A 57,671-nucleotide genomic window follows, 5' to 3' on the forward strand; every position below is an offset into this window, starting at 1 on the left:
GCTCACTTTTTTTGTTAAGGAGCAATTAAGAATTTCCCACTCAATATAATAAGCTTTTAAAAATCTCTTGCTATAGCGCTGGTTCAACGATCATATCTGCCTGTTCACCGAATGTCGGTATTAATGGAGTCCTTTCTTCGGTAAATTTACTTTAGTAACAAACAGGAATATCAATCGTTAAAAACAATATTATGAAAACGACATCATTAAGCTTCAAGTACGAATTAGAAAAAAAAGAACCACGCACAAATGATGGTGGTACCACCAGAGGTGCTTCTGTAACTGACTTCCCGGCTTCGATCGGAATTGCGGGTGTATCGATGCGATTACAGCCGGGCAGTATGCGAGAGCTCCACTGGCATGCAAATGCTGCTGAATGGGCCTACGTCATTTCAGGAACCGTTCGTACGACCATTATTCATCCGGACGGTCATAGCTATACCGACAATTTTGAACCGGGTGATGTATGGTATTTTCCTAAAGGCTATGGACATTCGATCCAGGCAACAGGAACTGAAGAGTGTCACTTCATCCTGATATTTGACAACGGTAATTTTTCTGAAGACCACACGTTTAGCGTAACTGACTTCGTTGCCAGTATGCCTCCAGAAATTGTCGCACAGAATTTAGGGTTGACATTGGAAGAAGTTGCTGCGCTGCCGAAAAAAGAAGCCTATTTCGCCGCAGGTATTGTCCCGGATGAATTGTCGTCTAATGCTGCTGCAAGACCAGAAGAATCTGACATAGAACTTACCAATTTACATCGTTATCCGCTTCACGCCCAGCAGCCTAGAATCATTCCCGGGGGTGGTCTTCAGCGATTGGTTACAAGTAAGGAATTTCCGATCAGTACGACCATGGCCGGTTCTATTCTTGAATTGCAGCCTGGGGCACTTCGGGAAATGCACTGGCATCCGAATGCCGACGAGTGGCAGTATTATATTTCGGGCCATGCGGAGATGTCTGTTTTTCTTGCCGAGGGTACTGTAGTCACCGAACAGTTCAATGCAGGTGACGTAGGCTATGTACCCATGGGAGCTGGACACTACATTAAAAATACAGGTGATACGGTATGCCGTGTTCTTATCGGATTTAACAACGGGAAATATGAGTCTATTGATCTGAGCGAATGGCTTTCAGGCAACCCTAAAGATGTCGTGGTGACAAACTTTGGCTTAGCAGATGGTGAAATTGAAAAATTTCCATCTAAGAAGATTTTTATTCAACCTGAAAAATAAAACTTATGCTGCCTGAAAAGAAAGTTTTTCTACGAGCGTTCTTTCTACTTGCATCTGCATCCATATTGCCTATATCAATTATTAAACAATAAAATTATGTTAGAACAAAATACTGTTGCACCAAATTTTACATTATTTGCAACACCAGACCAGAAAGTTACATTATCCGAATTTAAGGGCCGTAACGTGATTTTAGCATTCTATCCTGCCGATTGGAGTCCAGTCTGCAGTGATCAGATGGCACTGTACAATGAAATGCTCAAGTACTTTAAAAAGTATGACGCAGAACTGTTCGGAATTTCTGTGGACAGCAAATGGTGCCATCTGGCTTTTTCGCAGACGCGTAACCTACACTTTCCGCTACTTGCAGACTTTGAGCCAAAGGGTGAGGTAGCAAAGAAATACGATGTCTATAATGGGCATGAAGGTCAGTGCAACCGCGCACTTTTTGTAATCGATAAAGAAGGTATCATCCAATGGAGCTACAAATCACCGACGGCGGTAAATCCCGGTGCAGATGGAATATTGGAAGCTCTTGAAAATCTTAAAATAAAATAGTTATGTCATTAAAAATACCTGTCAGTATAACTGACCACGCCCAAGGCAATCTAGATGCCGATTTAGTTATCGTAGAGTATGGTGACTATCAATGTCCTTACTGTGGAGCCGCTTATCCGGTGGTAAAGAAGCTCTTGAAAAAATTTAGCGGAGAGGTGAAATTTGTATTTAGAAACTTCCCGCTTTCAAAAATGCATGAATATGCGCTTCCGGCCGCGATCGCTGCAGAAGCTGCTTCTTTGCAGAATAAGTTTTGGGAGATGCACGATGCCATTTACGAAAATCAGCGGAAGCTTGACGACCAGTATCTTTTTAAAATAGCAGAAAAAATAGGATTAGATATGGAAAAGTTTAAGTCCGATATACAAAAAGAGGAGCTGGTGAATAAAATTGATGCCGATTTTCAGGGCGGAGTTATCAGCGGAGTCAATGGGACACCATCGTTTTATGTGAATGGCAAGAAGTTCAACGCTGGAGCTGCAGACCTTTTCAACCTTTTCATTAGATAACTTCCTAAGCATTTCATATGTACTACCATCAGCAGCTTTTTAGCTGATGGTAGTACATAGAATACAATGCTAAACCTTATCCTCCACAATCATTTTTCGATGTTCTCTACCCCAGTTAATCATTTCCAAAATAATATTCCCGAAAGTTCTGCAATATGCAGTGGGTTCATATTCAATTAAAACAGGCGTATCGGGATAAACAGTTCGTTTAACCAACTTATTTAATTCCATATCTTTCAGTTCTTTTGAAAGCATTCGTGTGGTAATCCCGGGGATACTTCTTTCAATTTCGCGAAAACGTCGGTTGCCGTTGCAAAGCGAATTAATGACAGGGATTCTCCACTTGCCACCAATGAAATAAAGGGTGTCCTGCAACGCTCTAAGTTCTTCTGTCTGATCTCTTTCCATGGTCACAAAGTTAAGTGATATAATTCATGATACTGATATCCTAAGTTATACTGATAACAAAAGTATACCATTTCTCTGATAACCAGCTCAGCAAAGGTCGGTGATTTCTCTTTTTTGACGGCTTAACTTACTGCAGTATTTAGTGCCCAGTCCTCAAAATGAGCCTTGCCGGCACAATATATTCGAGCAGGTACGAGCAATGATTTAGGAACAACTAGATGCATATATTTGCTATCGTCGTCAGAAACTACCCTTATGTGCTTCCCAGTGATCGCGATATATTTCGCAACAAAATCGTCCATATTGGCCTTTATAGGCCCTGCAATCTCGACCGTCCCATTTTTAGGCTCCTCGAGTGCAAACCGCACAATATAGTCCGTGACATCTTCCAGGGCAATGGGTTGGTAATCGATCTTGGAAACAAATACCTCGTTACCCTGACCCTGAACCGCAATGATGGCATCAGTATGCTCCTAAAACCGTGGTGATCTGATGGACCTGATGCGGAGAGCAGACAAAAAGCGTTCGCGCAGGCATGATCAGCTGTTCAAAATCAACCACGTACCGTATTCAGCAGATCGTGCGGATACCCGAGGCTAATGGAGCTTAAAGCATCCAGTTTTGTCAGCTCATCAGCTGTCAAATTAATTTCAGTAGCTGTAATACTTTGCTCAAATTGATTGATATTGCGTGCTCCCAGTAACGGGAATGCCTCTTTTGATAAATTCCATGCAAACGCGATCTGACCGGGGGTTGCTTCATATTTTTCCGCGATTGATACCAGTTCATCAATGATCAGTTTGGTTTTCTCGTCCTCCGAATATTCAGCACCAGAAGAATGACTGATGCGTCCCGTTTCTCCCTTTCTATACTTAGCGGTCAGCAGTCCGCCAGCGAGTGGTGAGTACATCATGACTCCTAAACCAAATTCCTTAGCCATCGGGATCAGTTCACGGTCTGCGGTACGTTGCAATAAATTATATTCAATCTGTAAAGCACTGAGTTTTGTTGCTGATGCAATGGCCGATGCTTTCCATGCTGGGAAATTAGTGAGTCCCGCATACACTATTTTCCCTTCGCTGACCAAATCTTGAAGTCCCAAAGCTATTTCTTCCCATGAAGTTACACCATCATCATAATGCGGCATATAAATATCGATGTAGTCCGTTTTCAATCTTTTCAGACTTTGTTCAACAGCCTGTCGCATAGATTTACGGTTATTCCCAAAATTACTGATTGCAGGGTTGGGATCACTACTTCTAGTATATTTTGAGCAGACGATAAAATTATTTCGCTGTCCCTTTAAATAGTTGCCTACGATTTCTTCTGCCTCTCCAAATTGATAGACATCCGATATATCGATAAAATTACCGCCTGCATCTGTATAAGCTGTTAAAATTTTTTTTGACTCTTCGGGATCGGCTCCGTAGCCTTTTCTTGTACCAAAGTTGGCGGCTCCTAAAATTATTTCACTGGCATGCAGTCCTGTTTTTGATCCAAATATCTTGTATTTCATATTTTTATATTTACTTTGCCGCTAAGTTAAGGGCATCAAGTAACCGTGTCAATTACGGATAAATTTATCTATACCCACTTTATGCCTTCGTAAAATATATCAGCTATGTACGAAAAAAAGCTTCCGGTTAATTTAGATTGCGGTTTACATCTGTTTTTGCAGGTGGTTCAGGGCAAATGGAAAATAAACCTGCTCTGGGCCATTCATTCAGGTATCAAGCGTCCGGGTGATTTGCAGCGGAAAATCCCCAATGCAACCCGTCGTGTACTTGATGTGCAGCTTGGTCAATTGATTGAACATGGATTAATCAATAAAGTCGTCTTTGATCAGCTTCCGCTGAAAGTAGAATATAAACTTACTGAGCTGGGGGAAAGCCTTATACCAGTAATTGCGGTAACGGCGCAGTGGGGTGAGGATCATAGAAATGAATTGGAAAAGATTTTGTGAGAAATCCCGCTCGATAGGGATGCGCGTGCGTCTATATCCGAACCCATAAGTTATATTTCCATTCCTTACTATAAGGTTAGGCGTTTCTGTATGAAATCCGTATATATAGGGGAGTCGCTTCCGCTTTAGTTTCTCCATCTAGCCATTCGTCGAGTCCGTAAACACTAAGCGCTGTGAAATCTGGATCCTCATCTTTCTTTTCGTCTTCTTGAACTTGAAGTACATTGTCCTGCATGAGGTAATTGCTGATCGCAGTTCCAAGTTTTTGACCAAGCTCAGCGGGAAGTTTGTCAAGTTGCTCCGTCTGATTTGAACTTAGGTTAAAGTTGTGCTCCATCCAGTTCACAAAATTATCTCTCAGAAGCTGTAGCGCTAGTGCGCGATCTACCCTAGGTAGTGCGAGAAGTGTGGCAACTTTAGCTGCCAAACCGACATCGTCTAAGTTTTCTTTCATAAAAATTCTCTTTTGGCAAATATTTATTTTAGAGATTACTTAAGCGAATGCCGAAGAATAACCTCCGGTATTTTGGAGGATAATCCTCTTTTTCAAGATTGAATTTTGCTTAATACTTGATTAATTTTAATAAATTAGATGTTCAAACAATATAAACCTGAGCCTAATAACAGTACTTCGTGGAATGATATGAAAATGTTAAAATTATTCGTAGAGAGTTTTTTCGTTTCCTTGATTTTTAATCTTATTGGAAATAATGGATTTAAGTTAAATCGATTTTGGACGCCAGCCTATTGGACCTGGACGTTGGCATTTACTTTGGCAATAGTCGTTGCTGCGCTGCTCATTCGTGTTCGGTTGAAAGTTTTGTGGATCCATTGGCAGAAAAAATATCCGCAATTGCAATTATTTAGAAGCGGACGCGTGCAGACCAATAGTTTACCAAAATCAGAACTGGTATGGGCCATTCTGTCCACCTCCTTTTCACTTTTAATGCTATACCTCTGCTTTATCTTTCTAATCGCTTTTGTACGTAGCGGTAGTACGTATATGCTTTTTATAAATTATTTGTTCCATTATACACCTTTTGTTGCTACAGGATGCTTGGTCTATGTAAGCTATGTTTTTATTGGAGGCCAATTATGGTGGCTTACGCCAACAAATGCATTGGCGCTTTTCAGCGATCTGTTACCAGAAAAAATAGTTCCTGTAGAAAAAGTGGTCAACAGACTGCCTCCAAGCGCATTGGATAAAAGTATCCCAATCGGATCACTCTATGATGTGCTTTACCTCCAAGCTCGATTCGATCTAAGTTCATTGCGAAAAGATGCTGTTCGTATGTTTGATGTTCCTTTCTATTTTTCTAAAAAAGGGAAAAAACAAGTTGTACTGATTGATGGTACGCGGCTAGAAGCCGATCATTTCTTGAAGGAGCTAGAAACTAGAGGACTTGACAAATGGTTTTTCCGTATAAGTAGCACCTGTAGAGTGAATATGATGCATATCCGTTTCCCAATTTCGCCTAATGCGACTCAACTTGAGTTTCGTAAGGAGGTGTTTCAAAGTCTGAGGTTGAAGATGACGGCGATGGAAATTGGAAACCTGCTGCAGGTAACCGAATGGATGCGAAAAGAAAAAAAGCTAAAAGATTTTTTGGATAACGTACATAATCTGCGGCATAAGGGCTGGGACCAACTTATACCACTGAACTGATAAATTCCGCTATTATAAAGATGACGTTCCTTGAATTATTCTTGCAGATAGACGTAAGTAAATTTAAATAAATCTAACCATTTTTTTGAGCGTATGACGCGTTATCTACCGGGCTTGAAAAGAAGTTGTTATGTCGAAATACATTCACTTTAGTAACGTTGAATTACTACCAATTATATAAAAAATAGTTGATATTATATAATATATAATGGATTATAAATCAGAACTTTGTTTATACTATTCGATCACTTCGAAGGTTTAGCCATCCTAACACAAATTCGGAGATAGGGGTGGGTGGATGTCGAAATTTTAAACAAAAAATTAGATATCATGAAAGCGGTTAAGTATTTTGTAGTTATTTTTTTCTCTATTTTCTGCACTGCGATCTGCGCACAGGATGTCATCATAGGTGCAGAAATTACAGCAGCGCTAGAGAACAATACATATCTTTCCAAGCTGAATTATCCAAAATCGGTTTTCAGGTTCTATACGGATAATTATTCAGGATATCATTGGACAGATAGTCGGCAAAGGCAAGAACAATCGAAAATAGCGCTCTTACTGCTGACGAAGGCTGATCATTATGGACTGTCACTGTCCGATTACCATCTAGAAGTACTTTCTTTGGAAAAAGAAGAACAATGGGCAGATTTTCCCTCCGAAAAAAATCAGAAGGAAAGAACACGCTTTGATATACTGCTCACCGATGGCCTAATTACCTTTATTAATGACCTTCACTTTGGAAAATATAATCCATTATACCAAAAAACTCAGATTGATACCAGCAGGATCAATGGATTTTGTGCAGATGAAATATTATCGATAGCGCGAATGCAGACAGATTTCCAGGGAGCAATACTTAAGGCCCAGCCTAGTTTAAAAGCCTATAGGGATCTTCAGACTTATCTAGATCGTGTACACACGGCAAACGATCGTATTGTTTCTCAAAACGAACTGGGGAAGATCATCATAAATATGGAACGCCTGAGATGGATCAATACGCAAAGCGCCTACTATATTATGGTCAATATCCCTTCATATACATTGGAGCTACATCAGGGCGACGAGATGTTCGGCTTTAAGGTTGTGGTAGGAAAGTCAACAACAAAAACACCTGTTTTGGAAAGTGAAATCAGTTATTTTTCAACGGCACCAGACTGGCGAGTTCCGCAAAGTATTTTCCGTAAGGAAATGCTACCCGAAATGATGAAAGATAGGAGCTACCTAGCTGATCATAATTATTCGATCTATGACGGATCGGGCAATAAAGTCACCGTGAATGCATCAAAATTAAGGCAGATCAATGATCATCCTTATAACTATAGTATAACGCAATCCTCGGGTCAGGAAAATGCGTTGGGTGCTGTTGTCTTTAGATTTGAAAATCCCTATGCCGTATACCTTCATGATACCGCTCAGAAACAATTTTTTGATCGCGAGAAAAGGGCGCTCAGCCATGGCTGTGTACGTGTGGAAAATGCGGATCGTCTTGCCGCCATGCTATTGGCTTACGATGGTTCAGAATATAAAGTTTCAGAGCTGGAAAACGCGATACTATCTTACGAAAAGAGAGATTTTGTGCTGAGTGAGCCCGTGCCTATTATAATTACATACCTGACCTGCCTTATAGAAAACGGAAAGCTTATTTTGTACACAGATATTTACCAATTTGACAAATCGCTGGAAGGCAAATTTAATCAAAATAGATAACGGAATGAGGACAGCATAACATCGCAGCTTATATGAGCAATGTCTAAAATAAAAAAATTACTGCTTAGTCAAAAATAATAATGATCGTCGTAAAAGATTGCAGTGATCATGATCTGAAAATTTTTATAGATCTAACTTTAATGTATAAAACCATAAAACAAACTCATTATGAAAACCACAGAAACCCCCGATCAACCAGTTCAATCTTCACTTGTATCGCAGATAGAAGATTTTTGGAGTGAAAACGAACTCACAGATGCACTGGGAAAAATGGAACCAACGATAAATATCATTGAAAAAAGTGGTGTTTATAAACTAAGAGTTTCAGCCCCCGGATTTAAAAAAAGAGATTTTAGGGTGGCAGTCGAGGATCGGTCACTGATTATTAGTGCGGAGCACAATGTTGAGAAAAAAGAAGAAAACGAAAATTATGTAAGGAAAGAATTCTTCGCGAATTCATTCTCCCGTAGCTTCCGCTTACCAGATAATGCTACCCTGGATCGCATAAAAGCCACTTATAAAGACGGATTGCTAAACATTACAATTAATAAAGCTAATGCGGAGGAACCAGAGATAAAAGACATCAAAATCCGATGAATTAAACTGATTGATATAGAAACACATGAGTATTTATTCTTTTAAGGTACCTATTTTCTAATTTTTTGAATATCTTAAAATATTGGAGAAGGGTACCAAAAGTTAGTCGATGTTTGTCTCATAAATATTTTGAAACAAATTGCCAGGCAAACATGTTTGTTTTATAGCTACTTTGTTTTTGTGATAAATAATTTAGCCTATTTATTATTTGTCCTATTGGACCAACAGACATGAAGATTATAATTCAAAATATGGTGAGCCGTCGTTGTAAAATGATGGTAAAATCCGAACTTGACAAATTGGGGATAGGCTATACATCAATTGAATTGGGCGAAGTCAGATTAGCACAGCCTATTTCTGAGAATATCAAACTAAAGCTCCAGGAAGCATTGCATCAATCGGGGCTGGAATTGCTCTACGACAAGAGAGCCGAATTGATCGAACGGATAATCAGTATTATTGTCGAAATGATCCATTATTCCAAAGAAGTCCCGGAAGTTAATTTTTCGACTTTATTGAGTGACAGGCTAAAAAAAAACTATCATTATCTGGCCGAGATATTCTCCAAAACAAAGGGGATCACGATCGAACATTTTATCATACTGCATAAAGTAGAAAAAATTAAGGAATTGATCCTTTATGGCGAATTGAACCTCACAGAAATATCATACCAGCTTCATTATTCGAGTGTGTCACATCTCTCCAGGCAGTTTAAGCAGGTCACGGGGCTGACACCTACATTTTTCAAAAAGCTTCCACTAAGAAAGCGAACAAATCTAGAAGATCTTTAATACTCCTCAGCCTACCTACCAATTATACAACAATCCATGCGAATTGTATAACCTATATTGTTTTATTAATCAGAACTTTATTAGGAAGCAATAATCTAGTTGTTTCGTAAATTTTAAGCTGATGAAAACAGATGCAGAATTGCAGAGAGATGTCGAGCGGGCAATCCAATGGGAACCCCAATTGCATTTGGCGGAAATCGCTGTTACGGTTGATGAGGGAATTGTTTCTCTCGCTGGTTATGTGGACAGTTATGCAAAAAAACTGGAAGCTGAAAATGCCGCAAAAAGAGTTCATGGCGTGCGGGCATTGATTGAAAATATTGAAGTTCAATTTCCAACTAACTGGGCAAAAACGGATGCTGAAATCGCAAATGAGGTGTTGGCTGCTTTGCGGACTGCCTGGCTAGTTCCGAAAGACAAAATCGGGATTAAAATTGAAAATGGATGGGTCACATTGGATGGTGAACTGCAATGGAATTATCAACGGGAAGCGGCTAAACATGCTGTAATTTACCTTATGGGTATCAAAGGAGTAACCAATAATATAAAGGTTAAATCCGATACGAACAGCGCGATTGAGAAAAAAGATATTGAAGATGCTTTAAAAAGAAGCGCTATTGACGGTAGTAATCTCCTTGTGATGGTTTCAGGCAGCACGGTAACCTTAAGTGGAAAAGTAAATTCCTGGTATCAAAAAGAAGAGGCAGAACGGATCGCATGGAACACCCCCGGTATATGGGAAGTGAATAATGAGCTTTCTATTGATTATGAATATGCCTTTAGTTAATAAGAGATTGTTTACAAGAACAATCCAATAGAAAAGAGCCACCATATATACATAATACTAAATGCAACTATATTTAAGAGCATCCGTAAGCGAGATGCTTTTAAGTATATTGTTCAACAACTGTTAACTTGATCTTTCATGCTATCCATTAGTGTTTTTGAACTACTTTACTAAAAGTGCGGCACTTATCCTATCTCTTGTCTACGATATTCTTTTATGATCGGTAAAGGAAACACCTCTAATGGTATCATGCCGTTTTTTATTTGAGCTGTGTACGCTATTAAATCCTTTGCAAAAATTATTCTATTTAAGAAAATGAAAACTTTAACACTATTTCTGATTGCCATAATGACCTTATTGGGGTGCAATCAGTCCGCCGACAGGCGAGCCACGACGGTAAAACAAGAAACCAAAGATATCGAGACTGGCTCCGATACGGTTAAAACAAAAAGAATAGCAGTCTGGCACCGATTTAAACTGGAGTCTGACAGTGCTATTGCGAAAATGGACAATGACCTTTTGAATCTACAGGCTAAGTTGGCCAAGGCAAATTCGAAAGATAGGGCTAAGCTCGATGACGATTATAACAAATTAAAAATTGAAATCGCAAGATTGAAGGAGAAAATTCGCCAAAAGAATGTAGCATTCGACAACGATATGCAACATGCTAAAGATATGACATTACAAGAAAATGAACAGTTTAAAAAAGATGTGAAAAATGATATTGATAAACTCGGAAAATCTGTCGATCAGCTTTTTAAAGATGACAAAAAATAACTCCGGGCAGAAAGAGCTAAAGAAAAAATAGCTGTAATCGTCGCGCACCCGACGATGAGAACTTATACCACTGAACTGATAAATCCCGTTATGATAAAGACCAAACCGGTACAATACAAAAGTTGCATCATTTCTCTGACCGACTATGTACTTTTTGTGGGACCTGAGCTTTTTTGCAAAGTATAATTGAGCTTTTTTACCAAGTTGAATAAAAAGGGTACCGCTAAATTTGTGCTATAAATAATAACAAAATGAAAACAGTCAATACGATTTATAGCAACGGGGAATTTGTAAGCCCGCACGGAACGGAAATTTATGAGCTCATCAATCCGTCTACGAATCAAAAGATCGGTGAAGTCACTTTAGCCGATGTAATCGATACAAGGAATGCCATTGCAGCGGCTAAAGCTGCCTTCCAGACATTTTCAAAATCTACCGTTTCGGAACGCATCGGTTATTTAACAAAACTGAAAACGGCGATTGAGAAGAGAAAGCAGGATTTTATAGATGCGATGATTGAAGAGTACGGCGGAACGCATCAATTTGTCACCATGAGCAACGCACATACCGGAGCCTGGTTTGACAGTATGATCGAAGTGCTTAACAATTTTGAATTTGAACGGACAATTAACGCCGCATCGGTGCGATTGCAGCCTGTCGGTGTTGTCGCTATCATTACGCCCTGGAATGCCAGCAACAGTTCGGTGGCCAGTAAAGTCGCTACCGCAATCGCAGCAGGATGTACCGTAGTCGTCAAACCCAGTGAAATGAGTGCTTTGCAGACGAATGTGCTGATGGAAGCCTTTCACGAAGCCGGTTTACCAAAAGGTGTTATCAATGTGGTAACAGGTCTCGGAAATGTAGTGGGCACGGAACTGACCGAGAATCCCGGAATTGCCAAAATTTCATTTACGGGTTCTACAGCCGTAGGGAAATTCATCGCTAAACAAGCGGTAGATACCATGAAACGCATTACGCTCGAATTGGGTGGAAAATCGCCGAATATTATACTGGATGATGCAGACCTCGATAAAGCAATTCCGATGGCCGTATACGGCGCTTATATGAACAGCGGCCAGGCCTGTATAGCGCCGACAAGACTCCTGGTGCCGCAGCATAAGCTCGATCGGGTAAATGCCCTAGCTAAGGCCACTGCAGAAAGTATGGTTGTCGGCCCGCCACAAAATGCCGATACCAACATCGGACCGATGGTGAGCGTGAAGCAGTTTGATAAAGTACAGCAGTATATAAAAACGGGAATTGAGGGAGGGGCAACCTTGTTGACCGGCGGATTGGGAAAACCGGAAGGTCTGGAAGAGGGCAATTTTGTGAAAGCCACCATTTTTACAAATGTCAGCAATGCGATGACCATTGCCCGGGAAGAGATTTTTGGTCCCGTTTTGTGTATTATTCCTTATCAAACCGAAGCGGAAGCCATAGAAATTGCCAATGATACGCCTTACGGGCTAGCTGCCTACATCTCATCGGCGGATAGCGAAAGGGCAAAACGTGTGGCCGAAGAGATCGATGCTGGGCGGATCTGTATCAATGGATTCAGTCACGACCCGATGGTTCCGTTTGGCGGATTCAAGCAGTCGGGCATTGGACGGGAATATGGTGTATATGGTTTGCAACCTTACCTTGAAATCAAAGCCGTACTAAGCTAATTTTTTATACATTTGACAAAGCGTTGTCGTACGAACGGCGCTTTGTATTGATCGATAATCTTATGATAGAAAATTCGGATATTGTCTATTCCTGTTACCACCAGGTGAGCAGAAAAGGGGAAAATTTTGTGGCTCAGCATACGATTTCATATCAACTGTCGGGAAGTTTTATGTTGTCCGACAATAAAGATAAGCATACTGCGCATCCGGGCGATTTTCATCTCATCCGAAAAAACCAGCTGGTGAAATTTGCAAAAATTCCACCACCAAACGGCGCCTGTGAAAGTCTGAATATCTACCTGAGTGACGAAACGCTAAAGAATTTTGCGCATGAGTATCAGCTGAGATACGAACATTCAACCGTGACGGAGGCACTGGTTAAAATTGATGTCAATGCGGTTCTCGAAAATTTTATCGTGTCGCTGAAGGCTCTTCTCCAAAGTAATTTGAATAATAAATCACTCACCGAGCTCAAAATCAAGGAACTTTTGCTAATCCTCCTTCAGACGAAACCAGCGCTCAAAAATATCCTGTTTGATTTTTCTGAACCGCATAAAATAGACCTTGAGGCCTTTATGAATCAGAACTACAGGTATAACGTCAATTTAGAGCGTTTTGCCCGTCTCACAGGTCGGAGCCTTGCTACTTTCAAACGCGATTTTGAGAAAGTTTTTCAAACCTCGCCGCACCAGTGGATCCTGAAAAAAAGACTGGATGAGGCACATTATCTGCTAAAAGAAGAAAAGCGGTCTGCTTCTGATATCTTTGTTGATCTGGGCTTTGAAGATCTGTCGCATTTTTCCCATGCTTTTAAGAAACAGTTTGGCTACAGTCCGAAAAGCCTACCTAATACCGAAAAGCCTACCTAATACTTAAAGAACTAAGCGGCGTTCTGAACTTCTTTCTTTGATGATATACCCCTTAAATTGGCTCCGTCACTTGGTTTAATTTTGAAATACTCGATTAAGGATAGGAGTGATAAGCCAGCAATTAGCTGCAAGGCCAAGCTGAAATCCCGCATCTGATAAACCGTATCCTGATAATAACTGCTTGCCAGGTGTAGTGTCACTGCGCCTAGGGCGATACCCATACCAAGTGCCATTTGTTGTGCCGTATTGTACAGCGTATTTGCATTGCTCATCTGTTCATTGGGCACGTCTGCATAAGCCAGGGTATTTAGGCTGGTAAATTGGAGCGAGCGTGTAAGGCCCGAGAAAAAGAATACAATTGCCACCAGCCAGATCGGCGTTTGTATGGAAAGCAGGGAGAGTCCGGCGGTTACTAGTGTTAAAATAATACCGTTGCCGATCAGGACCTTGCGGAAGTCAAATCTGCGTGTTATCCACATGGCTACAGGTTTCATGCTCATACTACCAAACATGTTGGCCATATAGAGGAGTCCGGCGTGAAAGGGGCTCAGTCCAAAACCCAGCTGTAACATAAGGGGCAATATAAAAGGAGCAACATTGATCACCATACGGGTAATGGAGCCTGAAAATACCGTAACTCGGAAGGTTTTTACGTTCAGAATACTATAATCAATCAACGGATACTTGATCCGTTTGGAGTGCCAGATCGAAACGGCCATCAGCGCAAAGCTCGCCGCAATAGTTGCCAGTGGTTTTGTATAATCGCCTTTGGCTGCGCCGATCATTTCAGTTCCCAGCATAATTCCGGCAAGACCGATACCGCTGATAAAAAAACCGATAATATCAAGGGGACGGTTATTTTCGGAATCCATCGCTGGAATAAATTGATGCACTGCCCACAGCGCAAATATGCCGACGGGTATATTGATAAAGAAAATCCAGTGCCAGCTAAAATAGGTTGTAAAAAATCCACCCAGCACTGGCCCGATAATAGGGCCTAATAACCCAGCCCAGGCAATATAACCGATCGCTTCAACCAGATCTTTCTTTTCGGTGTGCTTGAGTACAATAAGACGTCCCACCGGTACCATGAGGGCTCCGGCAGTACCCTGGCAGATACGTGCAATGACGAAAGATGTTAGGTTGGTACTCAGTCCACATGCGATTGAAGAAAGTATAAATCCGATAATCGCCAAATTGAAAACTTTTTTTGCGCCGTAGCGGTCGGCAATCCAGCCGCTGATTGGAATAAATACAGCTAACATGACGGTGTAAGAGGTAATACCTGCACTGAGGTGTACAACATCACTCTCAAAATCATGTGCCATTTTGGGTAAGGCTGTCGATATCGCTGTGGTGTCGAGCATCTCCATAAGTAAAGTGCCACCTACAATGAGCGATATGATGCGCGATTCTTTCTTCATCTTGCTCTTCTTAAATCCCGAACGGGAAACATTTGCGACAAAAGTAAGCCTATCTAAAAAAAGAAAAGTCATAAAAAGGCAATTAAATGACCGATATGTCCGCGTATGTGTTTGCTAAGAACCGAAGAAAAGAACTTATAATATTAACAATTTTTACATTACTGAGCTGGAAGCCGTACCTTAAATGTGGTTCCGCCCGCTGAATTGCTCTCCACAGTGATATGTCCATTATGCAGTTCTACAATTTCACGGCAGAGATAAAGGCCTATGCCAAATCCCGAAATTGTTCCGACCTTATCTTTTCCTGCCCTGTAAAATCGCTCGAAAATCTGATCCCGGTCTTCTTCGGCAATACCCATTCCTTGGTCGCTGACAAAAATCTCTACGTCCTGATTTGCCGTGGGCAAATAGCCAAATGTAATCTGGGTTCCTATCGGTGAATATTTGGCTGCATTTTCTACCAGGTTTTGGACAACCTGCGAAATCTTATTCGGGTCAGCAGCAATGGATAGACTTTGCGTCAGGTCAGCGACGATCTGATGGGAGTTTATCCTCAATTTAAATTCATCTTCAAGTTCAGTAAATAATTCCTTCAGATCAAACACTTCTCTTTCTATCATCATTCTGCCGGAGTCGAATCGCGAGATGTTCAAGAATCCATTGATTAAGTTCTTCATATTTTGCACTTGCCGAAGGGATTTCATCGTAATGTCTTGATAACTCGTGTTTGCTGTAAGGAATGCCTGACGCTGTATCAATTGAAGATAGGCGTTTATAGAGGTCAGGGGTGTCTTCAGTTCGTGGCTAACGATGCTTATGAAATCATTTTTCCGCTGTTCCTCAGCTTTTTGTTCGGTAATATCCCGTAAAGTACCATTCAGACTTACTGCTTTTCCCTTGGCATCGTAAAATACTTTGCCACGTGCCTGCACGAGTCTAACGTTCGGGGCCTGTGCATGGAAAATACGGTATTCAATAAAGTAATTGCCGTCCGAATCTTCGCTAAGTGCTTCAGTTATGGCAGCCATTACACGTTCCCGATCCTCTTCTATGATGGAAGAGATAGCGGCGGATAAATCCAATTGATCCTTATCGGCTAAACCAAACCACGATTTTAACAGCGCATTTCCAGAGAACAGATTATTTTTGGGCTCATAATAGAACGTCGCAAGCTCTCCGGCATCAATAGCCATGGACAGCATGTGTTGATCTTTTTCACTTTTTCGCCGTTCAAGGACTTGGTCGGTAATATCTTCCAGGATAATCAGAATTCCCGTGACTTTGTTGTCAGTTGAAAAAATAGGTTGATAGATCGAGTTTACAATAGCCTCCCGCAGCCCGTCATTGTGACGCAGCAATATGGAGAGTTCATTGTTTGTTTTCCGTACGCCTTTTTCGAACGCTTCCCGGAGCCACTCGTTCATGGGCTGGCCTTGCAGTTCGGGCCTTGCGATTTCGTGGGGCCGGCCCTGCACATCCGCTAACCGATGGTCCCAGATTTTTAATATTGTCGGATTGGCTATGTCAATAATAAGTTCCGGACCCTTTAGCATCGCTATGCCAACAGGTGCCTGCTCAATAATTGTCCGCACTTGTTCACGGCTTTCTGCCAGAAGTTGTAAGGAACTGTTGAGCTCATCATTTGTAGCGGTCAATTCTTCGAGCGTTGCCGCCATTTCCTCCATCAGCCCTTGTTCCTTTTTTTCTTTTTCCCGAATCTGTTGCTGATGCTGCCTTCTTAAAGTGACGTTACGGGCAGTGTTTAAAATACACCAGGTTTTATTGTTTTGGTCTAATAGGGCTCTATATTCATAATCAAAATAATCAGTCACCGGAACACCGTTTTTAATGAGTCTGGCTGGTGCCTCGGTCACGGAATAGGATTTGCCCGTACGCCAAACCTCTTGCAGAATAGCTAAGAACGGCTGATCTTCCAGTTCCGGAATAGCACTGATCAGCGCTTTGCCAATAACGGATGCGTCTTTGCCCCAAAGGGAAAGCATGCCCTCATTGGCAAACTGGATGGTCATCTCTGTTCCAGTATAGATTGATGTAGGCTCGGGAGAACAACTCAGTGCCTGTAAGATAAGGTCTTCGCCAAAAGAGGCACTACCAAATTTTTTCTTGATGTCCATTAGACCAAAGATAAAGAATACATTCTATAGCGTAACACATTATCTTCCGCTCTGGGAAGTGAAGTCTTGAAGAAAGCCGAACTGTGTGCTTTCTTTATGAAAATCCTAGCGAAAAGTTGCTTAAGGCTTCGCATAAGGTAATCGTTCAATCCGGCTTGTGGTATGATAGCTGTCAAGACCACTTGAGGTAACTGTCCCGGCTTCTTCGATATCGATATAACCATCCTCTTTTAAGCAGTTATCGGGTACGAAAGCTGTTTTTATTTGGCCGATGATCAATGTTGTACCGTTCAGCTCAATAGCTGTTTTCTGAACAAAGCTGCAGGCGAATTTTATTTTACTTTCTTGGACAAAAGGGGCCGGAATATTTTCCAGGTATTCAGGGGTAAGTCCAACCTGTTCAAATTCGCTAACACCTTTTGGATATTTTGCACTACATTGGTGTGCCTCATGTACAAATTCGGGTGAGACATGATTAATCGTATACCATTTCTGCTCCAGGATATTATCCAGGGTGCTGCTAAAATCTGTCGCCGGCCGAAGTATAATGCCACAGAGTGCCGGATCTGCGCCCAGGTGGAACAAACTGCTGAACGTGGCAAGGTTTTCATTTCCGTCCCTGTTTTTTGTACTGATCAATACCAGGCTTTTAAAGCCGCCCAGCGAGTTTATAAAATTTGCTCTGTATCTTCTTTCAAATGCAGCAATTGCGTTCTCATTATAAATCATCGTTTATGAATTCTTATTTTAAGGTTTAGCTATTCTATTAATCATGCCCCTAAATATGAAGCCGTGAAAAGGCCATACGGCATACCAATAGAGCCTTCCGGCAAGGCCCAGGGGTCTAAAGGTCGCGGTCTGCAGCAGGATATTATTTTCGATTTTAAATTCTAGCCATGCTTCTCCAGGAAGTTTCATTTCGGCATAGAGCAGCAATCGTTTTGTCTTTTTATCTGCGATCAGCACGCGCCAAAAATCAAGTGCATCACCTGCAGCCAGATCGCTTTTATTTTTTCGTCCCCTTCGCATACCCACTCCGCCGACCAATTGATCCATGAATCCACGGATTTTCCAGAGCCAGTTGCCATAATACCAGCCAGAATTTCCTCCAATGGACCAGATTTTGGTCAATGATGCTTCACTATTGTGGAGGGGAATCGAGCGGACATCTTTAAAGCAACCATAACTGGGCACTTCCAGTAGCCTGCTGAGGCCGCCCGATAAAATGTGACTGGTCTGTGCATCTTTCCAGCTGGAAACCACATTGTCGCTTTCAATTTTTTGAAATGCTAATTGGATGGATTGCCTGTAATTGATCAACGTAATACCGAGTTCGTCCGCTAGATTATTGGGTTTACAGATCACTTCTACTTTCATGCTATCGACCAGGTTTTTGGCCAGGTTATAAGACGTCGAGGTAACAAAATAGAGCCAGTAGGAGGAAAGACGCGGCGTCATGAGCGGGATAACAAAGATCTGTCGCCTAAGTTTTCGTTCGGCAGCATATTGCAGCAGCATATCTTTGTAGCTAAGGATGTCTGGCCCCCCGATATCATAGCTTTTGTTAAAGGTATGCGGGTTGGCGATAACACCGATCATAAATTCGATCACGTTGCGTATGGCGATGGGCTGACATTTCGTTTGCAACCATTTGGGCGTAATCATCACCGGGAGTTTTTCCACAAGATCCCGAATAATCTCGAAAGATGCGCTTCCCGAGCCAACGATGATACCGGCCCGCAAGGTGGTGATCGGAATCCGTCCGCTGGCCAGGATGTTTTCAACGTTTCTTCTCGAGTCGAGATGCTTCGATAAGTGATCCGAATTAATAATTCCACTCAGATAAATGATCTGTTGCGCGCTGGTTTTTTCCATAAAGTTGCGGAAGTTGGTCGCACATTGCGCTTCCATTTGCTGGAAATCACCTGACTGCGTCGCCATGGAATGGATCAGGAAATAAGCAATATCAATTTCAAGTGGAATTTCTTTCAGACTTTCGTTATCCAGGAAATCGACTTCAACAACTTGAACATGCCCCGGAATTGCCGAGGTATCAAAACGATTCTTATCTCTTACACAACAAATAATTTCATGCCCCTGTTCTAACAACACAGGCAAAAGACGTTTTCCAATATACCCCGTGACTCCGGTCAATAGAATTTTCATAGCCTGATTTGTTAAGTTCAGCTGTTATTTACTGTATACAAATATACCAAAATGCAACCTAATTTGTTTTTATTTAGTGTGTTTTTATTCTAAAGTAGAAATGGGCACGCTATTGATCTTTTATTTCTTCAGTAAGCAAAACTTGAATTGCAACATCATGTGTACAGCGTTTTTGGCTCTGCCCTGGCTTCGGCCAGCTCCAGTGTATTGGAGCCTTTGAAGAGTGCTTGCGGCATCGCCAGCCATACGCTACATGAATAGGGTGCTTGCTAAATGACCTAAAAGAGAGCGTGGAAAGGGGGATAATAAAGGCGCACGAGAGCGTGCGCCTTACAGTTTATGAATGCAGTTTTTGACAAGCTGCTTTGGTGGAAACACTTAACTTCTGATTTCCCTTCGCATAAAAATGTAATAGGACCAGGCAAAACAGACCATCATGGCTGCGCAGAGTCCACTGACCTGTGGCCAGACCATCAGAAAACTTTCCCGAAAGGAAAGCGGTGCGGGGATGGCACCGACCATCTGTTCCATGGAAATGGGACCCAAGCTGCGTACAGAGGGCATCAATAGGGTAGTGGTGGCATCGGTATAGAGCTGGCTCGGTGATAAGCGGAGCAGATTTAAGATGAGCTCATTATAGCCGATGTACTCCTGCTCCGAAATATAATTGGGGTTGGGCAAAAAGGGACGTATTGCCAGATTGACCAGGATAGGAAAGAATACCGTAAAAAACAACCAGATGCCGATAGCGGTAAGTGCTGAGGTGGCCGGCTGGCGAAAGCGGATCGACAACAGGATGGAAAGGCTCAGCCAGAAGGCAACATAGAGCACACTGATCAAGGTAAAACCGAAGATACGCAGCAACTCTTGGGGTTCTATCCGGACACCTGTACCCAGGAGACCGCCGCCGATCATCAGCATGACCAGCGCAACAAATAATGTGCCCACCACGGCCAGTGGCGCCAGAAATTTGGCGAACAGCAGGTTGTCTCGGTAAATTGGCTGCGCCAGCAAACGGGTGAGTGTTCCGTTGTTGTATTCTGCATTGACGGCGTCAAAACCCAGGGCTATGCCCAGTAGTGGCGCTAGAAAGTTTAAAAAAACATGAAATGGCGGAATGGAATTATCCGTTGTGGTCAGTAGCTTGAGATAAAGAAATGACTGATCAGGATCGCGCATATTGCTGACAGCGTCCTTGAGCCCCATGGATGAAACGTAGAGGGATGCGCCGAAAGTCAGTACGATGAGCAGGATCAGTATAATAAAACGCCAGCTGCGGATATGTGCCGCAATTTCTTTGCGGACCAGCACCTGCATCGGAAAGGATGGCCGTTTATTGGTATCTTTTGAAGAAACCCTTGGATTTTTCATAGGCATTATCTGTAGTTATGCTGTTCTCAAAATATGTATTATAAATATCGTCGAGCTGATAGTCGTTGCGGTTCACGGAAACGATATCAGCGCCATTGTTTACCAGCATGCGTACCGCTATTGCAGTCATATCGCTATCTGCCTTTAATTCGATCGTAAATCCGTTCACTTTAAGACTACGGAGTCCGGGCAGCGCCCTTAATGCTTCGTCAAACCGTTTGGTATCGCCCTGGGCATGGTCAAGGGTAATGACGGTACTGATACCTTTCTGCTGCTGCAGGTTATGGGCAAGGCTTTCGAGCGATCCTTCAACCAGTAATTTTCCGCCAACAAAAATACCCACCCGATCGCATACACGCTGCACCTGGTGGAGGTGGTGTGAAGAAAGCAGTACCGTTAGGTTATGCTCCCTGCTGAGCTGCTTGATGAGCTCAAGGAATTCGTCAACACCCTTGGGATCAATGCCCAGCGTAGGCTCATCAAGGATGGCAACCTCGGGAGCCTTGATCAGCACTTCGGCCAAGCCTAGACGTTGTTTCATACCGCGGGAAAAAGCGCCGGTTTTTTTATGCATTTCCCGTTCGAGCCCCACGATATGTAACATGTCTTTTGCAGAAGCTTGTGCATAGGATTCTGTGAGACCATTTAATCTGGCAATAAAGCTTAGGTTTTCCAGCGCTGTCATATCCGGGTAGAAACCTACATTGTCGGGCAGGTAGCCAACTTTTCGTTTCACGGCGATCGGATTGCGCGTGGCATTATGGCCACAGACATAGGCTGTGCCGGAAGTGGGTTCGGTCAGGCCCAGCATCATGAGGATGCTGGTTGTCTTGCCGGCACCATTGGGGCCGAGCAGGCCAAAGATCTCTCCGGGATAAATGTGCAGGTCCAACTGATCTACAGCGGTTACTTTGCCGTAGCTTTTTGTCAGTCCTGTCAATTGAATGATAGGATCCTTCATCATGATAATCTTTTTGTAGCGCCCTTATCTGCGGCCGTATTTGCGGATGAGAAAATACACCAAACCAATGGCCAATACAATGACAAGCATACCGATCCAGCCAGAAAGCAAAGAAGTTTTCACAATCATACGGAATGAAATGTCGGCGCTGCTGTTGGGTGATTTGATCTCAAATTTGGAAGCATAGTCACCGGCAATAGTTTTGTCGGGAACTTTTAGGTTGACTTTGACGTCAATAGATTTACCTGCTTCGAGCTGTTTGATGTTCGACGGATCGAAGCTTGCCTCCCATCGGCTGGGTAATTGGGACGTCAGTTCCAAGGCATTGAGCGGCAGGGTGCCCGTGTTTTTGACTTTAAGTAGAATTTCTTTGCTGCTACCAGATACGACTTCGTCACTTAGCCGCCCACTGGGGTTGGTCAACTCAAGGGCATAGGAGCCTTTGACGACTGCTTCGAGCTCAAGCTTTAAGGTATCGGTTGAGGATATAGCCCGTATCGGAATTTTATATTTATCGGGCTTGGCCGTGATCGGACAGCTGATTTCAATGCTGATTTCCTGTGCCTTATTGGGCTGCATCTGAAGGGAAGTCACTTGCGAGCCTTCTACGCGGTAGCTAATCTGCCATCCATCGGGTAGCTGGGCATTCAGGTTGTAGTTAACCAATTGAGCAGATCCGTTGGTCAAGGTCGTCGTATAACGAAAAGGTTCGTTGCTGGGGGCCTCAATATTGATGAGCCTCGCTTCGAAACCGGATTTGAGGGGCTTCAAGGCTTGCCCCGATAGATAGAAACTGTTAGCCAGCACAATAAGTGCGATAAGAAATGGCCTGAAAGAAAAACGTCGGTCTGTGTTTGTAATTAGTAATTCTGTTAACATGATCCAATAACTAAAATTTATATTTAAATAGAATATTAGCTTTTAAAAAATGTCGGTTTGGGTATCAGCTACCTTTTTGAAAAACCGCACCCAAATTAAAAATCAATTTGATAAAAATCAAGATTGAAATAAAAAAAATGTGTTTAAATGGTCTATAGGCTGATAGCTTGTGTTGTATGCTGAAATGCACTTCCGTCAGTCAAAGTTTACTGATCGGAAGGTTTTCTTGATGATAATCTTGGTGTTCTCGGCCAACTCATCCAGTGTACAGTGGATGGATCGTAATTGTGTCCTCTGAATCGTAGCGTCGTTCAGAAGAAGATTGATGCGAAGACGTCTGCTGTCTGAGGCTTCAGGCTCACCGCGCAGTTCATCAAACAGTTCATGAATAATCTTTTCGCAGCTTTTTTGGTCAAAACTGGCGATAGTGATATAATGTCCGTGGCTGTACATCTGTAATTCAATATAGTAATTCGACGTTTTCATAATCTTCGTTTTAAAGATTGAAAAAAATAGGTTAGCCTCCGTGGGAGGCTAACCATTAAATTTGCTATCTGGATCTTTAGGATATTTCGATCATCCGCGGTTCTTTCTGTTTGGCTTCTTCTTTTTTGGGTATTGTCAATCGGAGCATACCATTCTCATAGTGTGCCTGAATATTGTCCTGATCGACAACCTCCTTCTGAAGTTCGAAGCTGCGTTGGAAAGATTGGTAGCTGAACTCCCGGCGTGTGTAGTTGTCGTGATGTTCCTCGTTTTGTTCTTCTTTAGCCGAGGATATGGTCAATAGATTGCCGTCGAGTGTCACCTTAAAATCTCCTTTGGCCATGCCAGGTGCGGCGACCTCCACTTCGAAGCTGTCTGCGTTTTCCTTGATGTTGACCGCAGGAACGGTGGTACTTGTTGATGAGTAATTTTTGTTGTCCCAGTTTAAAAGCTCACGGTTAAAATTATCAAACATGGGCGAAAAAAGTGAAAAATTGTTCCAGTTTCTTTTTGCAAGTTTCATAGTAACCTCCTTTTAATGAAGTATAACAATAATTTAAATCTATCAGTCGGCCGACTGTATTAAAAATCTCACAAAAAAGGTACCGAGCTTAAAAAACTGAAATTTTTGCAGCAAAACTGTCAAATTTTACCTGATAAATTGACAGAAAAGATAGAGGCTCTGTACAACATATCGAAAATTGATTTTTTTTCAAACGATGTTCAGCTCAATCTTGTCCTTATAATAATCCATTTGATGGATAACTTAGTTAGAAAAGACCGGGCTTCTTAGAGGTTTCTGGTCTTTTCTTTTTTGCTGGAAGCTACCGACTTCGATGGCACATAAAGGCCATAGGGAAGGGACAAAGGAAATGAAGCGACTTGCTAATAACTAGGTTATTTTGACAAGGCCTCCAGCACTTTTAAATGCGATCTAAATGCTGTCCAGAAGCTCCGAAACTCGTTGTATTGTATTTTATATTCCTTGCAGGTCTGCTTCACAATCCTATTGAGCGCAGGATAATGAACATGGCTGATCTTTGGAAAAAGGTGATGTTCAACCTGAAAATTGAGACCGCCAAGCAACCAGGTAAGTACCTTGCTGCCCGTAGCGAAATTTGCGGTGGACTGAATCTGATGAATCATCCATTCTTCTTCGACCTTTGACTGGTCAATGGTTTTGAATTCGGTTTCTTCCACCACATGGGCCAGCTGGAATACTGTGGCCAGACTCATACCACACACAGTACCAGAAATCAGCAAACCGATAAGTGTGGGCAGCCACCCGACGAAAATGATCGGAACAATGACAAATAAGCTGAAGTGAATTAGCTTACTGACCCAAAAAATAATACGCTCTTTGACCGGAAAATGAAATTGCTCCGTTTTATGTCCCATGCGCCCACGGAAATATTTCTCATAATCCTGATAAAAGATCCACGCTAAATAGGAGATTCCATAGAGCAACGGAAAATAAAAACGCTGATAGCGATGGTGTTTCCGAAGTTTCTGGTCGTGGTGTATACGCATAAACTTTACTTCGATATCGTGATCTTCGCCATCGATATTTGTATAGGTGTGGTGTGCAATATTATGTTTGAGCTTCCAAAAGTAGATATTGCCGCCCAGTAGATTGAGCGAGTAGGAGAGCACAGTGTTCAGGTTTTTATTGTCCGAAAAAGAATTGTGCCCAGCATCGTGCATAATGTTAAAACCAATCGCAGCGAGGTTAGCTCCGAAAATGACACATAATGCTATTGCAATACTCCAATGCAAAGGTGCGAATACCAGAAGGAGATACAATACCGCAAAGCTGATCAGGAGGATAGCGGCTTTCAGATAGATTTTACGATTCCCGGTTTTTGGCTGAAGTGAATTTTGAAAATAGTTATTAATTTTTTGTTTTAACGTTTTAGAGAACAATGTATTTACATTGCTGAATTTTACAGACTGGGACATTTGGATTTTTACTCGAGAGATATGCTTAATATTTATTACGTTCGATCTTGAGCGATAGAACAATGTAAATATACGCTATAAAATTTGAAAGATCGCGGTAATAAAGTTAAAGATTGTTAAAGGTCATTCTGCCATCCTTGATTTCCCATGGCCCGGAATATACACCTTTTGAATTTTTGAAGCCTCCGGTATTTATTCCGCGCCGAGGTATCCTGCACGTTAATCAACTATTCCATATCAATTTGCCGGAGCGCAGGTTTCTTTAAATGTAACACACAACTCGCACTAAAATTTATTTTACACTGTTCTGTCAGTTAAACGATTGCCTGAATGCTAAAGGTGAAACATTGGTTTTTTTCTTAAACAGTTTGTTGAACGATTGCGGATGTTCAAAACCGAGCTTATAGGCAATTTCGGCCACGGAAAGGCTTGTCGCCGTGAGTTGTTCCTTGGCTTCTTCAATTAACTTGTCGTGAATGTGCTGCTGTGTGTTTTTACCAGTAACGGAACGTAATAAATCGCTTAAATAACGTGCTGATACATGGAGGCTTTCGGCTAAATACTCTACGGTTGGAAGCCCCTGTTTTAGGGTTTCTTCGCTGTCGAAATAATCGTCCAGCAATTTTTCCAATTGGGTCAGCAGCGCATGGTTAACCGCTTTCCGAGTAATGAATTGACGCTCATAGAAGCGGTTGCTGTATTGCAAGAGCATATCAATTTGCGACAAAATAATATCTTGGGTATGCTTGTCGATATGCTGATATTCTTGTTCGATTTTAAGAAAAATTTCTATAATGTCTTTTTCTTCCCGTTCGGAGAGATGTAATGCTTCGTTAAGCGCATACGAAAAGAAATTGTAGTTTTTTATTTTGGTGGCTAGGGGATGGGTATACAAAAAATCAGGGTGGAATAGGAGCATGTAACCTTTTCCGCATTCGACCTTCATCTTTCTGATTTCGGCCATCGTCAACGATTGAATCTGCTTGGGCGCAATAAAATTCATTGTTCCTTTGTCGAAATCGTAATATTGTTGGCCGTACTTTATTTTTGCAGTAACATCTTTTTTCAGCGAAATACTGTAGAAATTCACGTAGAACTGCTCCCAGATGTCGCTTTCATCGGGTTTTATTCCAGCTACATCAATTACACTGACGAGCGGGTGTAATGGGGCCGGCAAGGACAATTGCCGATGAAATTCGGATATGGAATTGATACTATGCATCCTTTTTTTGTTATACAAATTTACAAAAAACAACTGCCTCGCAAGGCAGTTGCTGATTTAAAAAATTAGGCCTCAAATTGTTTCGCGATTTCTTGCCTGAAGGCTTCTTTTCCGATTTGTAATCGTCTTTCATAGAGCGCATGTGCATCTTCACCTGCCAGATAACGTACCTGATCTTTATTGTCCGTGGCGGCTTCATACACCACTTGGGCAATCTGCTCGGCAGTGGATGCATTTTGCATCATCAGGCCCATTTGTTCGAACAGTTTGTCTTCGATGTCCTGATAGTCGGACGTTCGGTTTAGATCCAAAGAACGACCTGCAAAATCTGTCGCTATTCCTCCCGGAGCAACTGTTTTGATGGCTATTCCAAATTTTTTCAGTTCAAAGGACATGCTTTCGCTCCAGCCCTCCAGGGCGAATTTTGTCGCATGATACATGGAATTTAGCGGGAATCCCATAAATCCACCAATCGATGTGGTCGAGATAAATAAACCACTTTTCTGTGCCTTAAAATGGGGAATAAAGGCTTGTGTAACCCGCAATACACCCAATAGATTCGTGTCGATTTGACGAAGTATTTTTTCGTCGCTCAACGTTTCAAAGGCACCCATTAACCCATAACCTGCATTATTGAAAACGACATCAATGTTACTTATAGCGATTGCTTTTGCTACAGTTTCTTTGATCTGGGCAGCATCGGTAACATCTAATTTTAATAGCCTGATGTTTTCGATCCCGGTAAGTTCGGTTTCATTTTCGGGATTACGCATGGTTGCGATCACATTCCAACCCGCCTGTTGAAATAATTTGGCAGTTGCTTTTCCCAAACCGGAAGAAGCCCCTGTAATGAAAATTGTCTTTTGCATGCTGTTATTGTTTGATTCCATACCACAAATGTCTAAAGAAGGCATCGGATACCTGTTGCCAAATTGAGCTTGATTGTAGCCAAAATGACGAAATCAAAATATGTGAAAAAAATCATCGCCAATGGAGCGGAAAATTCATCGACTTTGGCACGATTATTTGTTGATATTCGTTATAAAAATAATGCAATGTTAAGCTGATTTTTGCTCGATTTTATACTTTTTATCGTATTCGTATTGGCGTAATTGCTGTATTTTAAAAATTTTAGAAGATCTATATTTATGCAAGGCACAATTGACGGGATAAGCGGGGAACCACATCGTTCACAGGTGTTCCGTTTAACTTACAAAGGACAGGATTATCAGCTAGTGTTGTTGAAAAAATCTTTATCAAAGCTCGATACGGAATTGCCAATTTCGCTTGATGGAATTGACCAAAAACTCGTAAAAAAAGGCGACCACTGGTTTTTTGAAAACAGGCATTCAGATCAGCATTTTGCGACAGAAATCTGGCGCAATTTATCGCTTCGCTATCGCCTCTAAGATCAAAAGTCTGCTGTATGGTGGCCCGCCGCTCAATATGCAGCAGATTTTAAGGATGCTATCTTAGCTTGTAGCCATCTTCCGTCTAAACTCCAGTGGTGAGAGCTCCGTTTTCTTTTTGAATAAACGATTGAGTGACTGCGGTTGTTCAAAACCCAGCTGATAGGCAATTTCGGCAACGGAAAGCTCCGACCTGGACAGCAGATCTTTCGCTTTTTCGATGAGCTTATGTTGGATATGGTTCTGCGCACTTTCACCGGTCTGTAACCGTAATAAATCGCTTAAATAGTTTTTCGACATATTCAGCCGCTCAGCAAAGTAGCCCACCTGCGGCAAGCCCTTGTGTTGGGTTTTGGCTTCAAAATACTGATCCAACAATTGTTCAAACCGGCTCACCAAGGGCACATTGTGTACCTTACGCGTAATAAATTGCCGGTTATAAAACCGCCGCGAATACACCAGCAACAGTTCGATGAAACTGACAATGGCATCCTGGCTATAGCTGTCGATTGGACTGTCATATTCGCTTAAGATCCCTTTTCCGATATTTCGGATCTGCTCTTTCTCCCGGTCGGACAGAAAAAGTGCTTCGTTGACTTCGTAATCGAAAAAACTATAGCTGCGGATTTTGTGTGCCAGGTCATAGGTGCGGATAAAATCGGGATGGAAAACAAGGGAATAACCTACTTCGGCATGGGCAGTATCGGGATCAACACTGATCGTCTGCCCGGGTTTAAAGAAGGTCATCAGGCCTTCCCGGAAGTCGTACTGATGTGGGCCATAACCCAATACGCATTGTGCATCTTCTTTGATGGAAATGCAGTACAGGTTGAGCTGAAAGGTGGTCTCGACCGTTGGATGTATATGCTTGTTTTTGGAGAAATCGGTGATGCTAAAAAGCGGATGCTGCGGTTTGGGCAGCTGTAGCGCTTCATGATAGTCGGCGATACTATTGATCCTGATCAGTACGGGTTCTTTCTTTGACATGCTCTTTTTGCCTGTTAAATAATAGCCTAATTTAAGTAAAATGCCATGCGGTTTTTGCTCGCATGGCATTTATATTTTTTAAGATTGCAGCGGAATACTTACATCGCGGGATCCGGTATCCAGTCCGATCGGCAGAATAGCCTCAATGCGTTGCAGCTCTTCGGCGGTCAATAGGATGTCTGTTGCGGCGATATTCTGCTCCACATAGCGCACTCTTTTTGTCCCCGGTATCGGCACGATTCCTTTTTGGATCAGCCAGGCAAGGGCCAGCTGCGACGAGGTAACGTCTTTTTCTTTTCCAATCTGTTCGAGTTCACGCACCAGATCGAGGTTTTTATAAAACTGCTCGCCCTGAAACCTCGGGATAAGCCTGCGGAAATCATCTTCGGGGATATCGTCCGGCGACTTGATCTCACCCGTGATAAATCCACGGCCCAAAGGGGAGTAGGCGACCAGGCCTATACCCAGCTCCCGTGTCAGATCGTATACGCCATTGGTCTCTACTTCGCGTCCGAACAGGGAAATTTCATTCTGCACAGCCGTGATCGGGAAGGTCGCATGTGCCCTGCTGATCTGCTCGGCACTGACTTCCGAAATGCCCAGGTACCTGACCTTGCCCGCTGTGACCAGCTCGCCCATGGCACCTACGGTTTCCTCAATGGGTACATTGGGGTCGGGGCGGTGCATATAATAGAGGTCAATCACATCGGTATCGAGGTTTTTCAGCGAGCGCTCGATAGACTTTCGGATATAATCTGGCCGACCGTTTATGCGCCAGGTCACCTGATCCTTATCATCAATCTCAAAGCCGAACTTGCTGGCTAGGATATAGTCGTTGCGCTTGCCGCGTATGGCCCTGGAGATCAACCTTTCGTTTTCAAAGGGCCCATACAGATCGGCCGTATCCAAAAAATTGCCCCCCAGTTCCAACGAACGGTGGATGGTAGCTATGGATTCTTTTTCGTCGGCCTTGCCGTAGATATCGCCAGTGGACGCAAAACTGCTCATCCCCATACAGCCTAAGCCGATCATTGGAATTTCAAGTCCCTGCGTGCCTAATTTTCTTGTTTTCATCTGCTTCTTATTTTTGTTACCCAAAATTACAAAGCAGCGCCTGCAGCATGTTTACCCCAATTACGGAAACTTGTAACTGAATTACGGATCTAATCGCTAATTAAGCTACCCTGAATTTATCGTTATAAGCATCTTCCAAGTACTGTCCCAACGTTCTTGTCCGTTCGGTATCAATGGTACTGATGTAGCGATGGAACATCTGCTCGGTACTGTGACCTGTTGCTTCCATCAATAGCGGGGTGGGGATTTTACCGTAAAAATTTGAGGCAAAGCTTCTTCTTCCGATGTGGCTTGTGATCGCTTCCCATTTTTGCACAAACATTTCTACCGCCCGGAAGCCCTTTCTTTTGCGGACTTTGACGAGGCTATTGATACCGGCAAGTTCCGCGACTTCCTTGATCTGCAGATTATACTTTTGCGCAGTAAGCTTCTCGGGAAATACGTTTAAATTGCCCGACAATATGGTCAATGGTACCGGATGTAAAGGCAGCAGAATTTCTTTTTGCGTTTTCTGCTGGACAAATGAGATACAGGGTTTTCCCTTGATTATCTCGAGGTTCTGGATATCAAAATTCATGAAATCTGAAATGCGCTGGCCGGTGTAGCAGCTGATGATCAGCCAGTCCCGGGCTGCCTGTAGGCTTAGCGGGACATCCGTTTCCTTGAGTTTTACCAGTTCATCCTCACTGAGGGTGACAAATAGATTGACTTTTTTTTCCTTGGGAAGTTCAAGTTCATATACGTAGGTTCTGACCCCTCTTTTTTCCAGAAAATTGAGTACCGTCCGGACAAAATGTATGGTGCGGCCGATCGTACTTTTATTGTATTCTTCCAGCTCGCCAAATTCAAGGAACTCTTTGACAAAGGATGCATTGACTTCGTGCAGCAAAAGGTGTCTTTTGCGATGGCCTTCAAATCGCTCAAGCAAATGGAGGAATACCCGGTAACGCTTGGAAGTCGGTTCGGAAATAAGGTGGGCACGGCTCCGGATATAGGCTTCCACATAATCTAGCAGGCTGTTGGCGGGGCGACAAGTCTTTGTGCCATCACAATTTTCTTTTATGATCTTGCGGAGTTTGATAGGCGAAATTTTGCTGTTTTTTGCCGTGACATTGGCCAGGTATTCGGCGATTCCGATTTTTAGCCTATCGAGCTTGGCATTTAAATTTTTATTTTTTTTGAGGTAAATATTGTGGGGTCGCTGTTTTTTTAAATCCCATAAATCCGGGCAAATTTTAAGGGGAGTATTGATCACATGTTCCGTCTGAGAATCATCAAGGATCGTGAGGGATATTGTTGAAAAAGGGGAGGAATATAGCAGCGTAAATTTGAAATTTATCATTGGACTTGAATCTAATTTTCTGAAAATAAATATATAAGTTTTCCAGAGAAGTCCAATTCAGACTACAGTTCCAATAATCAAATGTAACTATTTTACCTTACAAAAAATAATCTAATAAATATTATTAAAAACTACACCTTAATCGCTATTCATTTCATGACAAATTCTATTTAGCTAGATAATTTCATTTTTTTTATCCTTTATAAATCAGTTAATTAAAAAAAAGTTGTAGTCTGAATTGGACTACAGTACTATGTAACTAACGCATATATTTCAAACTTAAACAGAATCGCAAATGAAGGATCAATTAAAGTCCAAACGAGAATATATACCACCTGCAATTCATGCAACCAGCGTGGAGATGGAGGATGCTTTCGGGGCTATACAGGTTACTTTTGTAGCAGGAACTGAACAGGACTATTTGCCATTGGATATTTTGCAGAAGGGAGAAGATGGCAACTGAGATCGGAAGAAAAATAAAAATAGCATTTGTCGACGATAGTCTCTTTCAGCGGACGCTCATGAAAATAGTGCTTGTCAACAATGAAACATTTGACCTGCGTTTTAATTGCAGTAATGGACTGGAGCTCCTGAAAAAACTCGAAAGTACCGCCGAGCTGCCCGACGTATGCCTTGCGGATCTTAATATGCCTGTAATGGATGGACATGAGGCCGCTCTTCATATCCGCGATCGGTTTCCGTCGATTAAAGTATTCGGGTATACGACCACAGATAATATCACCGAACTTGAACGGTTTAAGGCCAACGGTGCACTTTTCATTTTCAGTAAAACCAACCTGAGAATGACATTGGACGAAATTAAATATTGGCTTGATGATGACATCCGATCGCCATTAAGCAAAAAATAGATACATAGCATAGCTCATTTATGGACAGTAAAGCGGCTGAATTTGAAATTATACCTTTAAAGGAATGGCAGCAGCAGCGGTTTCCCCATTGGTATCATGGTCAGGATCTTTTCAATATCCTGGTACTATTTGATGACATTGAGATCCGCCTGGCGAATGATTCTTTTTGCATGGAAGGCAATACGCTGGTTTTTATTGGTCCTGCGAAAGATTTTACCCTCAGTGGATCGGGCACTCCGAGCGGGTATCTGATCCGCTTTACTTCACGGTTTTACGAAAGGTCGGCCCTGGACAGGACATTGATCAATTCGGGACTATTTTTTGACAGTGAAAGATTGCTCAAGGCTGTTAAAAGCCGGATAAAACAGGAAGAGATGAAGATGCAGATCATGGGAAATATCCAAGGTTATCAATCAAAAAACGCCGCTGTAACATCGCTGATCGTGCACAACTTCATCGAGTCTATCCTTTTACAAGGGATATGGGAAACAGATTTCGATAAGGAACTCAGCAGGGGTACGGACAGTACGGTGCAGGGAATGGCCAATCGTTTTTCCATACTCGTACACAAACATTATAAAGAAAATTGCAACGTCAAATTCTATGCAGACAAACTACATATTACGCCAAGAAAGTTAACCAATCTATGTACGGAAGTCTGGAATAAAACGGCTAAGAATGCCATTATCGACATCGTTCTGAAAGAAGCGCTGCGCTATATTGAACATACGGATCTTTCTATTTCCCAGATCTCCTATGAAATGGGATTTTCAGAAGAATCCAATTTTCGGCATTTTATCAAAAAACATTCCGGTTCCAATCCATTGCAGTACCGTGAAAGAATGCGAGCGGCCAGCGGTTCATATGCGCATGAGTAGCTTTTTTTTGTGTGGATTTTTGTAAAAAAACTGGAACGAATCCCTTCGCCCCAGTGTCCATTAATATTATATTAAATAACAACCCGCAAAAAAGTTGTTATCCAAAAGTAGGACGATAAGGGCTGTGAAAGTATGTGAATAGCGGCATTAAACGTGTAAAAATTGGAAATCGAAAGGACTGTGGGGGCATGTATAGCGGATCGAAGAAATCGAAATGGAGACGAGAAAGTAGGGGGCTGATTTGGTATTTAATAGAATACTTTAAAATAAATTTAATTATGGAAAAATTTGAAGATCAATTGCAGGACGATGATGCGGATGTCGGAGCTAAGATTAGAGAAGCCACAGGAAACGATGAAGAGATCGGCCGGTTAAGGGAGAAACTCAAATCACTTCTGATAAAATTTGCTGAGCATAAGTTGGTCGAAGGAGAGCTGCATCCATTCTTTAGGGATCAGAAGGTTCAGGAGGAATACGATCATACGGTTCTTCTGATCGAAAAGAGACATGCCGAGATAAAAGGGCTGTTTTCTGTTAAAGATAACTGAAGCTTTTTTAAACGATTTCAATCTGACTCTTGTCTTTCTATCAATCCATTTGATGGATAAATAGTTAGAAAAGACCGGCACTTCTTTGAGGTTTCTGGTCTATTCGTTCTAAAATAACCTGTCGATCTATGGGCTCGGCAAGATTGAGAACTTAACAAGCAAGATTGAAAAAGTAAAAAGACAACCTATGAACGGATTGAATAAAAATATGCTGGGCGGACTGATCGGTGCACTCGTCCTCAATATAGTGCACAGCGCTGCCAAAAGATTTGATTCCCAGGCTCCCGAAGTGGATAAGGTGGGTGAGGAGGCAATGAAAAAAACAGTACGCTTCGCCGGATTTAAACCACCCCAAGGTAATGCGCTGGTAGCAGCTACATTTGGCGCCGATGTGGCCTCAAATGCCATGTTATATACGCTTATCGGCTATGGCGGTCAAAAAAATAGACTGCTGAAAGGAGCTTTGCTCGGTACTGTGGTAGGGCTCGCAACATTGACTATTCCGGAACAGGCAGGACTCGATGCCAAACCCATAAAAAAAACCAGTCGTACAAAGTTAATGACTGTTGCCTGGTATGTCATCGGTGGTATTGCAGCCGGACTGGCCATGAAAGCGATGGAAAAACGCTAAGTTTTTTATAGCTCGGGCTTTGATACACCTTTTTAAGTACTATACGCTACACGGCTATGGTTCAACCGTACGCTACGCGGCTACGATTCAACTGGGCGCTATGTGGCTACGATTCAACTATACGCTAAACGGCTACGATTCAACTGGGCTCTATACGGCTATGGTTTAACGGTACGCTACGTGGCAATGGTTCAACGGTAGTTAGCTGCTGTGTCGTAGCGCTATTGCATTGAACTGATTAGCCAACTATTGCGAATATGAATTAATATCCAGCGGATTGTAAATGTGATTAGCCAGATTTCGAACAACAGGAGAAAACAACGGACAAAAAGTGTAATTTACATTAATATCAGGTCTCAAGATCAGATTTTAATCGTTTTGAAATCGCTAAATTAAAACAATTATGATGAGAAAATATGTTGGTATAATGCTCTTTTTTATTGCTGCGGCGGGTAGCCTACATGGGCAAACGCTGACGACTAAATTGGTCCCGATGCGTTTAGCGGCAAGTTTTGACCGCGTAAAAGAGGGCATCCCCGATATATCCGGCCAGTTTGTCGACAGCAAAATGAAAATCACAGCCCTGGGAAGTACAGATTCAACTGCCCGCTTTGAAATTGAGGAGCAGGGGATAAGCATTGAAACGGTTGTGGATAACGAGAAAGAGTACCATAAATTGGTCACGGCTGCGGCAAAAGATGTTTCCAAACCAAGTGTTCATATACTGTATACGTACACGTTAAAGAATAAAAAATTGAAAGTACCGCCGCCGAGAAAAGTCTTTTTCTCTCCGGAGTATGGGGTAATCTGGACTTTGACGTTAAAAAAAATAGCAGAAAAGGAAACCGAAGTTGTACTTAACTACAAATCGCTATCGCCTGCATTTGCCGAGAAAATCCAAAGCGAATTTGAAAGCGACAGCTATTACAGCCACAAAATCGTAAAAATAGAAGTCAATGATAAGCGAATGAATCACCTGATCAAGGAGATTTTAATCAATCAGATGCATGTCGACAGGGATTATCCAGCACCAACGTATCCCGCGCGCAATTAATCATTCCACATCAGTTAATATAGTACAGTCGCCCAACCGTTGAATCTGAATATACCCTTAATTTGGTTAGAAATATCCTCGATTCAACTACAATTGACCGCCCATAGTTGCGGAACTTTGTCCTGTTACATTTAAATAAGTTTAACATGCAGACAAATGAAATAAAAGTAGCCCTTGTTACAGGTGCCAATACAGGTGTTGGTTTTCAGATTGCCAAAGCTCTTGCTGAAAATGGATATCATGTGTTTGTTGGATCACGAGATTTAGAAAAAGGAAAGGATGCCGCCAATCAGATAGGAGGTGAAGCGCATGCCATTCAACTGGATATTACCGACAATAATTCAATCAGGAATGCTGTCGGTAAAATAGAAAATGAGTTTGGGTACCTTACTTTGCTGGTCAATAATGCGGCGATTTCAAACGTAGGGATCCCCGGTCGTACAATGTGGGAAATTCTTAGTGCGCAGAAGGCAAGCGTCACATCCATAGCTGAAATGCGCCAGGTTTGGGAAACCAATGTCTTTGGCACGCTTGCCATAACACAGGCCTTGTTGCCCTTACTTCGGAATGCAAAACAATCTAGGATCGTAACCGTTTCAAGTTCTCTAGGCTCACTGACCCTGAATGCAGATCCGGACAATGCATTCCGTAGTGGATTTGATGCCGTATATGGCGCTTCGAAAACCGCTTTAAATGGTGTTTTCCTTTCTCTTGCAAATGAATTGGAAAATACAAATGTTAAGGTACATCTGGTAAGTCCGGGTTTTACAGCGACAGCCCTGAATAACTTTGAAGGTACAGATACGGTGGAAGAAGGCTCACTTGAGCCGATACGCGTGGCGCTGGCGGAAGATATACCCAATGGAAGCTTTACGGGACCGGCTACCTATCGCACAGAACAAGGCGGTCAAGTGCCCTGGTAGAATTACACAAAGGAAGACCTGTAGCTATAAGCTACAGGTTTTTTATAAATTTATTGTATGAAAAAGAAAGAGGATAAGTTAAAACGCTTTATATCCATATCAGAGAGTCACGAAGCTTTTGGCCTACCAAAACCGCAGCATCCCTTGATTAGCTTGGTCCATTTCAATCAGGATAATCCATTCAATACCGCTATGGCTCCAATATACGATGTCCTGAGTTTCTACAAGATCACTTTTATAACAAAAAACAGCGGAAAACTCAAGTACGGCAGGGGGTACTATGATTTTAATGAAGGAAGTATGCTTTTCTTTGCGCCCAATCAATTGGTGGGCAGCACAGAATATAATAGGGATACCTATGCTTATCTGCTGCTGATCCATCCTGACTTTTTCCTGGGTTCCCCTTTAGCCCATAAAATTAGGAAGTACGGCTATTTCTCCTATTCTGTGAATGAAGCGTTACATTTATCTGATCAGGAAAGAGAAACGATGATAGCGATCTTGAATTTCATGAAAAATGAACTTGACAACCGGATAGACGAATTTAGCCAAGAAGTCATTATCTCGCAGGTGGAGTTGATGCTGAGCTACGTCAATCGGTTTTACAAGCGGCAGTTCATTACGCGAAGAAATATAAACAATGATATTCTACTGAAGGCAGAAGCGCTGCTGGATGATTATCTGGATCATGATCATTCGGTAATTCAGGGAGTTCCAACGGTCCATTTTCTTTCGGAGCAGTTGAATGTGTCTGCGGGTTATCTAAGCGATATGCTACGTTCGCTCATTGGCCAGAGCACGCAGCAGTATATCCACCATAAACTTATTGAGCGGGCAAAAGAGAAATTATCAACGACACAACTTACCGTAAATGAAATTGCTTACAAACTGGGTTTTGAGCATGCACAGAGTTTCAGCAAACTGTTCAAAAAGAAAACCGCCCAGACGCCACTGGAATTTAGAGGGATGTTTAAATCAAAGTAAAAATATATGTTCGGAGTATAACCGAGCAGATCAAGTTCTGCCTGATTGGCCCAGATTATAACCCCTTCGCTGTTGACCCAATGCAGGGATAGGGAGGTTTTATTGTTGCAACCCTTCAATGGTATTGATGTCCGCCATAGATCTTTCAGATAGAAAATTTTATTTAATGAGCCTAAAATAGGTATTACAGTCCAGTTTTGAATGGGTAAAATTACGTACTCTGCAAGGGTAATAATAACGTTAAATTATGCTATAAATACAGGTTTTAGTTAATATATATATTACAATATTATATTTTGCGCAATATAAAATTATTTTACCTTTGTTTTGTATCAAGGCACCATAATCTTGTTCTACAAGATATAAAACACACTAGACACTTTTACTTTATTAAAACAAACACTTTATGCGCTATGTGTGTTTTAAAATGCATAAAATCACGAACAAATGACGACAGAAATTAAAAACAGAATAAAAGAAGTATTCGAAAAACAGAAAGACTTTTTCGGCACGCAAGCAACGAAGGAAATCACATTCCGTAAAAGACAGTTGCAAAATTTCCGTAAAGTTTTTGCGAGTTACACGGATGCGGTCTGTGAAGCAGTGAATATCGATCTTGGAAAAAGCAGGGCAGAAGCAGAATACGTCGAAGTTCAGATTGTTCTCGATGAACTCGACGATATGATCGAAAATATGGAAGAATGGGCAAAACCAACCTATGTCAAATCAAAACCGCATGCTTCGGGAGCGGAAGTCATCAGTAAGTACATTTATGAGCCCTACGGTGTAAACTATATTATAGGTCCCTTCAATTACCCGGTGCAGTTGACTTTCAGTCCGCTGATCGGGGCCCTGATGGCCGGAAATACGGCTATCATCAAACCTTCTGAAAACACGCCCCATGTTGCCCAGGTGATTGAAGATATTGTTAGCGAAGCTTTTGATGAACAATATGTTGCCGTTTTTCAGGGCGCTATTGAAGAAAACACCTATCTATTGAGCCTTGCTTTTGATTACATCTTTTTTACGGGAAGCCCTAATGTTGGCAAAATTGTCATGAAGGCAGCTGCCGAACAACTGATTCCGCTTACTTTGGAACTGGGCGGAAAATCCCCAACGATCGTACACCATGATGCGGATATCGAAAAAGCCGTTCAGCGCATTTCTGCCGGCAAATGGATCAATTGCGGACAGACCTGTGTTGCTCCGGATTACGTGTATGTGCATGAATCTGTGAAGGGCGCCTTTATCGATCAGTTGAAATCTTATCTTAAAGCTACGTACAACGATGAATCTTTAGGGAAAATCGGTAAGATTGTAAGTCAGCATCAGATCGGGAATTTAGCGGGATACCTGGATGCCGCTCCCGAAAAAGTTATTTATGGGGGAAAATATGATCTGGAAACACGCCATTTTGAAGCAACCTTGATGGACGATGTCAACTGGAATGACGCGGTGATGCAGCAGGAAATTTTTGGTCCGATCCTTCCTATTTTAACTTACAGCAATATCGATGAAGTGCTGAAAGAGATCAATAGCAGACCCAAGCCATTGGCGCTTTATGTGTTTTCTGAAAGTCAGCAATTTGCCGATGACGTGATCGCAAGAACCACCAGCGGCGATGCGGAGATCAATAGTACATTGATCCACGTCGGATCGCATTACCTTCCTTTCGGTGGCGTAGGTGCTTCGGGAATGGGAAAATATCACGGCAGATTCAGTCTGGAAAACTTTAGTCACCAGCGTTCGATCCTGCAGGTAAAATAGCGATAATTCACGCAATGGCTATAATTCACGCATACAATTAATCAATTAATCAGGACCACCTCAACGGGTGGTCCTTTTTTTGGGGGGATATTTCCGGACGTTATATTTCCGTTCCAACCTCAGATCGGGTTAGTTAACTGTTTAATCCTCAGATCAGATTAGTTAACTGTTTAATGAAAATCACTTCGACCGAGCTACTCTTTCTAGCTATCGAAGCATATGGATTGATAACCACGGGACTACCTGCTATTTTGATAAGTGTGATAGCATTGTGAAACCCTGTTTTTTTTGATTGGCAGCTCAATTATTGATATTTGGTTTGAGAGATTCTAGCGGGGTAAAATGGCTTTGAGAGGCCAGAATAAGCGCTGATAGAATCTAAACCTGTAATCCAGCACGTCCACGGCAAATCAGTGGGTGATGGATTCAAATTTTCAAATTTATGGCAAATCAAGAAGTAAATGGAAAAGTAGTTTTGATCGCAGGTGGTGCGAAAAACTTAGGGGGACTGTTGAGCCGGGATTTTGCGGCACAAGGAGCAAAGCTTGTCATTCACTACAATAGTGAGAGCACAAGAGCCGAGGCAGAAAAAACATTGTCGGATGTACAGGCGATTGGTGCCGAGGGACTGCTTGTCCAGGGCGACCTTACACAGCTATCAAATATAAAAGCGCTATTCGACCAAGCCGAAGAAAAGTTCGGAAAGGTTGATATCGCAATCAATACAGTCGGTAAAGTACTGAAAAAACCATTTGTGGAGACTTCAGAGATTGAGTACGACAGCATGAGTGATATTAATTCGAAGGTCGCTTATTTTTTTATTCTCGAAGCCGGCAAGCGGATCAACGATAATGGCAAAATCTGTACTGTCGTTACGTCTTTATTAGCAGCCTATACAGGCCTTTATTCGACGTATGCGGGAATGAAAGCTCCTGTAGAACATTTTACAAGGGCTGCTTCTAAGGAATTCGGACCGCGTGGAATCTCAGTTACGGCGGTAGCTCCTGGTCCGATGGATACACCTTTCTTCTATGGACAGGAATCTGAAGATGCTGTGGCCTATCACAAGTCGGCGTCTGCGTTGGGTGGACTGACCGATATTAAGGACATTGCACCACTGATTGAGTTTCTGGTAACGGATGGCTGGTGGATAACCGGACAGACTATTTTCGCAAATGGCGGGTATACCACAAGATAACATGTGTAAGCAAAAGGCAGTCAAAGCTGACTGTCTTTTGATACACAGATAACAGAGCATGATAACATAGCACAGCTTCATAATACAGCACAGCTTCATAACATAGCACAGCTTCCAATCCGATGTGGGTTCCAAATAGGATCAGCTTATGATCTCAGACAAGTGAAGATGATCTGCAGGAGGTTTTAGTGCTGATAACTGTATAAACGCTTATCGAGACGATGATGAATAGTAAGGACCTAGAAATAGGGCTACAGGATTTTGGGATTTGTACACTCGCCGAATTCCAACAAACCGAAAGTGATATAGCAAGTGATACTTATTACATCATAAAAATAGATGAACCGATCGTCATTGCTGTAAATAGGGAGTTTTATACGCTGAATAGCGGACAGCTACTATTTGTAGGGCCTAGGAAGCGAATCAAATTCATGAACGATGCGCCAATAGGGGGCTATGTGCTATCATTTACCGCGGCGTTTTATCTGAGATCGAAATCCGACGTGAAGATGCTCAACTCCATATTGTTCTATGGCATTCAGAATGCCATACAGATTGAAGGTAAAATGGGAAATCAGGCCTATTTTGACGGGGCTATTATTGAACGCATAAAAATGGCGCGGGTACAGGGACCGGAAATATTGGATCTGGTCGCTCATCACTGTGTCGAGTCAATTTTGTTGGAAGGACATTACAGGCTCTCTCTTCAGGGGATTCTATCAAAGCTGTGCAGTTCATCGGAGCAGATTGTTTTTAATAGCTTTAACATTTTGGTATACAAGTATTATCGTGAAAGTACGTCCGTCAGTTTTTATGCCAATAAATTAAAACTTACAAGCAGAAGGCTTTCCGAGCTCTGCGCAGCTAACAGCGGAAAATCTGCAAAAGCATTCATTTCGGGAATTGTAGTCCAGGAGGCTATCCGCTTGATCAGACATTCGAATCTATCCATTTTACAGATTTCTTTCGAAATAGGTTTTAGTAATGTCGCAAATTTCAGAAGTTTCATGAAGAAACATACCGGCAAACAACCCCATTTGTACCGTAACGAAAGAGATCAATAATTTTGGATAACGTGTATCATTTGCGGTCTAAGGGCTGGGATGAGTATAAACCAGACAGACCGGTGAGGGCAAGCAACCGCAAACCCTAAATGGCATTTCGCAAAGACTATTTTTTCAATGAAGCAGCCCCCGGGCTGCTTCATTTGTTATGAAGCAATATCCACTGCTTCATAAAAGGCTCTCGCAAAGCGTGACTTTGCTTTTTCAAGTCGTGATTCAAATCAAGTATTTATTTCAATAAATATTTGTTTACTAATTTTATTAGTATGTCAATCGCTTTTAGTATATTTGTTTAGTCAACGAAACGTTTCCCCGGATGCAATATCACGCTCAAAGCATGAGGAATTTACATAGCGCAAGGGTGAGGGGCACGAATAAAATAGATACAATGCACGCAAAGTTTATTCAGCTTATCAAACAACACTGCCAGTTATCGGAGCCAGAAATTGATCTGTGTAAGAACTATATGGAGCCAGTGCGCTATGCCAAACATCAGATCATCGAAGAGGAGGGAAAGGTACCGGCTTACCTCTATTTCGTTGTATCGGGCTTTGTACGTCTGTTCCATTATAACGATAAAGGCGACGAACTGACGACACATATCAACTGTCCCCCGGGATTTATATGCTCTTACCAGAATTTTAGCAATCAGACGCGTTCCGAAGAAAACCTGGAAAGCATCACCGACTGCGAACTGCTGCGTATCACTAAAGCAAACCTCGATATGCTAACTGCACAATCGCCTGCATTTAAAGACTTTAGTGTGTATGTGTTTCAGCAAGCCTTGAGTTATAATGAGAAGAGATCGAAAGAGCTAGCCACGCTTACGGCCGAAAAACGCTACCTCAAGCTCATGGCCGAACAGCCAGATCTGCTGCACAACGTACCCATGCAATATATCGCATCGTTCCTCGGCATGAACCCCAAAAGTTTGAGCCGTATCCGCAAACAGATCATTAGATGATACTCTTCTTGGCCTACCTGATGGAACACCAGGAATTACTTTAGTGCAAATCTTGAAAATTGAATCCCACACGGATCGCTTTCAGGCCAACCAGTCCCTGCAGATCTTCCACCTCAAACTGCTCGATATTTTCGTCGAGTAATCCTTTGTGCTGTAGTAGGTTGATGTATCCCAGGTATTCTGTTTCTTCATGTACATTGGAGTAGACAACAACCAGTTTGCCTTTTTGTGTGATGCGCTCCGTCGAGCCCTTGATCTTGGCTTTATCAATGCGTTTCTTGGCAATCTCGTAGCGTACATTATAGGATCCATCGATATCAAACTGCTTCTCGTCCATGCGAAAGCGGATGGAAATGGGGGTGGCAAAGACCAGTACCAATGAGGTCACTTCCAGCTGATGCGGAAGGGCGGGCTGGAGCTGCCTAAACTCGCGTTCCATCGCGCACATCACCTGCAGCTGCCACAGCCGTAAATTGCGTAGGTAGTAGAGCTCAAAATTCCGACCGGGAGCGATGGAGGCCCCGATATACATGTTGTGCTCGATACCGTCTGTCTTGTAGCGCTCGTAGTAATGTGGAAAGTATTCTTGGGCTTCCACCTGCTTTTCGTCGAGGATGGCCACCAGCTTTTTATTGATCAGCGTGATGGAGTTGTCATAATCCTGTCGGGCCTCATAAAAACCGCCGATAGAGAGGTTGATCCGCTCAAAATAGCGGTCGATGGCTTCGGTGGCGACGCTATTTTTGTTGTTTTTCCTGAAATTTTCTAGAATAGGGTGAATATCCTGGTTAAAATAATCGAGCATAAGCTGTTCCGTATCGGTCAGCAGCGCTTGCTGCAGCGTCGTCAGGTTTCTTTCCAGATCGAAGACCTTCTGCTCAAAGAGTGGCAATCGCTGCGTTTGGTTGACTGCCGTGAACAGTGCGATCAGTTCCTTGCTCTGATTGATGAGGTCCTGACGGATGGCCTGATTGCGGGATTCTGAGGACCCCTGTACGTCGATCTGTCCATAGAGCGGATAAACATGGTCAAAGACGATTTCCTGCAGGACATAGTCTTTTCCAAAGGCACGGTCGTTGAGGAAATGGATGGCTTCCTCCTGAAACCGCCATTTGACACTCGGGTGTATGGCGGTATATTCCTTTTGGATCACCGCTTCGACCTGATTTTCAGTTTCGGCAAATGCTTTCGAGACTTTATCTTTGATAAAGGGTAAAATGAAGTTGAGCTTGTTGGCATTGACCGAATTGAGCTCCCGCACTTTGGATGAGGACATTTCCAGTAAGCCCAGCACTTTGTCGCCTTCGACGAGGGGAACAAAAATAAAGCTCTTCACCTGTTGCTGCTTGAGCTTGTTGATAAAATAGGCCTGCTTTGGATCACCCAGCGGCAGCTTGTCAATATCCGGTACAACAAAATATTCATCCTTGGTGAGCAGGTTCTCCAAGGTCTCGCTGCAGAGCATGTTTTCACATTCCTCGATCGTCGAATCATAAAGCAGATGACTGTACAGCTGTTTTTCGACAATCCGTAAGTTGTACTCGTTCCTGACCTTTTCAAAGGAGGTCAATCCGATGCGCAGATCATTTATTTTATAAATCGACCTGAAAATGCTTTCTATTTCTGCCAGCTGGACAGCACTTTTTTCGCGCAGCAGATTGCTTTTGAAGCTTGACACCGCATTTTCAATGGTCGCATCAAAAAGCGTCATAATGGAAAAGCCTTTTAGGATCCAGCTCTGCTCGGGAAATTTGGACTTCCATAGGGCAATATCCGAAAAGTTGTCGACCAGTTCGGTAATATCTTCAGCCGTAAGATCTAGCGCCTGTTCTGTCGGAAGGACATCGATAAAATCGGCATTGAATAAGACGCGGTAATGATGGATGATATTATTCTTATCTGGAATATCCAAGAAGAGGGGGGCATCCATGGCATCCACCTTAAAGCCGTAATACTGGCTGATGATAACGCAGCAATTGAGAATATAATAGGTATCGGGCGAGATATCACGAAGACTAAATTCATAGTGATCGCCGGCATCCGCTAATATTTTTTCCAGTCTTGCGGTATGGTTGAACGTATAGAGATGGAAGGGAATGGTAACGGCCTTGATCTCATTATGTGTCAGCGAGCTCGGGAACAGGTCGGCCAGCAGCACCTTGATAATAGGCTCATAGCGTAGCAGGTCTGCCGCTTTTTCGACCCCATCAATAAGTTCGGGGTATTTACTGATTTCTTCCAGTAGCGATCGGGCATAGCTGGCCTGAAAGCCAACCGGCGATAGGGCCGCTGCTTCAAAGGATGGTATAATCTTATGAAAAGCGATCAGGGTTTTAAACGGACTGGAATCAAAGGCGAAGTTAAACTGCATAATGGTTGTTCCCGACTAAATTAGATTATTGCTGGAAGATGTACAAAAATATAAAATAATCGGCGAAAAGAAAACCCAAAGCGGACGGATAAAAACACTGCAATGACATTGGCGCCATTGAACTGTGTTTGCAAATAATGTTGCATGCTTCGAAAACTATAGTATAAGAATATGAACGAACTGATGCGGTTTCAGCTGTTTTTGTAGTGCGTATTACTTACATTTTTTGATTTTTTCTTTTAACCTTTTGCTTGCAGTTCTGATGTTCTCTTTTTGTTCTTCCTTGTCGTTGATTAAGAAATGCAGCGATTTAAGGTAGCCCTCTTTTGCTTCCGAATATCGTTTTAAATGATAGAGCGCATCGGCTTTAATTTCAAGGTGCCCCCAAAAGTCGGGTGAGCTTTTTAAACGCCGTTCTTGTTCCTTCAATATATTTTGCCATTCCCACAGATCGAAAATATAGCTTAAACCCAATCCAATGCCTACAGTTGATGTTGCGTTGTGACTGAATCCATCAAGCCGGTTTAGTCTGTACCTGATTTGTAGCTGATGCTTTGTCAGCAACTTGTCCATTTCATCGATGTATTTGGTGATCGAAATATCGTCCCAACGTTTGTTTCCGATAGCCATGTAAAAATCACCTGAAAGTGAGTTGTTTCCTAAACTGTTAAGATCATTGAATAGGTCCTTTTTATTGGGCCAGTATGCTGGACTTACAGCAATGCAGGAATTGAATAGCTGATTGTTTGTCAGGTACAGATAGGTAGCAAAATATCCACCAAAAGAATGCCCAATAAGCGTTATTTTTTGTGTGTCGTATTGATTTGCTTTGAGGTAGGGGATCAATTCTTTTTCAAGAAAAGCTGCTAACTTTTCTTTTTCAAGAAATTCTGTATTTCGATCGACCTGCATGATGCCGACCAGATTTGATTTGGGCATTTCAGCAGTCGCGGTAAGGTTATCTGCAGATTGCAAAACAGTTCCGTTTATGTGGGTATCGTCAGCATCAAAATAGATAACGGTCTTCCTTGCCAACGTATCCGATTTGCCCATTAACGATTTGGTGAGTATGACTTTTCTATCGGAATTAAAGATTTGTGATTTAATCGAAAGTGTATCGGATTTTCCATACTGGGTAAGTTGCTGGCCCTGTATGTGCTTAAGATTGCATAGTAAAAATAGGACAATGATCAATAGAGGTTTTATTGTATTCATCTTGTATTTTTTAATAATCCAAATTTTATATAAATCTAAGAGTGATTAATCCAATAAATAGATCTTCTTTTCTTTTAAGTTGAATCCGAGCTTTTTGCCCAGCCAATTGATGCTGGTCTTTCCTTCATAGATCAATCCTTCAACAAATGAGACCGTAGGAGTCTCTACTTTTGAGAAAGAATTGGAGACAGATGAAATTCGTCCTTTGTAATATTTTGTTTTTATCTCGGGATTAAACTCACTAGCTCTCGCCGTTATTTCCAGTTTGGACGGATCCAATCCCAAGATAGGGATAAACCGATCGCTAAACCAAAATGAATCATCGCCAGCTCCTGAATCCAATAAAATGTTGATCCTGTACTTGTCGTTTAGATATACTTCCGTGGTGATATCAAGAGATCGATCGGCATTGGTCGTCAGTTGTATCTGAATAATTTTCTCACTTTTTAGTTTTTCCTTCGGAAAAATAAGCTGTTTCTTTGTGTAGTCTATTATAAACTCAGTGTCGTAAAGCATTGGAAGGGAAATTAGGCCATTAATACCGGCCAATTTCATGTCGAATGTTGAAAACGGAATATCATTAAACTCTTTACCATTGAATTTAATGGTAGAGGATCTGTAAATAGGGATTGTCATTTTTTCACCTGTTGCGCGAAATGCCGTGAGAAAATTATAGCTTTCATTTTTTTTCAGGTCTTTGGCAAAATCTTCAAAAAAAAGATTAATCCCCCCGCCTGTATCGAAGATAAAATTTCCTTTCTTTCCTTCGATTTCAGCTTCTACTACAATATGACCGGAGGGTAATAGTTGTAATGGAAGGCTTTGGCCCAAGGTGGTAAATGGTAGGATTATGATGGCGATTACGCTTAAATAAAATTGCCTCGTTAATACGGTTTTATACATGTCGGAGTGATTTTAGATTTAAAGATGAAATGGTCATTTTTAATCGCTTTTGCCAGAATAGCTAAGCGAATCTTTATTTCAATATAAAGATAAATAAAATTGCTTGAAGTTTCATCATCTACCTTTAAAACTGGACTGTTCGTTATCAGGGAAATAGAATATACAGACTGAGCATGCTACTGACCGGAATGCTTATATTGTCGTAACCGTCTTTGCTACATGCTTCGGCTATGGTCACGGCAAAAGCCAGGGTACATATCATGGTGATTTCGCTCATGTGCAGGCTTGGCTCTTGCATATAGTATCCAATTACAACCACGGTAATCAAAGTGCATACAAAGAACACTGCGGATCCTAGTAGTGTTTTTCGCGCACCGAATAGGCGGTAAGAACCATAAGGCCATTTTTTGCCAGATAATGCCGCCATCGGATCACATATTGCCAAGGTGAGCAAGGGCAAATAATAAAAAATGGACCCTTTGTCCAACAATATCTGTGCGAGAAAGCAAAGATAGACTGCCGCAGGATAGGCCAGGCTACCGACAGATTTTCGGTCGATTGCATGGATAGATTTCAATAAATCGAACTTGATGGACAGCAATAAAATCAAAGTGAACAATCCGCATAGGATGAAAACAGACCAGTGGCTGCTGATCAAAATCGGGAACGACATGCAGATTATCCCCGTACCTACATGGACGAGTTTTCGGGTAAACTCAGCTTTGACCTTAAACTGTTGATACAATAGTTCAGCAAGTCCGAATAGCAGCAAGAAAAGGGTGCCTAATAGGAGCATGTTCTCTAAATCGTTTTTCATGATGTTGCTTTTAAAGATAAATGAGCCCATACATGGCTCCACTGAATATAAAGCTGTCAAATCGATCCAGTATTCCGCCATGCCCTGGAATGAGGGTGCCGTAATCTTTAATTTGACAGCTTCGTTTGTACCACGAAGCCAATAGATCGCCCAGCAATGCGGAAAAGCAAATAAAAAGGGCGGTCTTTAAAGTTTGCGTGATGGACAGGTCGATGGATGGAAAGAGGAAAAGGCTGGTACCAGTGCCAATGACCAAAGCGCCAATTAAACCTTCAACAGTTTTATTGGGACTAACCGAGGGAATAAGTTTTCTTTTGCCGAATAATTGACCGCAGAGCTGGCTGAATCCATCAAAAATCACCACCATAAAATAGATAAAACAAACCTTTTCTGTCGATGCCCTATGGCCGAAGTTTATAAACGCAGCGATAAGAGCGAGATAAAGGACCACTACAGGACATAAGAATAGCAGCGGTCGTTCTGAATATAGGTGGGCCTTGACAATTTCGTAAAAACCGACTATTCCAATGCAAATAGCCAAAAGTCTGACATAGTCCGTATAAATGGAAAAAAAGACAAGCATCAAAATCAGAAAGTAAAAACCTAGTTTTAACCAGCGTTCCCTGGCTTGTGGAACTTGACTATTCTTATTGAGATAGCCTGTGACCAATGCCCCGATGCCAAAAAATAACAACACTATATTCGCCATCAATACATACATAATCAAGCTTTTTTTTGTAATTGGATAAGGAATATACTTTTCAGATTGGATTGCAACTTCGGGAGAATAATCACGAGGACCAATTCTTCCAGATAGGCCAAATAACTTACGGTTAGCATCAGGTGGAAATAAAAGCTGTTAAAACCGAATATAAAATAGCTAAAGATAAATATGCCCTGAAGATAGCCCGTTAATTTATAGGACCATAAATGGAAGCTGGGAAAGCGTTTAAATCGGATAAGAGCATAGATCTGGGGAACAATCCACAGGGCAATAAGTAGGATAAATTCGACTTTATAGGCCATTACAAATCCTTTTTCCAATGTTATCATGCCGATGAATGCCATGAGGTATGTTCCGATATCTGCGATCGAATCTATTTTGGCGCCAAATTCCGTCTGAAGGTTAAATAGCCTGGCGATTAATCCATCGAGGATATCGCTAATCAGGTTGATGGACAGCAATAGGATAAACAGATCCCTGTCTGCTGTTAAAAGGGCATAGCTGATAAAGGGTAATGCCAGTATACGATAGGCGGAAAGTGCATTGGGCACATTCCATCTGTTTTCTTTTTTAGTTTCCATTTTATAGTGATTTTTTTCTGCCTAATTTTTGATGTGCCTGTGTAAAATGACCTGCCGAAAGGGCCGCGGCAATAGATAATTCTCCGGCGAGCGCAAGGGCTGCAGCTATTTCGGCATATTTTATGGCCTTCCCTTCGCCATAACAGTCCATCATTTCCAGGCACTCTCTTTGGGTCGGAAGTGCTGTTCCACCACCGATAGTGCCGACAATAAGATTGGGTAAAGTGACGGCTGCATAGAGTGATCCGTCTTTATTCTGCTCTATTCGCGTGATACCCGTTGCCGCTTCGGCAACACAGGCGACATCCTGGCCCGTTGCCAAAAACAACGCGGCCAATCCATTGGCATAATGCCCCTGTGCACCTATAGCTCCACTTTGGATAACACCCATGGTGGACGTACGCCAATAGCGATCCATCAGCTCGGCTGAAGTTTTAAGGATTTCGGACACGATGCTGGCCGGTAATGTTATTTCAGCGGTTACCTTTTTACCCCTGACATGATTGAAAGCTGCGGCGGTCGCTTTTTTGTCTCCCGAGCTGTTTCCCTCAATAAACCAGTGACTGGGCTTAATAGGACAAGAGTCAATCATAAACCGGCAGATGGCCTCTGTGCAGATAGTAACCATATTCTGGCCAGCCGCATCCGAAGTGAAATATTCAAAAGATATGGTTAAATGGTTGCCTTCAATCTGTATGCGGGTATCGGTTAACTTAGCAAATCTGCTTGTGCGTTTGACGATTTCCTGAAAGTTTTCTTTCTCTGCGAGGAACCAGGAAACGAAAAGACTTAAATCTTTGATGTTCTCAAATTTGAATACGGGGCTTCTCTGAACTCCTTCTTGCAGGCAGATCGAGGTAATCCCGCCAGCGAGCAAACAGGCTTTAGATCCGCGGTGATAGGATGCAACCAATGCACCCTCAGTTGTGGCAAGGGGAATATGGTAATTTCCGTTGGCTGAAGTGCCATGAACTTTAAGGGGGCCGATGACACCTGTAGGGACTTGACTCATGCCGATGAAGTTTTCAATGTTGCCCTGGAAGAGCGATGGCGATAGACGGGTGTCTGTCAAGATCGGGAATCGGCTTGCTAATTCCTCTTGTTTATTTATTACGGTTTTCATAGCTGGCTTTTAATAAAATATATGTTTATTGTCTTCCAAATTTATTGTGATAATCGCAGTTAAAATTGTGGGAAACAATAATATAAATTTTTATTTTTGTGATTATCGCAAATAATAATTGGCTTATGTATCAGGAAAAGTTGATTCAGGAAATACAGCGGAAAATTGATCCCTCGAAATCTCTTATTGAGGTGATTGCAGACGCGCTTGATATTAGTTATGATGCGGCGCACCGCAGAATTTCAATGAAGAGCAAATTTTCAATAGGAGAGACGGTGCAGCTTGCAAATCGCTTTTCAATTTCTTTGGATAAGCTATTTCAGCAAAGTGATCACATCTTAGTAAAAAAAACAGCGGAAATCCAGTCCTTTAATGATCTGTCAAATTATCTGGAGCATTCGTTTAAATCGTTAACGGAGTTTGAACCCAATCTTCAGACTTACCTGTATTACTCGGCAAAGGATATTCCGATCTTTTATACCATCAATACAGGGCTTTTGTCTATATTCAAAAAATATGTATGGCTCAATTTGTTGAGTCCAGACGGTTTGGAATTGTCTTTCGAATCTTTTTTGTCGAAAACACCCATCGATAGTAGAGGCCAGAAGCTTTACGATTATTATTCGTCCATCCGGGTGAAAGAGATCTGGAATGATACCACAATTAACAGTACACTCCAGCAGATCATCTATTTTTCCCAGACCGGCTTACTGACCGCCGAAAACGGAAAAATGCTCTGTGAGCAGCTTAAAGAACTGCTGTTTTCACTGGAGAAAAGTTGTGCGCCAAACAATGACCAGTACCAGCTGTACTACCATGAGCTATTGATTTTAAATAATAATGTCCTAGTTGGAAATAACGACAGAAAGTCATTATTCGTTCCGCATACGATGCTGGGCTATTTCATTACCAATGATAAAGACAGCTGTCGACACGCCTTCAATTTCTATCAGCATCAGCTCAAAAATTCCAGGTTATTAAATACGGCCGGAACACGGGACAAGAAAATGTTTTTTAACAAGGTTTACCAAAAGATTGATCGCTATAAAGCACAGGTAAGTGCGGATAATGAAATGTAAGAAGAGAGAGCGATTGGTACATCGTTAAGGTTGAATTTGGGGAAACAGTCCATTTTAAAATGCTGTGGTGTATGGCAAGTTACGAAATATCACTCAACTTCATCTTTACTGCCAGGATGTGTTTGCAGAGGCCCCTGTTTGTCCGGTTATTTGTAAACCAGGTACAGGTACATTGCAGATCATTTCCTTTACCGGCGACAATATGGCTCAGGTCAGCACTGCCTTTTACTTCGGCCTTAATACCATTTTTGTCATGCTGCAGGAGCAGCACAGCATCTTCATCAATCAACTTAACGGCATTTTGCAACCTTGGATTAAAGCGTTTTAAGCGTGAAAGTTTGAATGGAAGTTTTCTGTAAAAATAATTGTTGCTCCACAAATCGTAACCCAATAATCCCATACTGGATAATGAGGCCTGCATGGTTTCCATGGTGCCGAACTGAATGTCATGTTCTATGGAAAGTAGCGTAGGTTGAAAAACCTCATTGGTTTTAAAATAATTATTGATACCCAAGAGCCATTCTTCCGGCAGTTGAACAAGCAGGTTTTCGATATGCTTACTTTCACCAGAAAAACCTCGATAGACGCTTTCGGAAAGTAGAAACAGCATTTGTATGTCCTTGAAATCAAGTACTACCGCTGTACTTTGCTGATCTTCGTGTTTATAGAATGACACACTGTCTACATGTATAAGGAGGTTTTCGATCAGATTGAGCCGATGAATGCCACCTATTTTTAAACTGTTAGGCTTGGCAACAGCAGAAAAAGTATAGCTGTTGCCCGATTTAGATAAAAAGTATTCGGGCTTAACCGCGCTTTTAGGTATAGCTTTAAAGAGCTGCAATGCTTCAATTCTGTTCAATTGAAAGGCAAGCTCCATTTGCGATAAGTAGACCTGGACATTGCCCAATCCTTTAATCCAGCGATCGGGCAAACTCACTTTTTTTTCTGTAGTCTCTGCGCGTGCAGTGATGACCCTCAGCTCATTGGAACCTACACCGACGATCAATTTATCGGTGCGGCCAACGGAATTGAAAGCCCGGATCGTTACATCGTTAAAATCAACATTGGTGCAGCCAGCTTGAATAAACTCTCCGTCAATTCCTGTTTGCAGCACGTCAATGCGCGCGTAAACACTGTTGCAGGATGAAAATGCTTCAAAATGAAGCTGGCCATTACCGACAGAAACGATCGGGTCGCGCATATTGATGCGCTGATCTGGGCTAATTGCAAAATGAGAACGTACCGTTTTACCGAGTGTACTTAAACATTTTGAAGCAACAAATGAATTGATAATGCTGCCATAAAAGAAGCAGGGAACCTGATTGTCCTGTTCGATTTCAGAACAATGCGCCAGGATGAACGATTTATCCTTACTCCCCATAGCGATCGTAGAAGTATGTTGATACTGATATTCAAAGTCTACATTCATTTGCGTTTTACTTTACTTAAAAATATCGGATTTACTTCCCTTTGAAGTTGGGCCGAAACCTCGACATAATGAGCGACCAATTTCTTGCTGTTTACAGGGAGACTTTCGCCATCCAGATGTTCCAAGGTTTTTTCCAGACATACGAATTGGAACTTTTTGATCTGCTGTGCTACAAATGGGCGATCTAAATATTCGATAAACCTGTTAACAGGTGCATATCCGGCAGCAAGTAGCCTACCGATGATATCAGCAAGGTAGGAAAGATCCTGTTTTTTATTTAAAAGTGCAAACTGCACATATTCTGTCGCCAGATCTCTTGAGATCTTCTTTTCAAACAATAAACAAACAGCAATATAGAGCCATCCGCTGCCCCGTACCTCCAGGCGATTATCCATCACGAACTGCATCGGGTATAGGCAGTTTTCCATGTCCGGGACTTCATTTCCTGAAGCGGTGTCTGGGATATAGCGGCATAACAGCGGACCAATGTATTGAGGTGTTAAGCTGAGTTGAAAGGCAATGGCTTCTCGAAATGCCGTCGAAAAAGGTGCTGTATGATAGAATAACGGTGGGTAATGTTTGGTTTCTTCCTGTCTAATCCAGGTATAATTCCAGTTGTGTTCCAGAAACATTCTGTGCCAGGTTGCGTATTCGTTTTTGTCGACGACAATTTCGAATGTGATCTCAAATGGATTTACGACAGCGGGATAGCTTTTGGCTGAAGTATGTTCGAATTCCGAAAATACCTGATCGGGCTGTTTGATCCGTGTTACCTGCGCCCAGAGTGCCAATACATCTGCTGTGGGCTTAACCTGGTCTGTAGCTCCCAAAAAGTACTGCATCGCAGAAGCGTAATTTCCCTTTAAGGTCTTTACAAGACGAATAGTCTCTTCATCTGTTTGTTGATATAACAATCTGTTACAGGCGACGATTAGATCTTCTATTTCAATGGCAACCTTTTTTTGTTCATACGCGAGTAGGCGTTTTATCAGTACGTTAGGATGCAGGTAAAAGGGGAGGTGACTCGGTGTCGACAGAAATGGCAAGCTGTTGTTGCTGGCGAGTTTTTGTCGCATCCAATCTAGCTTATGCTGTGCAAAGGGAATACTATCACTTTTACGGCCAGTTTTTTCGCCGCTATCTTCGCCAATCCAATAGTGCGTAAAATCAGCGAAAGAGCGCATGTAGTCAATGTCCCAAAAACGGCTGAACAGCTGTTTGCAATAGGGTTTCAATTGCTTTTTGTAGTCTTCAGGGATATCGTTCTGTAACTGATTCAGCCCTTCGAGGAAGAGGTCGAAATCTAAAGCAGACTTCGTTCTGATGAAATGACCGATCTGAAATAACAAAGCATCCCAAGTTGAAGGAATCGTGACCTGTTCCAGGTGTTCTGCCAACTCTTCAAACGCGGGGTCTGCCATGGCGGTATCTTCCACGACGGGAGTCGCCTGCGCCAAGCCGAGAACTTCGAGGGTCTTAAGTTTTAAATTAGTGCGGTGGGGTTCAACGATATCTTTCAGGACTTCCGGATCAGCCCGTTCTACTAAAAGCTGGGCACCTTTTTCCTGTACTTTTGAATCAGTCTGGAGTAACAGCATGGATAGATCTGCGGAAATGTCAAGCGATCTATATTCTTCTTTTTTCAGCAGGTGTTCGAGGATATCCAAGCACAGCAGCAGAGATTTTTCTATTTTCTCCTTTGGGAAAATAGTACTCACATGATCAATGAATCCATTTTCATCAAAACCTTCCATTTTATAGATTGTCTTGATCTGTCTGACCGAAAAATTAATAAGGCTTGTATTCGAGGTATTCAGTAGCGAAAACAAGAGCTGTTGTTGCTGTAGATAATCGTGTTGTGTTGTATTAAATATGCCCAAAAGTCGGATATGCCAATCTAAATGTGGCTTCTTCCAGTTATTGAGTAAGGATTCCATTAAATCTGGAATAATAGCGCGGTTAAATACATAGCCCTTCTCCTGCATGATCTGTATGACTTCGGTCCAATATTCAGTCACTTTTTTACAGACATATCCCGTACGTGCTTCCCATTTTGAAAGGTCGAGTACTGAAATTTCATAGCGGTGGAATTGTAGAAATACGTTGTCGATTACCGCAGGATTTTTCAATAAAAAATCGGCCTCCTCTTCTGTATTTCTGTCATGCGTATCTACTGTCAACAAACGAGCAACAAAATAGCTTTCATCAAAGGTGATCCAACCTTGTTGGTAAAATGCCCATAGTACCTTGAAATCAATACCATCGAAACGTTCCTTTTGTGAGGCCTTAACGATCTTATGCAGATAGTCGGGCAGAAAAAGCCGATAAAAGGCCATTAAGGGTTCTACGCCAATGGTTGGATTGCGTAAATAGGACCTCAATGGGCACAATTGCCAAGTTCCATTTAAGCGTTTAATTTTAGCGATATCCTCAAATTGGCGGGTACAGGCAATAAGTGCAAAATTGAGCGTGGCGTAGACCTGTTGACGGTTCTCGTAAAAATCAAGTCGTGCCGGTCCTTCTAAACTACCGTCGTCCTTTGCTAAAATATCGCGATCAATATCCAAGGCATGTAAATATGCTATAGTTGCTGCACGTTCATCGGGATTGAGCACTTTACAGTGGTTCAGCACTTCTACCCAATTTTTGTCTCTGATATACTGTTTGAGGTTATTCATACGGTTAATTAAACATTCAAAAATATCATAAATCTGACGGGCTTCTATAAAAAATGTTTTTTTCTTTCGTTGGTATTAATCCACTCCCCGGGTATACATGGGGATCTTATAGATGGCTGTTGAAGCAGTGATAAATAGATCCGTACGATCTTTACCTCCAAAACAGACATTGGATGTCCATGGTTCATTTACTTCAATATGGCCGATCAGCAGGCCTTTCGGACTATAAATAAAAACGCCTTTGCCTGTCAGATAAATATTTCCGTGATGGTCCAATGTCATCCCGTCAGATCCCTGATCGATAAGCGCTGTCTGTCCGCTGAGCTTGCCGTCAGATTCAATGGTGTACCTATACGTTTTATTCCGTTCGATATCTGCGACATAGAGGTATCTTCCATCGGGCGAGCCGACAATGCCGTTCGGCTTGCTTACATCATCAGCTACTACGATGGGTTTTTTCGCTTTTCCTGGAGGAAGGTAGTAGACTTTCTGCCCCGCTATTTCTGGCTTTTTCCGGGTCCAATAATCGCGCAGATAAAAGGGGTCTGTAAAGTAGATGCCACCTTTCTTGTCTGCCCAAATATCATTTGGACCATTCAGTTTCTTTCCGTCGATAGCGGTCAGCAGGACGGTAACCTGACCATCTTTGCTGATTGACCAGATCTCGTTCTTTTCGTCGGCACAGGCAAGGAGCTGACCCTGATGGTTAAAGTACAATCCATTTGCGCGGCCTGCAGAATCTTTAAAAAGCGAAAGTTGCCCTTTGGTGCTATATTTCCAGATTTTGTTATTGGGCTGGTCGGTAAAATAGATGTCCCCGGCTTTGTCCACTGCCGGCCCTTCGGTAAAGGCAAACTGTCGGGCTATTAATTTTAGGCTGTCCTGATGAAACAACTGTGCGCTGAGGTCTAAGCCATTTAAGGAGAAGAGTACGGACAGCAGGAGTGTAGGCCAGTGCCTGCGAGAATGAGCTGAATGGAACATATCAACTAATTTATCAATTTTCTGGCAATAAATAATTTTCTTGGGCTATACCACCTGGCCTTTGTAATATTTCTTTCTTAACCAAAAAGCTACATTGACCAAGGCAATCAATGCAGGCACTTCCACGAGTGGACCGATAACACCGGCAAATGCCTGGCCACTGTTGATGCCGAAGACCCCAATAGCAACTGCAATAGCCAACTCAAAATTATTACCGGAAGCTGTAAAAGAAATGGCTGCATTTTTGGAATAATCTGCGCCCATTCGTTTACCGATAAAAAAGCTCACCAGGAACATAATGGCAAAATAGATCACCAAAGGAATCGCAATTCTGACAACGTCCATAGGAATCTGAACGATCAGTTCACCTTTCAGGCTGAACATGATTACAATTGTAAATAATAACGCGATTAAGGTGATGGGAGAGATGAGCGGTACAAATTTGCTTTGGAACCATTCTTCTCCATTTAACTTAATCAGGCCATAACGGCTGATTATGCCCATTGCAAAGGGAATGCCCAAATAAATTCCAACACTTTCCGCAATCTGACCGATCGAAATATTGACATCAAGACCTTTCATCCCAAATACTGGGGGCAGAACGGTGATAAAGATATAAGCATAGACGCTGTACAATAAAACCTGAAAAATGCTATTGAGGGCGATGAGTCCAGCAGCATACTCGCGGTTTCCTTCTGCCAGCTCATTCCATACAACGACCATTGCAATGCAGCGGGCTAGCCCGATAAGAATAAGGCCGATCATATATCCGGGGTAGCCCCGAAGAAATACAATCGCCAGGATAAACATTAAAATAGGCCCTATGATCCAGTTCAGGAGTAGGGAAGCCCCCAGTACCTTTGTGTCCTTAAATACGTTGCCCATATTTTCATATTTCACCTTGGCAAGTGGTGGATACATCATCAGGATCAGGCCAATGGCAAGTGGAATATTGGTGGTGCCGCTTGAGAAAGAATTGATAAAATCAGACGAAGACGGGAAAAGGAATCCAATAGATACTCCGATTGCCATCGCCAGGAAAATCCATAAGGTAAGGTATCGGTCGAGGAAACTCAATTTTTTCCTTTCATGTGCTGGGGCGCAGTTGTTGGCTGACATATTTTTTTGTTAGTGGGTATGTTTATTTGTCGAGATTTTCCGCTACAAATTCAGCACTGTATGTTTTGATAAGATCACGTACCCTTCTGAATTCATTCATAACTTCTTCCTCCGTCCCGGTAGCTTTTGCCGGGTCTGGGAAATTGTAATGTAGTTTTTTAGCCCTTGAAGGAAAATATGGACAACTCTCTTTGGCATTATCACAGACCGTAATTACATGGTCAAAGTCTATTGCCGCATACTCATTGACATGATTAGAGGTGTGGGATGAGATATCAATGCCGGCTTCAGCCATAACCTGAATAGCTTTAGGGTTAACGCCATGCGTTTCTATGCCGGCGCTATAAACCTCGGCTCGGCTACCTGCGAAATGTCTTAAAAATCCTTCTGCAATTTGGCTGCGGCAACTGTTGCCGGTGCAGAGTACCAATATTTTTTCCATTTTTTAATGTTTTGATTAGCAGCAGCCGCCACCAGGTTTACAAACGGGTCCATCAGCAGCCAGATTAACCATTTCCAGCTTTACAGGTTCGGCTTTAGCAACGGGTGCGCAGCATTCTTCTCCATCTGAAGTGGTGCCACAGCTTCCTCCACGGTTAATGGCTTTGCACTGGGTATAATCTGGAGTAAGGTTAACGATTAAATCTTGTCCGGATACGGTAAAATTACCCGGATACATTTGGCGTGTATCGAACTGCGAGTTGCCAAATTCAATTTTTACAATAGCATTGGGATTAAGCGGCAATTTCTTTTCAACGATATCTACGATAGACATCGCTTTACTTGCCTGCATTGCACGGCCTTCTTCTG

The 57,671-nt window shown here is 42.3% G+C and carries 59 protein-coding genes (1 of these 59 running past the window's edge); 27 read left to right on the forward strand and 32 right to left on the reverse strand.

The features are described 5' to 3' along the window. The first annotated feature begins 191 nt into the window (after positions 1-191). From B4N43_RS04595 to B4N43_RS04605, 3 genes are all read left to right on the forward strand, one after another. Positions 192-1,238, forward strand: a complete 1,047-nt coding sequence (locus B4N43_RS04595) for a cupin domain-containing protein (protein ID WP_286733119.1) — start codon at positions 192-194, stop codon at positions 1,236-1,238. A gap of 96 nt (positions 1,239-1,334) precedes the next feature. Next, positions 1,335-1,796, forward strand: a complete 462-nt coding sequence (locus B4N43_RS04600) for a redoxin domain-containing protein (protein WP_286733122.1) — start codon at positions 1,335-1,337, stop codon at positions 1,794-1,796. Between the two features lie 2 nt (positions 1,797-1,798). Beyond that, positions 1,799-2,305, forward strand: coding sequence for a DsbA family protein (locus B4N43_RS04605; protein WP_286733124.1), 507 nt, complete (start codon positions 1,799-1,801; stop codon positions 2,303-2,305). 69 nt (positions 2,306-2,374) lie between these two features. On the opposite strand, the gene B4N43_RS04610 is transcribed toward B4N43_RS04605, so the two are convergent. The 3 genes from B4N43_RS04610 to B4N43_RS04620 form a co-directional block, all read right to left on the reverse strand. Next, positions 2,375-2,713: a winged helix-turn-helix transcriptional regulator gene (locus B4N43_RS04610; RefSeq protein WP_182331738.1), complete on the reverse strand. Its 339-nt coding sequence runs from the start codon at positions 2,711-2,713 to the stop codon at positions 2,375-2,377. Between the two features lie 122 nt (positions 2,714-2,835). Then, on the reverse strand, positions 2,836-3,081 hold the full coding sequence (locus tag B4N43_RS04615) for a hypothetical protein (RefSeq protein WP_286733127.1): 246 nt from the start codon (positions 3,079-3,081) through the stop codon (positions 2,836-2,838). A 185-nt stretch (positions 3,082-3,266) separates the two neighbouring features. Then, entirely contained in the window at positions 3,267-4,229 is a 963-nt protein-coding gene (locus tag B4N43_RS04620) for an aldo/keto reductase (protein ID WP_286733129.1), read from the reverse strand. A gap of 105 nt (positions 4,230-4,334) precedes the next feature. Between B4N43_RS04620 and B4N43_RS04625 the strand changes: the two genes are divergently transcribed. Beyond that, complete coding sequence (locus tag B4N43_RS04625) at positions 4,335-4,676, forward strand: winged helix-turn-helix transcriptional regulator (protein ID WP_286733132.1); 342 nt, start codon at positions 4,335-4,337, stop codon at positions 4,674-4,676. Positions 4,677-4,752: 76 nt separating this feature from the next. Here the strand turns inward: B4N43_RS04625 and B4N43_RS04630 are convergent, their stop codons facing one another. Further along, the gene (locus B4N43_RS04630; RefSeq protein WP_286733134.1) at positions 4,753-5,130 is read right to left on the reverse strand and encodes a hypothetical protein; all 378 of its coding nucleotides are present in this window, start codon (positions 5,128-5,130) and stop codon (positions 4,753-4,755) included. Positions 5,131-5,268: 138 nt separating this feature from the next. Here B4N43_RS04630 and B4N43_RS04635 point away from each other — a divergent pair, with 138 nt between their 5' ends. The 8 genes from B4N43_RS04635 to B4N43_RS04670 all read left to right on the forward strand — a co-directional run bounded on the left by B4N43_RS04635 (position 5,269) and on the right by B4N43_RS04670 (position 13,540). Next, positions 5,269-6,342 carry a hypothetical protein gene (locus B4N43_RS04635; RefSeq protein WP_286733136.1) on the forward strand — a complete coding sequence of 358 codons (1,074 nt, stop codon included), beginning with the start codon at positions 5,269-5,271 and terminating at the stop codon, positions 6,340-6,342. Positions 6,343-6,672: 330 nt separating this feature from the next. Further along, the gene (locus B4N43_RS04640) at positions 6,673-8,052 is read left to right on the forward strand and encodes a L,D-transpeptidase family protein (RefSeq protein WP_286733138.1); all 1,380 of its coding nucleotides are present in this window, start codon (positions 6,673-6,675) and stop codon (positions 8,050-8,052) included. Positions 8,053-8,220: 168 nt separating this feature from the next. After that, positions 8,221-8,649, forward strand: a complete 429-nt coding sequence (locus B4N43_RS04645; protein ID WP_286733140.1) for an Hsp20/alpha crystallin family protein — start codon at positions 8,221-8,223, stop codon at positions 8,647-8,649. A 230-nt stretch (positions 8,650-8,879) separates the two neighbouring features. Then, the gene (locus tag B4N43_RS04650) at positions 8,880-9,440 is read left to right on the forward strand and encodes a helix-turn-helix domain-containing protein (RefSeq protein WP_286733142.1); all 561 of its coding nucleotides are present in this window, start codon (positions 8,880-8,882) and stop codon (positions 9,438-9,440) included. A 121-nt stretch (positions 9,441-9,561) separates the two neighbouring features. Further along, positions 9,562-10,227 carry a BON domain-containing protein gene (locus B4N43_RS04655; RefSeq protein ID WP_153848226.1) on the forward strand — a complete coding sequence of 222 codons (666 nt, stop codon included), beginning with the start codon at positions 9,562-9,564 and terminating at the stop codon, positions 10,225-10,227. Positions 10,228-10,542: 315 nt separating this feature from the next. Continuing rightward, positions 10,543-11,004: a hypothetical protein gene (locus B4N43_RS04660; protein WP_286733143.1), complete on the forward strand. Its 462-nt coding sequence runs from the start codon at positions 10,543-10,545 to the stop codon at positions 11,002-11,004. Positions 11,005-11,255: 251 nt separating this feature from the next. After that, a complete protein-coding gene (locus B4N43_RS04665) occupies positions 11,256-12,671 on the forward strand; it encodes an aldehyde dehydrogenase family protein (protein ID WP_286733146.1) in 1,416 nt (471 codons plus the stop codon). Between the two features lie 62 nt (positions 12,672-12,733). Beyond that, positions 12,734-13,540 carry a helix-turn-helix domain-containing protein gene (locus tag B4N43_RS04670; RefSeq protein WP_286733148.1) on the forward strand — a complete coding sequence of 269 codons (807 nt, stop codon included), beginning with the start codon at positions 12,734-12,736 and terminating at the stop codon, positions 13,538-13,540. Positions 13,541-13,551: 11 nt separating this feature from the next. Here B4N43_RS04670 and B4N43_RS04675 read toward each other — a convergent pair whose 3' ends face one another. From B4N43_RS04675 to B4N43_RS04730, 12 genes are all read right to left on the reverse strand, one after another. Beyond that, a complete protein-coding gene (locus B4N43_RS04675) occupies positions 13,552-15,036 on the reverse strand; it encodes a DHA2 family efflux MFS transporter permease subunit (RefSeq protein WP_286733150.1) in 1,485 nt (494 codons plus the stop codon). 86 nt (positions 15,037-15,122) lie between these two features. Next, positions 15,123-17,099, reverse strand: a complete 1,977-nt coding sequence (locus tag B4N43_RS04680) for an ATP-binding protein (protein WP_286733152.1) — start codon at positions 17,097-17,099, stop codon at positions 15,123-15,125. A 120-nt stretch (positions 17,100-17,219) separates the two neighbouring features. Beyond that, the gene (locus tag B4N43_RS04685; protein WP_286733154.1) at positions 17,220-17,828 is read right to left on the reverse strand and encodes a flavin reductase family protein; all 609 of its coding nucleotides are present in this window, start codon (positions 17,826-17,828) and stop codon (positions 17,220-17,222) included. 18 nt (positions 17,829-17,846) lie between these two features. Beyond that, on the reverse strand, positions 17,847-19,265 hold the full coding sequence (locus B4N43_RS04690; protein WP_286733155.1) for an SDR family oxidoreductase: 1,419 nt from the start codon (positions 19,263-19,265) through the stop codon (positions 17,847-17,849). Positions 19,266-19,643: 378 nt separating this feature from the next. After that, entirely contained in the window at positions 19,644-20,636 is a 993-nt protein-coding gene (locus B4N43_RS04695) for an ABC transporter permease (RefSeq protein WP_182331780.1), read from the reverse strand. After that, positions 20,599-21,600 carry an ABC transporter ATP-binding protein gene (locus B4N43_RS04700; RefSeq protein ID WP_312460869.1) on the reverse strand — a complete coding sequence of 334 codons (1,002 nt, stop codon included), beginning with the start codon at positions 21,598-21,600 and terminating at the stop codon, positions 20,599-20,601. The genes B4N43_RS04695 and B4N43_RS04700 overlap by 38 nt, the downstream gene beginning before the upstream one ends. 21 nt (positions 21,601-21,621) lie before the next feature. Continuing rightward, positions 21,622-22,476 (reverse strand): NEW3 domain-containing protein, encoded by an 855-nt coding sequence (locus B4N43_RS04705; RefSeq protein WP_286733157.1) that lies wholly within the window; start codon positions 22,474-22,476, stop codon positions 21,622-21,624. A gap of 195 nt (positions 22,477-22,671) precedes the next feature. Continuing rightward, a complete protein-coding gene (locus B4N43_RS04710; RefSeq protein WP_120334036.1) occupies positions 22,672-22,962 on the reverse strand; it encodes a hypothetical protein in 291 nt (96 codons plus the stop codon). A 76-nt stretch (positions 22,963-23,038) separates the two neighbouring features. Continuing rightward, positions 23,039-23,485, reverse strand: a complete 447-nt coding sequence (locus tag B4N43_RS04715; protein ID WP_286733160.1) for an Hsp20/alpha crystallin family protein — start codon at positions 23,483-23,485, stop codon at positions 23,039-23,041. A 374-nt stretch (positions 23,486-23,859) separates the two neighbouring features. Next, positions 23,860-24,921, reverse strand: a complete 1,062-nt coding sequence (locus B4N43_RS04720) for a fatty acid desaturase family protein (protein WP_075992935.1) — start codon at positions 24,919-24,921, stop codon at positions 23,860-23,862. 310 nt (positions 24,922-25,231) lie between these two features. Further along, a complete protein-coding gene (locus B4N43_RS04725; protein ID WP_075992934.1) occupies positions 25,232-26,143 on the reverse strand; it encodes a helix-turn-helix domain-containing protein in 912 nt (303 codons plus the stop codon). A 65-nt stretch (positions 26,144-26,208) separates the two neighbouring features. Further along, a complete protein-coding gene (locus B4N43_RS04730) occupies positions 26,209-27,012 on the reverse strand; it encodes an SDR family oxidoreductase (protein WP_075994843.1) in 804 nt (267 codons plus the stop codon). A 279-nt stretch (positions 27,013-27,291) separates the two neighbouring features. On the opposite strand from B4N43_RS04730, the gene B4N43_RS04735 reads away from it, so the two are divergent. Beyond that, positions 27,292-27,552, forward strand: coding sequence for a hypothetical protein (locus B4N43_RS04735; protein ID WP_075992933.1), 261 nt, complete (start codon positions 27,292-27,294; stop codon positions 27,550-27,552). A 63-nt stretch (positions 27,553-27,615) separates the two neighbouring features. On the opposite strand, the gene B4N43_RS04740 is transcribed toward B4N43_RS04735, so the two are convergent. From B4N43_RS04740 to B4N43_RS04750, 3 genes are all read right to left on the reverse strand, one after another. After that, positions 27,616-28,539, reverse strand: a complete 924-nt coding sequence (locus tag B4N43_RS04740) for a helix-turn-helix domain-containing protein (RefSeq protein WP_286733166.1) — start codon at positions 28,537-28,539, stop codon at positions 27,616-27,618. A 78-nt stretch (positions 28,540-28,617) separates the two neighbouring features. After that, positions 28,618-29,613 (reverse strand): aldo/keto reductase, encoded by a 996-nt coding sequence (locus B4N43_RS04745; RefSeq protein WP_075992931.1) that lies wholly within the window; start codon positions 29,611-29,613, stop codon positions 28,618-28,620. Positions 29,614-29,713: 100 nt separating this feature from the next. Then, positions 29,714-30,955: a site-specific integrase gene (locus B4N43_RS04750; RefSeq protein WP_286733169.1), complete on the reverse strand. Its 1,242-nt coding sequence runs from the start codon at positions 30,953-30,955 to the stop codon at positions 29,714-29,716. A gap of 295 nt (positions 30,956-31,250) precedes the next feature. Between B4N43_RS04750 and B4N43_RS04755 the strand changes: the two genes are divergently transcribed. The 13 genes from B4N43_RS04755 (at position 31,251) to B4N43_RS04815 (ending at position 41,835) form a co-directional block, all read left to right on the forward strand. Next, a complete protein-coding gene (locus B4N43_RS04755; RefSeq protein ID WP_158638771.1) occupies positions 31,251-31,418 on the forward strand; it encodes a hypothetical protein in 168 nt (55 codons plus the stop codon). Then, on the forward strand, positions 31,408-31,824 hold the full coding sequence (locus B4N43_RS04760) for a response regulator (protein WP_286733172.1): 417 nt from the start codon (positions 31,408-31,410) through the stop codon (positions 31,822-31,824). The genes B4N43_RS04755 and B4N43_RS04760 overlap by 11 nt, the downstream gene beginning before the upstream one ends. Before the next feature lie 20 nt (positions 31,825-31,844). After that, positions 31,845-32,702, forward strand: a complete 858-nt coding sequence (locus tag B4N43_RS04765) for a helix-turn-helix domain-containing protein (RefSeq protein ID WP_286733174.1) — start codon at positions 31,845-31,847, stop codon at positions 32,700-32,702. A gap of 278 nt (positions 32,703-32,980) precedes the next feature. Continuing rightward, positions 32,981-33,250 (forward strand): hypothetical protein, encoded by a 270-nt coding sequence (locus B4N43_RS04770; RefSeq protein WP_286733175.1) that lies wholly within the window; start codon positions 32,981-32,983, stop codon positions 33,248-33,250. 187 nt (positions 33,251-33,437) lie between these two features. Next, positions 33,438-33,881 (forward strand): hypothetical protein, encoded by a 444-nt coding sequence (locus B4N43_RS04775; protein WP_286733177.1) that lies wholly within the window; start codon positions 33,438-33,440, stop codon positions 33,879-33,881. A gap of 19 nt (positions 33,882-33,900) precedes the next feature. Further along, entirely contained in the window at positions 33,901-34,050 is a 150-nt protein-coding gene (locus B4N43_RS04780) for a hypothetical protein (protein WP_286733178.1), read from the forward strand. Between the two features lie 234 nt (positions 34,051-34,284). Further along, positions 34,285-34,935, forward strand: a complete 651-nt coding sequence (locus tag B4N43_RS04785) for a transcriptional regulator (protein ID WP_286733179.1) — start codon at positions 34,285-34,287, stop codon at positions 34,933-34,935. Between the two features lie 146 nt (positions 34,936-35,081). Further along, positions 35,082-35,858, forward strand: coding sequence for an SDR family NAD(P)-dependent oxidoreductase (locus B4N43_RS04790; RefSeq protein WP_201668932.1), 777 nt, complete (start codon positions 35,082-35,084; stop codon positions 35,856-35,858). A 57-nt stretch (positions 35,859-35,915) separates the two neighbouring features. Further along, the gene (locus B4N43_RS04795; protein WP_286733183.1) at positions 35,916-36,842 is read left to right on the forward strand and encodes a helix-turn-helix domain-containing protein; all 927 of its coding nucleotides are present in this window, start codon (positions 35,916-35,918) and stop codon (positions 36,840-36,842) included. Between the two features lie 447 nt (positions 36,843-37,289). After that, positions 37,290-38,609, forward strand: a complete 1,320-nt coding sequence (gene mdlD / locus B4N43_RS04800) for an NAD(P)-dependent benzaldehyde dehydrogenase MdlD (protein WP_112376340.1) — start codon at positions 37,290-37,292, stop codon at positions 38,607-38,609. A gap of 442 nt (positions 38,610-39,051) precedes the next feature. Next, complete coding sequence (locus B4N43_RS04805; protein WP_248931767.1) at positions 39,052-39,807, forward strand: SDR family oxidoreductase; 756 nt, start codon at positions 39,052-39,054, stop codon at positions 39,805-39,807. Between the two features lie 221 nt (positions 39,808-40,028). Further along, positions 40,029-40,871 carry a helix-turn-helix domain-containing protein gene (locus B4N43_RS04810; RefSeq protein WP_286733185.1) on the forward strand — a complete coding sequence of 281 codons (843 nt, stop codon included), beginning with the start codon at positions 40,029-40,031 and terminating at the stop codon, positions 40,869-40,871. Positions 40,872-41,259: 388 nt separating this feature from the next. Beyond that, on the forward strand, positions 41,260-41,835 hold the full coding sequence (locus B4N43_RS04815; protein ID WP_286733186.1) for a Crp/Fnr family transcriptional regulator: 576 nt from the start codon (positions 41,260-41,262) through the stop codon (positions 41,833-41,835). 40 nt (positions 41,836-41,875) lie between these two features. On the opposite strand, the gene B4N43_RS04820 is transcribed toward B4N43_RS04815, so the two are convergent. From B4N43_RS04820 to B4N43_RS04850, 7 genes are all read right to left on the reverse strand, one after another. Continuing rightward, positions 41,876-44,206 carry a GAF domain-containing protein gene (locus tag B4N43_RS04820; protein WP_286733189.1) on the reverse strand — a complete coding sequence of 777 codons (2,331 nt, stop codon included), beginning with the start codon at positions 44,204-44,206 and terminating at the stop codon, positions 41,876-41,878. A 213-nt stretch (positions 44,207-44,419) separates the two neighbouring features. Then, positions 44,420-45,421 (reverse strand): alpha/beta hydrolase, encoded by a 1,002-nt coding sequence (locus B4N43_RS04825; protein ID WP_286733192.1) that lies wholly within the window; start codon positions 45,419-45,421, stop codon positions 44,420-44,422. Positions 45,422-45,466: 45 nt separating this feature from the next. Further along, positions 45,467-46,324 (reverse strand): retropepsin-like aspartic protease, encoded by an 858-nt coding sequence (locus B4N43_RS04830; RefSeq protein ID WP_286733194.1) that lies wholly within the window; start codon positions 46,322-46,324, stop codon positions 45,467-45,469. Positions 46,325-46,469: 145 nt separating this feature from the next. Then, the gene (locus tag B4N43_RS04835; protein WP_286733196.1) at positions 46,470-47,141 is read right to left on the reverse strand and encodes a phosphatidate cytidylyltransferase; all 672 of its coding nucleotides are present in this window, start codon (positions 47,139-47,141) and stop codon (positions 46,470-46,472) included. 10 nt (positions 47,142-47,151) lie between these two features. Next, complete coding sequence (locus tag B4N43_RS04840) at positions 47,152-47,862, reverse strand: phosphatidate cytidylyltransferase (protein WP_286733198.1); 711 nt, start codon at positions 47,860-47,862, stop codon at positions 47,152-47,154. A 2-nt stretch (positions 47,863-47,864) separates the two neighbouring features. Next, positions 47,865-48,446, reverse strand: coding sequence for a CDP-alcohol phosphatidyltransferase family protein (locus tag B4N43_RS04845; RefSeq protein ID WP_120334051.1), 582 nt, complete (start codon positions 48,444-48,446; stop codon positions 47,865-47,867). A gap of 1 nt (position 48,447) precedes the next feature. Next, positions 48,448-49,569, reverse strand: a complete 1,122-nt coding sequence (locus tag B4N43_RS04850) for a hydroxymethylglutaryl-CoA reductase (RefSeq protein WP_286733202.1) — start codon at positions 49,567-49,569, stop codon at positions 48,448-48,450. Between the two features lie 125 nt (positions 49,570-49,694). On the opposite strand from B4N43_RS04850, the gene B4N43_RS04855 reads away from it, so the two are divergent. Then, positions 49,695-50,648 carry a hypothetical protein gene (locus tag B4N43_RS04855; RefSeq protein ID WP_286733204.1) on the forward strand — a complete coding sequence of 318 codons (954 nt, stop codon included), beginning with the start codon at positions 49,695-49,697 and terminating at the stop codon, positions 50,646-50,648. A gap of 79 nt (positions 50,649-50,727) precedes the next feature. Here the strand turns inward: B4N43_RS04855 and B4N43_RS04860 are convergent, their stop codons facing one another. The 6 genes from B4N43_RS04860 to B4N43_RS04885 form a co-directional block, all read right to left on the reverse strand. Next, complete coding sequence (locus B4N43_RS04860) at positions 50,728-52,080, reverse strand: SWIM zinc finger family protein (protein ID WP_286733205.1); 1,353 nt, start codon at positions 52,078-52,080, stop codon at positions 50,728-50,730. Continuing rightward, positions 52,077-54,758, reverse strand: coding sequence for a DUF6493 family protein (locus B4N43_RS04865; RefSeq protein ID WP_286733206.1), 2,682 nt, complete (start codon positions 54,756-54,758; stop codon positions 52,077-52,079). The genes B4N43_RS04860 and B4N43_RS04865 overlap by 4 nt, the downstream gene beginning before the upstream one ends. A gap of 75 nt (positions 54,759-54,833) precedes the next feature. Next, positions 54,834-55,742, reverse strand: coding sequence for an SMP-30/gluconolactonase/LRE family protein (locus B4N43_RS04870; RefSeq protein ID WP_286733208.1), 909 nt, complete (start codon positions 55,740-55,742; stop codon positions 54,834-54,836). A 45-nt stretch (positions 55,743-55,787) separates the two neighbouring features. After that, the gene (gene arsB, locus B4N43_RS04875) at positions 55,788-56,861 is read right to left on the reverse strand and encodes an ACR3 family arsenite efflux transporter (RefSeq protein WP_286733209.1); all 1,074 of its coding nucleotides are present in this window, start codon (positions 56,859-56,861) and stop codon (positions 55,788-55,790) included. Positions 56,862-56,883: 22 nt separating this feature from the next. Then, entirely contained in the window at positions 56,884-57,303 is a 420-nt protein-coding gene (locus B4N43_RS04880) for an arsenate reductase ArsC (protein ID WP_248931759.1), read from the reverse strand. Between the two features lie 15 nt (positions 57,304-57,318). Next, positions 57,319-57,671: the 3' portion of a DUF6428 family protein gene (locus B4N43_RS04885; RefSeq protein WP_286733212.1), read on the reverse strand. The gene runs 217 nt beyond the window's last position; only the last 353 of its 570 coding nucleotides appear in the window; the start codon falls outside the window, past its right edge — the gene reads right to left on this strand; its stop codon occupies positions 57,319-57,321.

This window comes from Sphingobacterium sp. UBA1897 (assembly GCF_002337775.1).
GTDB lineage: Bacteria > Bacteroidota > Bacteroidia > Sphingobacteriales > Sphingobacteriaceae > Sphingobacterium > Sphingobacterium siyangense.

Excerpts from the sequence above, each read along its gene's own strand:
- B4N43_RS04820 (WP_286733189.1), bottom strand. The coding sequence starts at position 44,206 with ATGCAGTTTAACTTCGCCTTTGATTCCAGTCCGTTTAAAACCCTGATC.
- B4N43_RS04755 (WP_158638771.1), top strand. The coding sequence starts at position 31,251 with ATGAAGGATCAATTAAAGTCCAAACGAGAATATATACCACCTGCAATT.
- mdlD (WP_112376340.1), top strand. The coding sequence starts at position 37,290 with ATGACGACAGAAATTAAAAACAGAATAAAAGAAGTATTCGAAAAACAG.
- B4N43_RS04740 (WP_286733166.1), bottom strand. The coding sequence starts at position 28,539 with ATGTCAAAGAAAGAACCCGTACTGATCAGGATCAATAGTATCGCCGAC.
- B4N43_RS04815 (WP_286733186.1), top strand. The coding sequence starts at position 41,260 with ATGCACGCAAAGTTTATTCAGCTTATCAAACAACACTGCCAGTTATCG.
- B4N43_RS04735 (WP_075992933.1), top strand. The coding sequence starts at position 27,292 with ATGCAAGGCACAATTGACGGGATAAGCGGGGAACCACATCGTTCACAG.
- B4N43_RS04605 (WP_286733124.1), top strand. The coding sequence starts at position 1,799 with ATGTCATTAAAAATACCTGTCAGTATAACTGACCACGCCCAAGGCAAT.
- B4N43_RS04850 (WP_286733202.1), bottom strand. The coding sequence starts at position 49,569 with ATGAAAACCGTAATAAATAAACAAGAGGAATTAGCAAGCCGATTCCCG.
- B4N43_RS04845 (WP_120334051.1), bottom strand. The coding sequence starts at position 48,446 with ATGGAAACTAAAAAAGAAAACAGATGGAATGTGCCCAATGCACTTTCC.
- B4N43_RS04595 (WP_286733119.1), top strand. The coding sequence starts at position 192 with ATGAAAACGACATCATTAAGCTTCAAGTACGAATTAGAAAAAAAAGAA.
- B4N43_RS04745 (WP_075992931.1), bottom strand. The coding sequence starts at position 29,613 with ATGAAAACAAGAAAATTAGGCACGCAGGGACTTGAAATTCCAATGATC.
- B4N43_RS04725 (WP_075992934.1), bottom strand. The coding sequence starts at position 26,143 with ATGCATAGTATCAATTCCATATCCGAATTTCATCGGCAATTGTCCTTG.
- B4N43_RS04810 (WP_286733185.1), top strand. The coding sequence starts at position 40,029 with ATGATGAATAGTAAGGACCTAGAAATAGGGCTACAGGATTTTGGGATT.
- B4N43_RS04750 (WP_286733169.1), bottom strand. The coding sequence starts at position 30,955 with ATGATAAATTTCAAATTTACGCTGCTATATTCCTCCCCTTTTTCAACA.
- B4N43_RS04770 (WP_286733175.1), top strand. The coding sequence starts at position 32,981 with ATGGAAAAATTTGAAGATCAATTGCAGGACGATGATGCGGATGTCGGA.
- B4N43_RS04790 (WP_201668932.1), top strand. The coding sequence starts at position 35,082 with ATGCAGACAAATGAAATAAAAGTAGCCCTTGTTACAGGTGCCAATACA.
- arsB (WP_286733209.1), bottom strand. The coding sequence starts at position 56,861 with ATGTCAGCCAACAACTGCGCCCCAGCACATGAAAGGAAAAAATTGAGT.
- B4N43_RS04855 (WP_286733204.1), top strand. The coding sequence starts at position 49,695 with ATGTATCAGGAAAAGTTGATTCAGGAAATACAGCGGAAAATTGATCCC.
- B4N43_RS04760 (WP_286733172.1), top strand. The coding sequence starts at position 31,408 with ATGGCAACTGAGATCGGAAGAAAAATAAAAATAGCATTTGTCGACGAT.
- B4N43_RS04720 (WP_075992935.1), bottom strand. The coding sequence starts at position 24,921 with ATGTCCCAGTCTGTAAAATTCAGCAATGTAAATACATTGTTCTCTAAA.
- B4N43_RS04715 (WP_286733160.1), bottom strand. The coding sequence starts at position 23,485 with ATGAAACTTGCAAAAAGAAACTGGAACAATTTTTCACTTTTTTCGCCC.
- B4N43_RS04600 (WP_286733122.1), top strand. The coding sequence starts at position 1,335 with ATGTTAGAACAAAATACTGTTGCACCAAATTTTACATTATTTGCAACA.
- B4N43_RS04675 (WP_286733150.1), bottom strand. The coding sequence starts at position 15,036 with ATGACTTTTCTTTTTTTAGATAGGCTTACTTTTGTCGCAAATGTTTCC.
- B4N43_RS04880 (WP_248931759.1), bottom strand. The coding sequence starts at position 57,303 with ATGGAAAAAATATTGGTACTCTGCACCGGCAACAGTTGCCGCAGCCAA.
- B4N43_RS04630 (WP_286733134.1), bottom strand. The coding sequence starts at position 5,130 with ATGAAAGAAAACTTAGACGATGTCGGTTTGGCAGCTAAAGTTGCCACA.
- B4N43_RS04640 (WP_286733138.1), top strand. The coding sequence starts at position 6,673 with ATGAAAGCGGTTAAGTATTTTGTAGTTATTTTTTTCTCTATTTTCTGC.
- B4N43_RS04840 (WP_286733198.1), bottom strand. The coding sequence starts at position 47,862 with ATGTATGTATTGATGGCGAATATAGTGTTGTTATTTTTTGGCATCGGG.
- B4N43_RS04645 (WP_286733140.1), top strand. The coding sequence starts at position 8,221 with ATGAAAACCACAGAAACCCCCGATCAACCAGTTCAATCTTCACTTGTA.
- B4N43_RS04635 (WP_286733136.1), top strand. The coding sequence starts at position 5,269 with ATGTTCAAACAATATAAACCTGAGCCTAATAACAGTACTTCGTGGAAT.
- B4N43_RS04695 (WP_182331780.1), bottom strand. The coding sequence starts at position 20,636 with ATGAAAAATCCAAGGGTTTCTTCAAAAGATACCAATAAACGGCCATCC.
- B4N43_RS04825 (WP_286733192.1), bottom strand. The coding sequence starts at position 45,421 with ATGAATACAATAAAACCTCTATTGATCATTGTCCTATTTTTACTATGC.
- B4N43_RS04650 (WP_286733142.1), top strand. The coding sequence starts at position 8,880 with ATGAAGATTATAATTCAAAATATGGTGAGCCGTCGTTGTAAAATGATG.
- B4N43_RS04860 (WP_286733205.1), bottom strand. The coding sequence starts at position 52,080 with ATGAATGTAGACTTTGAATATCAGTATCAACATACTTCTACGATCGCT.
- B4N43_RS04765 (WP_286733174.1), top strand. The coding sequence starts at position 31,845 with ATGGACAGTAAAGCGGCTGAATTTGAAATTATACCTTTAAAGGAATGG.
- B4N43_RS04835 (WP_286733196.1), bottom strand. The coding sequence starts at position 47,141 with ATGAAAAACGATTTAGAGAACATGCTCCTATTAGGCACCCTTTTCTTG.
- B4N43_RS04620 (WP_286733129.1), bottom strand. The coding sequence starts at position 4,229 with ATGAAATACAAGATATTTGGATCAAAAACAGGACTGCATGCCAGTGAA.
- B4N43_RS04870 (WP_286733208.1), bottom strand. The coding sequence starts at position 55,742 with ATGTTCCATTCAGCTCATTCTCGCAGGCACTGGCCTACACTCCTGCTG.
- B4N43_RS04775 (WP_286733177.1), top strand. The coding sequence starts at position 33,438 with ATGAACGGATTGAATAAAAATATGCTGGGCGGACTGATCGGTGCACTC.
- B4N43_RS04705 (WP_286733157.1), bottom strand. The coding sequence starts at position 22,476 with ATGTTAACAGAATTACTAATTACAAACACAGACCGACGTTTTTCTTTC.
- B4N43_RS04655 (WP_153848226.1), top strand. The coding sequence starts at position 9,562 with ATGAAAACAGATGCAGAATTGCAGAGAGATGTCGAGCGGGCAATCCAA.
- B4N43_RS04785 (WP_286733179.1), top strand. The coding sequence starts at position 34,285 with ATGATGAGAAAATATGTTGGTATAATGCTCTTTTTTATTGCTGCGGCG.
- B4N43_RS04610 (WP_182331738.1), bottom strand. The coding sequence starts at position 2,713 with ATGGAAAGAGATCAGACAGAAGAACTTAGAGCGTTGCAGGACACCCTT.
- B4N43_RS04805 (WP_248931767.1), top strand. The coding sequence starts at position 39,052 with ATGGCAAATCAAGAAGTAAATGGAAAAGTAGTTTTGATCGCAGGTGGT.
- B4N43_RS04625 (WP_286733132.1), top strand. The coding sequence starts at position 4,335 with ATGTACGAAAAAAAGCTTCCGGTTAATTTAGATTGCGGTTTACATCTG.
- B4N43_RS04730 (WP_075994843.1), bottom strand. The coding sequence starts at position 27,012 with ATGCAAAAGACAATTTTCATTACAGGGGCTTCTTCCGGTTTGGGAAAA.
- B4N43_RS04830 (WP_286733194.1), bottom strand. The coding sequence starts at position 46,324 with ATGTATAAAACCGTATTAACGAGGCAATTTTATTTAAGCGTAATCGCC.
- B4N43_RS04690 (WP_286733155.1), bottom strand. The coding sequence starts at position 19,265 with ATGAAAATTCTATTGACCGGAGTCACGGGGTATATTGGAAAACGTCTT.
- B4N43_RS04665 (WP_286733146.1), top strand. The coding sequence starts at position 11,256 with ATGAAAACAGTCAATACGATTTATAGCAACGGGGAATTTGTAAGCCCG.
- B4N43_RS04660 (WP_286733143.1), top strand. The coding sequence starts at position 10,543 with ATGAAAACTTTAACACTATTTCTGATTGCCATAATGACCTTATTGGGG.
- B4N43_RS04680 (WP_286733152.1), bottom strand. The coding sequence starts at position 17,099 with ATGGACATCAAGAAAAAATTTGGTAGTGCCTCTTTTGGCGAAGACCTT.
- B4N43_RS04795 (WP_286733183.1), top strand. The coding sequence starts at position 35,916 with ATGAAAAAGAAAGAGGATAAGTTAAAACGCTTTATATCCATATCAGAG.
- B4N43_RS04670 (WP_286733148.1), top strand. The coding sequence starts at position 12,734 with ATGATAGAAAATTCGGATATTGTCTATTCCTGTTACCACCAGGTGAGC.
- B4N43_RS04685 (WP_286733154.1), bottom strand. The coding sequence starts at position 17,828 with ATGATTTATAATGAGAACGCAATTGCTGCATTTGAAAGAAGATACAGA.
- B4N43_RS04700 (WP_312460869.1), bottom strand. The coding sequence starts at position 21,600 with ATGATGAAGGATCCTATCATTCAATTGACAGGACTGACAAAAAGCTAC.
- B4N43_RS04865 (WP_286733206.1), bottom strand. The coding sequence starts at position 54,758 with ATGAATAACCTCAAACAGTATATCAGAGACAAAAATTGGGTAGAAGTG.
- B4N43_RS04710 (WP_120334036.1), bottom strand. The coding sequence starts at position 22,962 with ATGAAAACGTCGAATTACTATATTGAATTACAGATGTACAGCCACGGA.